Here is a 53,857-nt window from a genome sequence, read left to right on the forward strand (position 1 = left end):
GCACTCGGTGGTGGGTTGGATTCCGGAGTCGCTGCAGAAGCTGTTCGGCATCGTCTTCGCACCCATCGCGTGGCTGCTGGGCGTGAGCTGGAAAGATGCGGCTTCAGTGGGCGACATGCTGGGCACGCGCATGGTGCTGAACGAATTCATCGCGTTCCTGCGGCTGGGTGAGTTGAAGAGCACGTTGGATCCGCGGTCGTTCGTCATCACAACATTCGCGCTGTGCGGCTTCGCGAACTTCAGCTCGATCGCGATTCAGATTGGCGGCATTGGGGCGCTGGCGCCCAGCAGGAAGTCGGACCTGGCGCGCATGGGCCTGAAGGCGATGATGGCGGGTACGCTGGCGAACTTCATGTCGGCCTGCATCGCGGGAGTGCTGCTGTGATCCGCGAGGCGGCAGGGTTCCTGAAGGCGAAGCTGGCGCAGTGGCCGGAGACAGCCGTGGTGCTGGGCAGCGCGCAGGCAGCTTTTGCGGATGCGCTGACCGACCGTGTCGAGATCGAGTATAATGACATTCCCCACTGGCCGGTGCCGACCGTGCAGGGCCATGCGGGCAAGCTGATTGTGGGCCGAATTGGCCTGACGCCGGTGACCGTAATGAGCGGCCGCGTGCATCTCTACGAGGGCTGGACTCCGCAGCAGGTGACGTTCGGCGTACGCGTGCTGGGCGTGCTGGGCCTGAAGAACCTGGTGTTGACGAATGCCGCGGGCGGCATCAATCCGGCCTATCACCGCGGGTTGCTGGTGGCGATCACCGATCACCTGAACCTGCAGGGCTCGAATCCGCTCACGGGTCCGAACGATGCGGAGTTGGGTCCGAGATTCCCGGACATGTCGCATGCCTACAGCCCGGAACTGCTGGCCAAGTTGAAGACCGTGGCCGCGCAGTCGGGCATTCAGCTGGGCGAGGGCGTGTATGCCGCGCTGCTGGGGCCGAATTTCGAGACTCCGGCGGAGATCCGTTACCTGCGGACGATTGGGGCCGATTTGGCCGGCATGTCGACGGTACCCGAGACGATTGTGGCCAATCACATGGGCATCCGGGTCCTGGCCATCTCAACGGTGACGAACATGGCGGCGGGCATGCAGAAGGAACTGAGCCACCAGGAAGTGCTGGAGACCGGTATCGCCTCGGCCGGCCAGTTGATCACGCTGCTCACGAATCTGCTCAAATCGGAGTAGGGTCACACAGCCATGGAACTGGACGCACTGAAAGAAGCCGCCTTGCAGGCGCGTTTGCGCGCGCACGCTCCGTTCTCCAATTTTCTGGTGGGCGCGGCGTTACAGGCGCAGGACGGCCGGATCTTCGGCGGCTGCAATGTGGAGAATTCGTCCTACGGCCTGACGATGTGCGCCGAGCGTACGGCGATTTTCCGGGCCGTGGCCGAGGGCGCCAAGCGCTTCACGCGCATTGCCGTGGTGGCCGATACGGAAAAGCTGACACCGCCCTGCGGCGCCTGCCGGCAGGTGTTGTGGGATCTGTGCGGCGACCTGGAAGTGATTCTGTTCAACCTGCAGGGCGCGGCGGAGACATGCCGCCTGCGCGACCTGCTTCCGCGAGCCTTTGATGCGACTTTCCTCGATTAGCCTCTCTCTTCTCTTCTGTTCCCTGCTCTCCGCCACGCCCGCCGACCTGATTCTGTCGGCCGGCCGTGTGGTGACGATGGACGCGCAACGCACGGTGATCGTCAACGGCGCCGTGGCCATTGCGAAAGGCCGGATTCTGGCGGTTGGGCCCAAAGCCGAGATCGACCAGAAGTATCAGGCGGCCAAACGGATCGACCGGCCGGATGCGATTCTGGCGCCGGGCCTGATCAACACCCACACGCATGCGCCCATGTCGCTGCTACGCGGCATCGCAGACGATCTGACGCTGCAGAAGTGGCTGGAGAAGTTCATCTTCCCGGCCGAGGCCAAGAACGTCAACGAGCAGTTTGTGCGCGTGGGCACGCGGCTGGCGGTGCTGGAGATGATGCTGGGCGGCACGACGACCTACGTCGATATGTACTACTTCGAGGGCGCCATCGCCGAGGAGACGAAGAAGGCCGGCATGCGGGCCGTGCTGGGGCAGACGATCATCGGCTTCCCCGCCCCGGATTACAAGACACCGGAACTGGCGCTGGCCGGCACGGAGAAGTTCATTCAGCGGTTCAAGGACGATGCGCTGATCATGCCGACGGTGGCTCCGCACGCCATTTATACGAATTCGCCGGAGACGCTGAAGGCGGCGCGGGCGCTGGCGGACAAGTACAAGACGCTGTTCGTCATTCATGTGTCGGAGACACAGAAGGAGAACTCCGATTGCGGGCGCGATCACAATAACATGACGCCCACGGCTTACCTGGAGTCGCTGGGGGCGCTGACTGGCCGCACTTTGTTCGCGCACGCGGTGTGGACGCGGGCCAATGACATCATCACCATCAAGCGGCACAACATAGGGATTGCGCATTGCCCGTCGAGCAACATGAAGCTGGGCAGTGGGACGGCCAACGTGATGGGCCTGCTGCGGACGGGTATTGCGGTCGGCCTGGGCACGGACGGTCCGGCGGGTTCGAACAACGACTTCGACATGTTCGAGGAGATGGACCTGGCGTCGAAGCTGGCCAAGGTGTCCGCACAGGATCCGACGGTGCTGCCGGCCACGCAGGCGTTCGCCATGGCGACCATCGGCGGAGCGCAGGCGTTGGGCCTGGAGAAAGAGATCGGTTCGCTGGAGGCAGGTAAGAAGGCCGACCTGATTACGGTGTCGACCAGCGCTCCGAACGGCTGGCCGATGCACGATGTGTACTCGATGCTGGTCTACAGCCTGAAGGCGAGCGATGTGCAGGACGTGGTGATTGAAGGCAAGCCGACGGTGGAGAATCGCAAGGCGCTGACACTGAACCCGGTGGAGATCCGGCGCGATGTGAAGCTGTTGCGCGACAAGGTGGATGCGTCGTTGAAATAGACGCAGCGGGATAGGAAAAGGGCCGCTCCGCGCGATGGCGGGGCGGCCCTTTTCCTTTTTCCTTTGGTGATTGCGGCTTACGGAGCGGGCGTGGCGGGCGGAGGAGCGACCTTCACCGGCGGAATGCAGCGCAGGTACTCATAGATGGCGCGCAGATCGTAGTCGGTCATCTGGGCGTAAGCGGGCCACGGCATCACCTGCAGCAGTGGACCCATCTGCGGGTGCAGATTGTCATGATCGACACCGGTGCGCATGGTCATCAGGAACTCGTCGAAGGTCATGCCGGCCGGGCGGTTGAACTTGTCCACTTCCGGCGTCAGGTTGCGGGAAGTGAACGGCCCGAAGGACTGGCCGCCGCCAAGATAGCCGGCTGCGTTGACGACCATCTTCTCGCCCTTGAAGGGGTCGCCGCCGGTGGCGTAGGTCGGGTTGGTGTGGCAGTCGTTGCAACCGCCTACGGCGTTGACGAGATAGCTGCCATAGCCGATGAGGCTGGGATCCTTGCCTTCCAGCGCCAGCGGCACCGGAGCCATCTTAAGGCCCTGGTTGGCGCGCACCTGCTGATAGATGGCATCGGGTGACTGCGCCGTCAGGCCGGCGGCGGCGATCAGCAGGACCGCTACCGCAACTACGGCCAATAGATTTTTCCTGGACATTGTTTTTGCCCTCCCTCTGAGTTGAACTTTCCGGACGCCGAACGATCGGGTCGGAGGCAGTGCCGCCTCGCGAGGAGATTACGATCCGGCGGGCCGTTTTGGATCTAAGTTGTAGACTTCCCCAGTGAACTCCAACATTGAAAATACTTCACGTGGAGCTTCGGTCATGGTACGGCTGCGCGGAGGATCTGTCAAGGGTCTGAAGGTGGGTAAGGGGATCGCAGTAGAGCAGTGGGAAGGGCTTGACAGACCGCGTTAAAGTGTAAATAATTACACTATGACTCTCACAGACAGACAGCGTGAGATCTACGATTATATTGTCGCGTTCCGCCGGGAGAATGGCTGTTCGCCGTCAATCCCGGAGATCCAGAGGCATTTCGAGATCAGGAGCCCGAACGGGGTGGCCGGGCATCTGGCCGCGCTGGAGGCGAAGGGTGTGATCCGGATGGCGGATCGCATCGGGTCGCGGCGGATCGAGGTGGTGGCGGAGAGGCAGGTGCCTTCCGAACTGCTGCATGCGCTGCCGGTGTTTGGACATATCCCGGCCGGACCACCGCAGGAGTTCCAGTCGTCCTCGCCGGAGTCGACGGCGATCTTCGATGAGACGATGCTCGGCTTCAAACCGCGTGAGGGTTGTTTCCTGTTGAAGGTGCGCGGGGAATCGATGAAGGATGCGGGCATCCTGAACGGCGACATGGTGGTGATTGAGCCTACGCCTTCGCCGGCGGCGGGCCAGATTGTGGCGGCGCTGATCGACGGGGAGAGTACGCTGAAACGCCTGGTGCGGGTGAAGGGCAGGTGGTTCCTGAAGGCGGAGAACGCGGACTATCCGGAGTTGTATCCAAGGGCGGACCTGGTGGTGCAAGGGGTGGTGCGGACGGTGGTGCGGAAGTTGGGGTGAGCAGCGGCGGCAGGGTGATTGCGGATGCAGAGGGAGTTGGGGCAGTAGCTTTCAGCGGTCAGCTCTCAGCTGTCAGCTTTTGAGTTTGTTTACTCATCTCCCCCTTCTGGCGATGCCTCCTGAGCCTGTATCTTGACGTACTGCCGCGACACGCGGTCCGGAGCTGAAAGCTGACAGCTGATCGCTGAAAGCTTTTGACGCTCACGACACTTCCCAGCCCGCATCCACGCCCAGCACTTGGCCGGTGATCATCTGCGAGCCGGGGCCTAGCAGGAACACGGCTGCTCGCGCTATCTCTTCCGCTTCTATGAACGTCTCCGCCAGGGGCTGCTTCGTTTTCAACATCTGCAGAATGCGTTCGTCGCTTTGGGCGCGCAGGCTCATCGGCGTCCTGACCGAACCGGGGGCGATGGCGTTCACCCGGATGCCGTGCGGCGCATAGTAGGCCGCCATCGACTTCGTCATCGAGATCACTGCACCCTTGGCGGCGGCGTAGGCGTGAGCATCGAAATGATGCGGCTCCGGCGCATAGGCGGCTACGGAGGTCATGTTCAGAATGGCGCCCTGGCCTCGCGGCAGCATACGGCGCAACACTGTCCGCGAGACATGGAACATCGTTTTGAGGTTCATGTCGAACGTGCGTTCCCAGCCGCTGTCGGTGACAAGATGCAGCGGGCCGTCGCCGAATTTGCGGCCGCTCATGCCCGCCACATTGAAGAGCGCATCGATGGGTCCGAGTTCGCTGATGCAGCGCGCCACGGCCTTTTCCGCTTCGGCCGTGACGGAGAGGTCGCCACAATGGAAGCCGCCGCAGCACTCGGCGGCGAGTTGGCGGCAATCGGCTTCCTCCAAGCCGCACACAAAGACCTTGGCGCCGTAGATGGCGGCGAGGCGGGCCGTGGCCGCACCCATGCCGCTGGCGCCCGTGATGAGCCAGACCTGGCCGTCGAGTACCAACTTGTGCCTCACTTCCCGCGCGGACTAATACTTTACCTTGACCCAACGCTTGGAGGCCATCGACTGGTAGCCTGCATCCAGCACACAGTTGACAGCGTAGCCGTCGACGTATGTTTCGCGGGGCTCGGCGCCGTCGCGCACGCATTCGACGAAGTGGCGCATCTCGGCCTGGTAGCCGTAGGTGAACGCCTCTTCGGGCAGCGGACGGGTCCAGCCGAAATCGATGTCGGCCTTCTCCACGACATAGCCGGCGGGTTGAGAGACGAAGGACGAGATGGGCGTGCCGCGGGTGACGTCGGTGAAGATGGAGCCCTCGCTGCCGTGGATCTCGTTGCGCAGGTCGAGGCCGCCTTTGCAGGTCCAGCTCAGTTCGCAGTGGGCGATGCCGCCGGAGCTGAACTTCAGCACCAGCAGCGCATTGTCCTCGCCCTTGGTCTTCTTGTTGTGGACCAGGGTGTCGCCCCAGGCCATCACTTCCACGATGGCGTTGTCCTTGCCGTGGAAGTAGCGCGCGGCCTCGATGCAATGGCAGGCGAGGTCGTTCATGGCTCCGCCGCCGGTACGTTCAATATCCCAGAAGTGCGCGCTGTGCGGACCGGAGTGGGATTCGCGCGAACGAACCCACAGCACCTTGCCGATGCCGCCGCTCTCGATGGTCTGGCGGGCCTTCACGACAGCGGGCGCGAAGACCTCAGTCTCGGCATAGCCATGAATCTTATCGGACTCAACGGCGGCCTTGAGCATGCGGCCCGCTTCGTCCGGATTGCGTGCCAGCGGCTTGGTGCAGACCTGGTTGCGGCCGGCCTGGGAGAGCAGGACGGACACCGGCATGTGAGCGTCGTTGGGCAGGGCGATGAGATAGAGATCGATGTCGTCGCGCTCAATCAGCTGGGCCAGATTGGTGGTGTGCTCCGGGATACTCCACGCGGCGGCGAACTTCTTCGCGCGCTTCTTATCGAGCGAGAAGTTGACGACCACCTCCTGGCCATTGACGTTGGCCAGGCCCTGCATGTAGAAGCCGGCCACGAAACCGGAGCCCAACATGGCGATGCGAACGGTCTTTGGCATGGGTCACTCGCTCCTTATTCGAAACAGACCGCCTGGTGGCCGACGACCCTGTCGACGCGGCAAACCGCATAGCCATTCTCGAAACGGAACGGGAGGGGTTTGTTTTGAGGCACGAGGGTCACTCTTTTGGGCGGCGCGGCCAGACGGAGCCGGATCTCCTGGTCGAGCAGCAGTCCGGGTTCCTCAATGATATCGATGTCGGGCGCGCGGCGTGTCATGGGGTAGTGGAGTAGATGCACGATGCGGCGCTTGGATTCGGACTGCTCGAGCAGTGTGATCTGGGCCGTGGACGGCAGCTTGGGCGCTGTCACCACGGGCTGCGGCAACAGGCGCTGCAGCAGGTCTCCGACCACCAGCTTGTAGGCGCCCACGCCATCCAGCGCGTAGCTGCGGAAGATGGGATTCGCGATGTAGCAGACTTTGCCGCGCAGGGTGATGAGCGGCTCCTCGGTGCGCTGGCCCAGCGGTGTCTGCTTGTGGGAGCTGAAACGCTCCGGCGTGCGGTCGAAGTAGGGGTGGCCGTAGGTGGCGAGCACTTCGGTGCCTTCGTCGACGGCCACGGAATGGCCGGGCTGGTAGAGGTAATAGGCGCTTTCGTCGAGCGAAGGGAACGCGCCGGGTTTGGCCAGCATATACTCGCCGCGGAACTTCGCCTTGCCCTGGTAGCGGAGGCCGAGCGGCTTCCAATAGAACCAGTACATGCGCGGGTCCAGCAGGCTTTCGGCGGAGGCGATGACGCTGCCGCCGGCTGTGACGAATTCGTCCAGCTTGGCCAGCAGTTCCTTGGATGGACGGATCTCGTCGGGCAGGATCAGCAACTGGTAGCGCCGGAAATCCTCGGCCAGGTCGATGACGTTGAACTGCTGGTGCAGCTCGACCAGCATGTTGGTGAAGCCCTGGTCAGAGGGCGTGATTTTCTGTGTGGTTTCGGTGTTGAAGAGAGCGGTGGAGATGACGCCGATGTCGGCCACGGCCTGGGCTCCGCGGGTCCAGGGCTCCAGTGCCTCCACCTTCGTATAAGTCTTGCCGATGCGGGCGTAGGTCGTCTTATCCAGGCGGCCGCGCGGGTGCAACTGGTCGCCGACGCAGGCCTTGGCTCCATTGGCGAGGAAGTTGAGGCACTCGAAGTCGAGCGCGGCCTGGTTCTTGAGGCCGCCGAAGTCGCCCCAGCTTTTGTGGAAGCGGCCGGTCATGCCGACCATGTCCTTGCCGAGGGTGCGCATGTAGCGGACGCGCTGCTGGAAGTGGGTGTAGCCCCAGCCGCCGGTGGGCAGCGATTCGATCTCGATGTGCGAGTAGTAATCGAGTTCGTCTCGTACACCGACGACAAGGCGGCTGTTGTAGAACGTGAGGCCGTTGGGAAAGCGCTTGTGGACGACCCTGTTCAGCCCCTCCTCCACGCGCTTAGCGACCAGCTTGTTGTGGGTGCGGATGGACTCGGGGTCGTCCTTCAGGCCCAGCTTTTTGCGATCGGCCGTGCACCAGTGGCAGAAGCAGCCGTCGGGGTGCTGCTTGAGGATGTCGAACCACGCGCCGTCGGTATCGTACTTTGTGACAAGCTCTTCGTTCTCGGCCAGCACCTGGTCGAGGTAGGGCGTATTCATGCAGATCCACGGCCAGGCGTCGGTGGGCGGGCCGCCGATGTTGTGCCCATCGCGGGTGACCACCATCCAGTCGGGATGCTTGCGCGAGGTGGCGACGTCCCACACCAGCGAGTAGTAGTAGAGCACGTGGATGCCTGCAGCCTTGCAGGCGGTGACCATCTGGCCCAGCAGGTCGATCTTCAAGGCGGGATGGCGCTGGGCGATGGCGGTGTCGTAGTAGGCGAGGCCGTGGTGGCATTTCGCGAAGACGTTGATCGAGTTGACGTGCGCTGCTTTCAGCGTGGCGGCGAACTCGCGGGCGTCGAAATCGGCGGCGACGTCGGGGATGAGTTCACTGGTATGGAAGTCGAGGTGGACCTGGCGGAACGGCAGTTCGGAGTGCGCCGTTGCGGGCGCGGCGGCGAGTCCGGCGGCGGCGCTGGTGAGCAGAAACTCACGCCGGTTCAAGAAAGGCATGCGGGCATGGTATCGAAGCCGCGAGGGCAAGCCAAGTGCCGCATGCGAGAGAATGAAATTTGATGGATGCGATCTCGCGGACGGACCACCGCAAGCGCACGGCGGCGGTCGTGTTTGCGGGGTTCTGCGCCTTTCTCGACCTCTACGCGCCCCAGCCCCTGCTGCCGATGCTGGCCCGGCATTTTCAGATCTCCGCCGCCGGTGCAGGCCTGGTGGTCAGCGCCGCTACGATCGCTGTGGCGCTGGCCGCGCCGTTTGTCGGGCTGATCGCCGACCGTCATGGCCGTAAACAGGTGATCGTCCCCGCCACACTGCTGCTGGTGATTCCCACGCTGATGGCGGCCGTGGCCCAGAACCTGGGGCAACTGCTGTTCTGGCGATTCCTGCAAGGGGTGCTGACGCCCGGCATCTTCGCGGTGACCATCGCTTACATCAATGAGGAGTGGAAGTCGAACGTCGGGGCGGCGATGGCGGCCTATGTCACGGGTACGGTGCTGGGCGGCTTCACGGGTCGTACGCTGGCCGCCGTGGTGGCGACCGTCACTTCCTGGCAATGGGCATTTGTCTGGCTGGCGGCGCTGAATCTCGCTGGCGGCCTGGCGATCAGGGCCTGGATGCCCGAGGGCAAGCGGTTCCGGCCGGTGACGCAGGAGGGCGGCCATGCGGCCCAGATCCTGCGGCACCTGAAGAATCCGCAACTGCTGGCCACTTACGGAGCGGGGTTCTGCGTGCTGTTCTCAATGGTGGCGCTATTCACTTATGTGAACTTCCACCTGGAGGCGGCGCCTTACAACCTGTCTACTGCCGCGCTGGGCTTCCTGTTCACGGTTTATCTCGTGGGTGCGGTGATCACACCCATTGCCGGACGCTGGATCGACCGGCTGGGCCACCGGGCGGCGCTCTGCGGAGCGCTCAGCCTCAGCCTGGCGGGCACGGCGCTGACGCTGCTGGCTCCGCTGCCGGCGATTATTGCTGGACTCGCGTTCTGCTGCACCGGCGTGTTCATCGCACAATCGGCCGCCAGCAGCTACATCGGCAAGGTGACAAAGGAAGGACGCGCGGCCGCGGTGGGGCTCTATGTCACCTTTTACTATGCGGGCGGCAGCGCCGGAGCTGTACTGCCCGGGGCGCTGTGGTCCCGCTGGGGCTGGCCAGCCTGCGTCGCGCTGATCGCGTTGGTGCAGGCTCTGACGATCGGCCTGGCGCTGTTGTTCTGGCGGCCGGTGACCAGTGCCCTGCCCTCGGATGTGGCGGTGACCGTGGAGCGCGGTTCCCTGTAAAGAATTGTAAGCGTTTCCTCTCCGGTTACGAGGACCACACACTTCGGTATAGGATAAATGCCGATGAAGCCCCTAGCCGTGCTCATACTCCTCGCTTGCCCATGCCTGGCCGCCGATCTTACCGGCAGTTGGGTGGCCCAACGTCAGGGCCCGGGCGGGCGCGTCATGGAAACCCAACTCAACTTCAAACAGGAGGGCACCGCGTTCACCGGCTCGATGCTCTCGGCGATGGGTGAACAGAAGATCCTGAATGGAAAGATCGAGGGGGATACCTTCTCGTTCGAAGTGGTCCAGAACATGATGGGCCAGGAACGGCGGATGAAGTGGGAAGGCAAAGTGGAAGGCGAGCAGCTCAAGCTGACCATGAACATGCCGGCGATGGGACCCGGCGGCCCAGGTGGTCCCCCGCCCGGCGGCGCGATGGGGCCCGGTGGCGGACCGGGCGGGATGCGCGGCATGCGCGAGATGATCGCCAAGCGCGGCGAGAGCGAAGAGATCAAGAAGGAACTGGCGGCCGACGCGAAGCGGCCCAAGCCGGTGCTGCCCGAACGGAAGACCCTGCCGCCCAACGGGTTGGCCAAGACTCCGCCCATGGGCTGGAATAGCTGGAACAAGTTCCACGCAGCCATCAGCGACAAGCTGATCCGCGAAGTGGCCGACGCCCTGGCGTCCAGCGGGCTGCGCGATGCCGGCTATGTGTACCTGACCATCGACGACGGCTGGATCGCGGGCCGCGACGAGTCGGGCAAACCCAAGCCGAATGAGCGGTTTCCAGACATGAAGGCGTTGGGCGATTACGTCCATTCCAAGGGGCTGAAGTTTGGGATCTACTCCTCGCCAGGCTCGCGCACCTGCCAGCAATTGGAGGGCAGCCTGGGCTATGAGGCGATCGACGCCAAGGTGTACGCCTCCTGGGGCGTCGACTACCTGAAGTACGACTGGTGTGGCGCGGCGCGGACATTCACGGTCGACCAGCAGCCGGTGGTGTACCAGATGATGGCGCAGGAGCTGCGTGCGACCGGCCGCCCGATTCTGTACAGCATCAGCCAGTATGGCCAGGGAGCGGTACTGGAATGGGGCTCGACGATCGGGGCCAACATGTGGCGCACGACTGGTGACATTCGCGACACGTACGAATCGATGGCCCAGATCGGGTTTGGCCAGAATGGCAAGGAGAAATCGGCCGGACCGGGCCACTGGAACGACCCGGACATGCTGGAGATCGGCAACGGCGGGCTGAATGCGGACGAGAGCCGGACCCACATGAGCTTGTGGGCGATCCTGGCCGCTCCGCTGATCGCGGGTAACGACGTTCGTAGTATGGACAAGCAGACGGTGGAAATCCTGACGAATCGCGACGTGTTGGCGGTGAGCCAGGACCCGCTGGGCAAGCAGGGGTACCGACTGCAGCAGAACGGTGACATCGACATTTGGGTTCGTCCGTTAAAAAGCGGGGCGTGGGCAGTGGGCCTGTTCAACCGCGGCAAGGCGGCGGCGCCGGCCTCCATCACATGGCAGGCGCTGGGAGTGAAGGGAATGCCGAAGGTACGCGATCTTTGGACGCATACCGCAGTGGAAGCGACGGCCGAAGGATACTCGGTTACGGTACCGGCACATGGAGTAGCGATGCTGCGTGTCGGGCCGTGATGGCCGGTTCGGGACAGGGTGTCGCCCGCAAGGGGACAAGTTGTCCCCTTTCCGCATGGACACTTTGCAACTGCATTGAAACTAAAGCACTTGCACTTTGGCCCGTCCCTTGCTTATTAAAATGTCGGAATACGTAAGCGAAACGAAGGTCGTAGCAGCTTTCGGTTCGACCGTTCAAATTCTCCAAAAATAAGCGATCCTGATCCTCGCGGGCCGCCATTCACTCCACGGCGGCCCCCTTTTTTTGCCCAAAAGCGTCCAGATTCCCCTTGCACCCAAAACCGGACGTGACGCGTCTATGAGTTAGAGCGATCTGACTGGCTGGGCCTGATATACTTCCTATCAGGGAGATTGCACCCGGCCGGAAGTACCCGGAGGGGCTACAACACATGAGCAACGGATTCAAGTACTCGGTGGTGAGCGTTTCCACCGTGCTGGTGGCACTGCTGTTGATCGGGGCGGTCCTGGGCCAAAGCCCGGAGACCAATCCCGCGGACCCCTACCGCCACCTGAACGTGTTCACCGAGGTCTTTGCCAAGGTGAAGGCAGACTACGTGGAAGAGCCCGACATGAAGAATGTCACGCTGGGCGCCGTGAATGGTCTGCTGGTCTCCCTGGACCCGTTCGCCAGCTACTTGAATGCCGAGCAGTACAAACAATATCTAAAAGTGAAGTCCACCCCGAAGGCCGACATCGGCCTGGTGCTCAGCCGCAAGTACGGCTATGAGATCGGTGTCGTGGATGCGATTCCCGGCTCCCCGGCGGACAAAGCCGGCCTCTCGACGGGCGACATCCTGGAAGCCATCAACGGGATTTCGACGCGCGATATGCCGCTGGCTTACGCCGATGTGTTGCTGCATGGCGACGCCGGCTCCACTCTCGAGTTGACGGTATTGCGGCTGCGCAAGCCTGAGCCGACTAAGATGACATTGACCCGCGCCCAGGTGCAGGCGCCGCAGATGATCTCGAAGATGCTCGACAAGGAAGTCGGCTATGTCAGCGTCGAGGATCTCGGCAAGGGCAAGACCCAGGCGGTGCAGACTGCCATTGCCGGCCTGGAAAAGCAGGGTGCGAAAAAGATCATCCTGGATCTGCGCCACTCGGCCGTGAATGTGCCGGAAGAAGGCGTGGCGCTGGCCAACCTGTTCCTGGATAAAGGCACGATTGGTTCGCTGAGCGGACAGAAGGTCCCCAAGCAGACGTATCAGGCCGATCCGGCCAAGGTGTCTTACAAAGGACCGCTGGTGGTGCTGACCAACCGCGGTACATCCGGTGCTGCCGAAATCCTGGCCGCCGCGCTGTTGGACAACAAGCGCGCCTCCATCGTGGGCGAACGCACTTATGGTGACGCGGCCATGCGCAAAGCAGTCACCACGGAAGACGGCGGAGCGGTGCTGCTCGCTGTCGCCAAGTATTACTCGCCTGCCGGGAAAGCGATCCAGGACAACTCGGTGGTGCCCAACTACCTGGTGACCGACACCGAGCCCGAGGCCGCCACGGACGAAGACGATGCCACGCCGGCCCCTCCGAAGGACCCCAAGGATCCGAAGTCGTCCGAAGATGCGATTTTGAAGAAAGCGTTGGAAGTCGTGAACGGTAAGGTTCAGGCCTCCAACACGGTCGACGTGAAGCCCGGCGATGCCAGCGTGATGCGTCCGCTGAACATCCCGGCGCCCAAGAATTAACTGCTATGCCACTGTACGAATACAAATGTGATCGCTGCCATAAGACGATTGAGGTTCTGCAGAAGTTTTCCGATACCCCGCTCAGCGTCCATGAAGAATGCGGCGGAGCCTTGGAACGCCTGATCTCCACATCGGCCCTTCAGTTCAAGGGCAGCGGCTTTTACATCACTGACTATTCGAAGTCCAAGTCCTCGGGCAGCAACCCTTCCAACGGCAAGAGCGCGAGCGGCAAAGAGAGCTCTTCGAGCAGCTCAGAGTCCTCCTCTTCCACCAAGACGGAATCGACGCCCAAGCCCGCTGCCAGTGAATCCAGCAAGTAAGGCCGGCTCGCGCCGCTTCGTCGCCTTCGATCGCGACGGCACCCTCATTGTGGAGAAGAACTATCTCTCCGACCCCGACCAGGTGGAACTGTTGCCGGGCGCCAGCGAGGCTGTCGCACTGCTGCGGAACGCCGGCTTTGGCCTGATTGTGGTCACGAATCAATCGGGTGTCGGGCGGGGCTATTTCACGCTCGAGCAAGTGCACGCCGTGCATCGCCGACTGCGCGAATTGCTGGGTGACTTCGACGGAATCTATATCTGCCCGCATGCCCCGGCCGAGGAGTGCGATTGCCGCAAGCCGAAACCGGGCCTGCTGCGGCAGGCTGCCCGGGAGCTGCGTTTCACGGCTTCGGACTGCGTTGTGATCGGCGACAAGGACGTGGACGTGGGCCTGGCGCACAATGCGGGAGCAAAGGGCGTCCTGGTGACGACAGGCTATGGAGCCGGGCATTTGGCGGCGGGCCGTGTCCGCCCCGACTTTGTGGCCGCGGACCTGCTCACCGCCGCGCAATGGGCAATCGCCCAGGAATCGCACGCGCCTACCGTGGAATGAGCGATGATCTTGGCATGTCCAAGATCGTTCGTTACGAGTTCATGGGTAGCTGGCTCTTCTTCTGGGCGCTCTGCATCACGGTGATCGGCATCCCGCTGGGGATCCTCTACCTCATCAGCGGCCTGCTGAAGGTAGAACATGAGATGGAAGATCCAGAACGGTTCATCTCGGCTTTTCGCAGCGGACGCCTGGGGCAGAAGCCCTGAAGTGCCCAGCCGCCCATTCACGCGGCCCGGGAAACGCTGACGAAGGTGGATTGGAGCGTCGCCACATCCACCTGCAGTTCCCAGACCTTGCCGGATTCATCCCGGATCTGCGGCAGATGCTCTGCAATGGCCGTAACGCCGGGCCGGAGTTCGCCGTCCAGGGCGGCAACCAGCAATCGAATCAATCGGTCCGTGGAAGGACCGATGGGATCATCACCGGACTCCCACTTCGAGATTTTGGTCTTGTCGGTATGCAGGTAGCGGCCCAATTGCTCCCCACTCATGCTCAGGTGCTTGCGCAGGAAGCGCAACTGCTCACCGGTCAACCGGGCCGGACTGTTCGCGAGAGCCAGGGCGATGGCGCGATGGAGCTTTGCGATGCGCGGAATGATCACATGGGACTCACCGCAGCGGAGACACTCGGCGACTTCTGTCCCCTGCAGGTAGAGATTGGAGATTCCACTCTCGAGATAGCGGTAACGGCGGCGTTCGGATTTGGCGGTTTCACCGCAATTCGTGCAGATGAGGATGTTCTCGCTGCTCATGTGGCCCTCTTGAACACGGTAATGTAAACCGCCAGTTCAGTTCGAAGCGTAAACACCACCGCGATCCCGGATAGTTCCGCGGTGAAGCCCTCGATTCTGTATTTCCACTGACCTGTTCTGATGTCCTGCTCAGGTGCCATCGAGATCATGCCCGATTTGCAGACTCGAATTACATCCTCCATCGTCAAGTTGTCGCTCTGCAACTCATCCCGGAAGTGCCGGGAGTAAATGACGGCGCCGGCTTCGAGGCACCAAATCAGCTTGGCTTTCGCTCCAGCCCCGCTGAGCGGTTCGTCATGCAACTGTTGGCATTATACCAACGCACGATGTCGCCAGATCAAGCCGCATCCAAATCCCCTTTTGCGACACATCGAGTCGCCGCCACAAGTTGAGCTAGCCCAAAGCCGGCAGTTGCCGAGTAGCCCCTGCCACTACGGCTCCAGGAACATCTCGCCCATCACCTTGTCCCAATTCGCGCCGGGCTGCGCCTTGCTGAGATCTTCCATCAGCACGCCGCCATCGGCCAGGGACGGACCCGTTGCTTCCGGCGACAACAGCATCTGCAGCCGGTCCAGTTCGTCGCGCAGCCAGCCGCTGACTTCGTGACCGTGCAGCAGGTGCCGCAGGTCTGTGGGTTTGTTGGCGACAGGACGCAGGCGCAGGTACCAGCCCTGGTCCGGCCCTCCGGTCTCGATCACCTCGCCTTCCACGGGCGATAGCACCCGGAAGGCCACGCCATTGCGGTCTCCACGCCAGGCCACGCCGTTGTTCTCGAGATGCGTTCCAGGCGCGGGCAGGCGCACATGGTCGGGCGGGCCAATCAGGCGTCGTCCCAGGTCGTCGAGCCCCACCACCAGCGTTCCATTCGACTCAGGCCGCACCCAGGCATGACCACGGTGATAGTAGTTCTCCACCGGGAATTCCAACCCATAGGTCTCCACCGGCATTGTTTCGTCGACCATGGGCGCCAGTTCGACGAACTTCGGATGGGTGACACAATCGCGGCACTCGAAGGCATTCGGACAGAGCCGGGACTGCGTTTCGCCGGACAGCATGTGGCGGCAGCGGCGTTCCCGGTCGCTCAGGTCGTGGAAGTCGCTCTGCCAGCGGATCCGCGGCTCGCGATTGAGCCTCGCATCCCGCCAGCTTCTGTAAGCGGCCACGATCGCAGCGGTGAGAATCACCAGGCCAACCGTGCAGAAGATGGAGACGAACAGGATGTGTCCGAACGTCCAGTGAAAGCCATTAACTCCGGGAAACATAATCCAACTCCTCAGTTTCAACAGGCGCTGTCAGTTGTTTTTCATCGGGGAAGAGCGGCAGATAGCGGAACGACAACGCGTAAACCAATACGCCATAGGCGAGCACGGCGGAAAAGACGCCGAACTCCTGCCAGCTCGGGAAATAGGACAGGAACTCATCGAAGGGCAGCGTGGGCAGTGCCAGAGTCTGAATTGTCAGGACGAAGCGATTCAATGAGACTCCACAGCAGGCCAGGATGGCCGCGCAGGTCAACACGACGGGCTTGGCCCGCAGCCTCGATGACAGCAGCAGCAGGGCCGGCACCAGGCCCAGCAGCACGATTTCAGTGAAGAGGATCCACGTGCCGAACGGCTTGTGCGTGTAGAACTCAAACGGAGTGAAGCCGGCCGCCTGGGAGGTCTTATTGAGCCAGATCAGCGTATCCACGCTCTTCAAAGCAATGTATATAGTCAGCAGCACGCCCGAGGTCTTGCCCAGCATCTGATAAACCCCGCCGCGCACCAGCGGTTTGTTGCTGAGCTTTTCGGCCAGCTTGGTGGTGAGCAGTATAAAGCTTGGGCCGACTGCAATCGCTGAGAGGATGAACAGGAAGAACGTCGAGGGCCAGATGGCGAAGCCTTCACGGTAAGCGAAGGGCCGCCCGCGCAGGACGCCGTACAAGCCACCCAGCGAACCCTGGTGGAAGAACGACAGCAGAGTGCCCACGGCCGCCAGCACTGGAATCACCTTGTGAAGTTCGAATTCGAAGACCAGAAACGAGGGGATCTGCTTCAGCTTGCGGTTCTTGAGCAGGATGGGAATGTACTCGACGGCGAGCACGGTGAGGTAGCACGTGATGCAGAACGAGACCTCGGTCAGCATCGAATGGACGTTGGGATGCCAGAAGGTAAACCAGGCACGCGCCGGCTGTCCGACGTCCACGGCCAGCGCCACCATGGCGCCGCTGTAGCAGACAAAGCCAATGATGACCGCGCTGTTGATGACAGATTTCAGGGCCTTCCACTTCATCAGGTAGAGCAGGAAGCCGGTAAAGAACGCGCCGGCGCCGAGGGCGATCACCGTGAGGTCGAGGAAGATCCACAAACCGAACGCGAACCGGTTGTCCATGTTCGTCTGGTTCAGCCCATAGCGCAGGCAAAGGTAGATGGAGTACGCGCCAAAGGCGAACAGCAGAAGCCAGGGCGCCATGCGGAGCGCGAAGCCCCGGGGCGAGCACCGTTCCAGCCCGCGCGGAATCAGGTTGCGGTCGTCGAAGCTAGGCATGTGCTTGCTCCTTTGCGCTGCGCTCAGCCAGGCTGCGCACCCACGGGCGACTGGAGTGGTAGTAGACCTTGGGGCCGGTTCCCAGCTTGGTCAGCATCTGGAATGTGCCGTCGGCCTGGGCCAGCTTGTGAACCTCGGTGGTGGGGTCGTCCAGGTCACCCAGCACCATCGCGCCGGTGGGACAGGCTTCGACACAGGCGGAGATGTAGGTTGAAGGCGGCGGTTGCCCGGCTGCTGTCGCCTGGTCCTCAGCGGCGTGCAGCCGCGAGGCGCAGAGGTTGCACTTCTCGACGACGCCACGCATGCGAGGCGCGACGGTCGGGTTCAGGGTCGCTTCCATCCCGACGGGCCACTGTGGATCCCACCAGTTGAAGTAGCGGGCGTGATAGGGGCACGCGGTCATGCAGTAGCGGCAGCCCAGGCAGCGCTGCGGCATCTGGGTAACAATGCCGGTGGCTTCGTCGAGTTCCACGGCCTGCTGGGGACAGACTGTTTCGCAGGGCGGCTCGCTGCAGTGCATGCACATCAGCGGCAGGAAAGCGGTCTGGCGCCGGTCAGCCGGAGCGCCGTTATGAACCGGATAAACGCGCATTGGAGTGATGCCGGTGCGGTCAGTGGCCCTTTCCGGAGCCGGTGCCACATTGTTCTCAGCCGCGCAGGCCACCATGCAGGCGCCGCAACCCGTGCAGAGGTCAACGTCCACGACCATCCCGTAGCGGCGGTGTTTCTTCGTGACAGCCATGTCAGATCTCCCTCGTCGTGCGGAGCGTGGACTCCTGATAAATCTTCGTCGCCAGCGGAGGCATCACAGCGGCGGTCCAGTTGTTGCCTGGTGCAACCATCGCTTTGCCCAGCGTGGCCGGCACGGTGCAATTCAGCAGCTTGGGGGCGGCCGCGTCATCCTGCCAGCAGCCGCCCTGCTGCAGGGCTTCCTGCAGTTTCGCGGCCTCCTTGAACTCCGCCACCGCAGTGGTGGTTCCGGCAGCGGGATCGAAGATCGACCCGCGTTTCGCCGCGTGGATTGCTTCCACGCGCTTGGCCTGCGCCGTCGTGTATTCGTCTTCCGCCCAACCGGCCAGGCGGCCCAGGAAGGCATGCGCCGCAGCGACGCCTTGCGGTGCCGGCAACAGGGCCTGGGCGACGGAGTAGGACGCGGCCAGGGCGTCGAAAGGCTCCACCGCATCGTCGGCCGATTCCAGATTCGCCGGCACCGGAATCACGCACGGTGCGTGGTTGGCTAATCCTGCGTTGTAAGCCGAGAAGCAGACCAGGTAGCCCGTCGGACTCAGCTTCTTCTTCAGCACTTCCCAGGGCGCCGCATCATCCTCGGCGAACAGCAGTTCCAGGGAACCATCGGCTACGGCTTCCAGCGGCAGGGCCGGTGTGCCGGCGATCCCGCGGCGGCTGAGGTATCCGCCTGCGCGACCCACATTCTGCAAATGAACATTGAGGGCAGCCACAGCCGGATCGTCGCCCAACACCAGCGCCGGACCGGAGGCAGCCAGTTCGCGTGCCGTATCCTCAATCAGGGTGGCGGAGAGTCCTGTCGTCCTGGCGGCCTCGCCTGCCGTGATGGTGCCGGCCAGGGCCTGCGCCAGCGCCGCTTCCGATCCAGGTTCGATCAGCAGCCAGCGATCGGCCAAACCAGCGGTGGTCGTGCTGACCGAGTCCACCTGAATGAGGCGGAAACCCTTCTTCTTCCAGGCAGCCAGTACGCGGCCCGGCGTCGCCCAGCCGTCCAGTACCGGCACGCCGAAGCTCAGAATGGTCTTCGCATTCTCAATATCGATGCCCAGCGGATCGGGCGAGCCGCTCCACTGCCGCAGCAGGTTACCCGCGCCTTCGCCGGACCGCGCCACCGTCAGGTAGCGGTCGCTGCCATTGGCCTGCAGGAACCGGCGATAGAGGGTGGAGGCCGTCCGCCCGGGCCGTGCGTCCAGGAATGCCATATTCGCACCCGCGCGTTTCAACTCCGCGGCAACGGCGGCTTGCGCCTTGTCCATCGTCGTAGCCTGTCCACGCAACAGCGGCTGCTTCAGGCGCGCCGGATGCCAGGGCAGTTGATGCGCTCCAAAGGCCAGCGCACACAATCCGCCGCGGCTCACAGGATGCGCGGCGACCGGCGCGATGCCGACCGGCTTGCCTGCGATACAGCGTACTTTCAAGCCGCACGCCGCCGGGCACAAGGTACAGGCCGTGAACTTCGTACTCGGCTCGCCGCGAGCCGGAGTCGGAATCCACGGCCAGTTTTGTGTCCAGATGGCTGAATCGTCCAGAAGTTTCCAAGGCAGGGGGGTGAAGGGCAGCGCCACAACAGCGCCCGCACCGAGAGTAATCAGATCTCGCCTGGTGGGTTTCATAGCAGGCTCCTATTGATGGCAACCGAGGCAACCGGCGGTGACACCGCGCTGGGCATGGCAGTTTTCGCAGTCGGACATCTTCATGCCTTCGTCGGGACGGATATTCACGCGCAGCATCTTCGCGCCCCAGATGCGGCGGCTGTAGCCGCTGATCCGGTTCTCCTCGTAAGCAGGCAGGCTGGCCGACTTGCCATGGTCTCCGTGGCACGTCTCGCACTTCAACTTGCCGGCTTTCACATGCCGTACATGCGAAAACCGCGCATTCGCCGGCTGCCGGTAGTAACCGTGCCAGGGAATCTCGCGGTTGGGTTTGACATACTTTTCTACCAGCGTCTTCTCGGCGAGGCTGGTGCCCTGCGGTTCAGGATGACACCCGGCGCAGTTGGCGATGCCGGGGATTCCGCTGAAGGAACCATCGGCCCGGATCTCGTGGCAGGAGTTGCACTCGCTGCCGGCCTTCTCAGCATGAACTTTATGATTGAACTGAAGAGGCTGGGGGCTGCTCTTATATAAGGCACGCGGAAAAACTGTCCAACCCGCGGTGAGCACTGATACTAAGCCGGCCAGGAACAGGATGGCGGCACGCATGAACTTGTGTCTCCTTGACTATTGAGCGGGCCAGGCTGCATGCGGGTCGAAAAACTCGTGCAGCAGGCGGAACATCTCGTCGCGGGTCAGATGATCGAGCAGGCCCGGCACGCATGTGCCGCCGTCACACAATGTGGAATCCACGCCGCTCCCGCGCCGGCTGGCACACTGCTGGACGAACTCCGAAAGCCTCGAGACTTCCTGCCGGATCCAGTGAATCGCCTGCCGGCCATGCATCAGGCCCTGACGCGACGGCGTACCGGACGGTGGTTCCCAACCTTCAAACAGATAGCCTGATCCGTAAGGATCGGCTGCCAGCCGCGCGGGATTGCCGCGCAGGTAGAGGTTGGCTGAACTGATCAATACCTGGTTGGGGAATACCAGCGGCCAGTCGGCCCCGTGCAGGTTCAGGACAGCGCTGGGGCGATTCACCCCTCGCTGCGTAGCGAAGTTGACTCCATCCAGCCGGCCGATCAGGCGGGCCAGAAATCCGTCGATGCCAATGTGACAGGCGCCGCTCTCATGCGTGTCGATCCACATATGGTTCGCGGTGTAGTACAGCTTGGACGGCACCGGAATGCCTTCCACCTGCCACTCGTCCGCCGGATGCGAACCATTGGGATGCGCCATCTGCAGGTACGTTTCGCAGTATTCAAAGCTGTCCGATCCGCACTTGCCCAACTGCGACTCACTGTACGGGACCATCTTCGGCACCGACTGCGCCGCGCAGTACTGCATGAGCGATTCGTGCAGAAACGGGCACCGGCCCGGATCTTCCGAAATGGCGCGCTGATCCGTGAAAATGGAACACTGCTGATACCCGGCCGACGAGCACTTCTCTCCGGAAGTGTCGGTGCGGCCTTCCACAATCAGCTTCCGTAACGGCGCAGCCTGGCAGCTGCGGGCTCGTGCTTCCCTGAGAAACGGGCAGCTCACGGGGATCTCCTCCTACTGCTTCTTCTCGCGCGGCGTCGGGGGGCGCGTAAACACGGGCGGGGGCACCGGCTCGCCACCATCGGCCATCGTCCAGCCCAGGCCCGGGACCTCCATCGCATGGCCCTGCGCCGAAAGCATGTTTTTCAATTCGCGATCCATCGCATGGCTCTTCTGGCGCTGCTCCACCAGCTCCTTCACGATGTTGTAGCCCACGGCCACAAAGCAGATGAGCGTGACGACGCCCAAAGCCAGATTCGTGTAGTTGAGCCACATCGTCTGCGGATTGTTCCAATCGATACCGAACATCGGAATCTCCTTTTCACTTGGCGGCGTTTCCTCAATGCGTCGGATTCGCCTACATCCTCCTTTGCAGTTACTGGTCCAACCGGCCGCACGCTACAAACAAAGCACTTCTTTGTTTAATTACGGACCATCGCCTCCTATTATGCCGGAATCCCCTACACGGCGAATCCGAAAATCCAACACGGCGCCCAGGAACCGCCAACTCCGACCCGGAGTCTATCCCTCCACTGGGCATTGATATGTGGAAACCCGCTCTCCGCTCCTTCTTCCGGACCCCTGCCTTCACGGCGTCCGCCATCCTCGCTCTCGCTCTTGGCGTTGGTTCGGCCACCGCCGTCTTCAGCGTCGTCGACCGCATCCTCATCCGGTCTCTCCCCTACTCCGGGGAACACCAGTTGGTCTGGCTGGGCATGGGCACACCCCTGGCCGAAGAGGAATTCCTGCTGGGGCCAGACTACCTGGATTGGCGCGCTAAACAGACAGTCTTCAGCGCCATCACCTCAACCAGCATGGTGGGCGATTGCGATCTCTTCGAAAACAACCCGGCGCGCCTGCGCTGCGGCCGGGTGGAGGCGAACTTCCTGGCGACCCTCGGCGTCGCGCCCGCTCTCGGCCGGGATCTCACCAGGGACGACGACCGTCCCGGCGTCGCCCAGAACGTATTGATCTCCTATGACATGTGGCGCGGCCGCTTTGGCGGCGACGCCGGCGTCCTGGGCCGCACCCTCAACCTGGACGGCCGCCCCACCCGCGTCATCGGGGTCCTGCCCGCCAACTTCGAATACCCCAATCTCGCCCGCGTCGATATCCTGCTGCCGCAGCAATTGGACGAAGCCGCGCAGCGCGCTCGTGACCGCATGGCCTTGCTCGTCGTCTTCGGCCGCATGAAACCCGGGCTCACCCTCCCGCAGGCCCGCGCCGCCTTGATGCCCCTCTACGAGGAGTCGCTCAAGCTCGTCCCAGCCCAATTCCGCAAGGAGATTTCGTTGAAGGTTTCAGGCCTGCGGGACCGCCAGTCCCGCGACGCCCGCCTGGCTGCCCAACTCATCACCGCCGCCGTCTTCTGCGTCCTGCTCATCGCCTGCGCCAACGTGGCGAACCTGCTGCTGGCCCGCGCCTCCGGCCAGACGCAGGAGCGTGCGGTCCGCACTGCCCTCGGGGCCACTCGCTGGCAGTTGGTCTGCGAATCGCTCACCGGAACCCTCATCCTGGCTTCGGCCGGTGGCGTGGCCGGCATCGGTCTCGCCTGGTGGCTGCTGCGCCTGCTGCGCAGCCTGGCCCCGGAGGGCATCGCCCGGCTTCGCGAGGCGCAAATCGACTGGCGCGTCGCCGCCTTTGCCGTTCTGCTGACCCTGGCGGCCGGCCTGCTCTCCGGCTTGGCGCCTGCCCTGCTGCGGGTTTCCCTGGAAGACCTCTCGGGGACGCGCGCGACCGAACGGCGCGGCCTCTGGCTGAAACCCCTTCTGGTCACTTCGCAGTTCGCCATCACCGTCGTCCTGCTCACCGGAGCGGGACTCCTGCTCCACAGCCTTTGGAAACTGCAGAACGTGCCGCTCGGCTTCCAGGAGGGCCGCGTCCTCACCGCTACCATGCGGCTCGACTCGCAGCACGCCCTGGAGGCCCAGGATCGTCTCCGCCGCCTGCCCGGCGTTGCCCAGGTAGCCCTGGCCGACTCCGTGCCGCCCTCCGGCCGAACCCAGGCCATGATCTTCTCCCGCATCCAGGTGGAAGGGCGTCCGCCGGAAACCCGCCAAGGCACCGGGGGGATGGTGGTCTATCGCTGGGTCACCCCGGAGTACTTCCCCGCCCTCGGCATTCCGCTGCTGCGCGGCCGCGGTTTCCAGGACAACGACCGCGACGCCATCGTCATCAGCGGATCCCTGGCCACCCGGTTGTTCGGCCAGGAAGACCCCATGGGTCGCCGCCTGCGGGCCGGTCCTGAAAACCCCTGGTTGACGGTAATCGGCATCGCGGGTGAGGTTCGCAACGCACCGCCGGGCGTGAAACAGGATTCGGAATACTACCTGCAGCGGCCCAGGGTGATTCCGGGCGCACCGCGCCGCTGGGTCGCCATCCTCCGCGGAGCCCTGCCCGCCTCATCGATGACACCCCTGATCCGCCGCGAGATGGCCGCCATGGATCCACACTTGCCCGTCGAGATCAACGCCCTGGAAGACAAAGTGGCCGATCTGTACCAACGGCCGCGCTTCCAGACCGTCGTCCTCACAGCCTTTGCCCTGGTTGGAATCCTGCTCGCCAGCATCGGCCTCTACGCCGTGGTCAGCTTCTTCGTCACACAACGCACCCGGGAAATCGGGGTAAGGCTCTGCCTGGGGTCCACCCCGGCCGGAATTGTGTCTCTCGTCTTGAGCCGCGCCTTGCGCTGGACGGCTGGCGGCGCGCTGCTGGGCCTCGCCGCTTCCCTCGCCTCGGCCCGCTACCTGAAGGGACTGCTGTTCCAGACGGAGTTCCAGTCGCCCTGGATCTACGCCTCCGTCATCGGCCTGCTGCTGGTTGTGGCGCTGGCGGCGGCGCTCCAGCCCGGCTTGCGGGCCGCCCGGCTCGACCCCATGTCCGCACTGCGCCGCGATTGATCCCTAATAGAAGAAACCGCCCGCATTGCTGCGGGCGGCCTTTGACTGCAACTTGAAGATCAGAAATGAGTTAAGCCTTGCGCTTGCGGATCAGGGCGAGTGCGCCCAGGCCCAGGCCCATCAGAGCGTAGGTGCCGGGTTCAGGAACCTGCGCCGCTTCGATCTGAACCAGGAAGGTCTGCTTCTTGGTTCTGGTCAGGTCGCCGTTGAGCGACACACCGCTGACCACCGCGAAGGTGCCGAAACCGTAGGTCGGGTTGCTCTGCACGTAGGAGATGGCTGCGTTGAGCGGGGACATGTTCGCAACAGCGGGGCTCGCGGCGGAAGGGGTACCGATATTCAGCACCTTCCAGATGGAGGCCTGGAGGTTCTGATCAGCAGTTAGCGCGGCGCCAGTCTGCTTGGCCAGGTTCTGGAAGGTCGCCATCTGCGTCAGCAGGTAGGCGGCCACCTGGTAACGCTGCAGGGAGGACAGGACCGGCGGATTCAGCGCCCAGTTCGTGTTGTTGCCCTTCTGGACCTGATTCTTTTCGGTAGCGGTCCAGTCAGAGAGCGCCACCACGTTGGCGGAATAGCTGTCCGGCGGACCGGCGACGAAGTTTTCCCAGTCGACGCACCAGAAGTAGGTGCTGTAGCCCTCGAGCGTGCCTCCGAAGCCCCCGCCGCTCAGAACCGCGAGGCTCTCGTTTTGAATATTGACCGACTTGTCAGTCCCCAGTACGGAAGGCGGCAGTGGCGCCGCAGAGACTGAAGATATCGCCGCCATGAAAACGGCGGCTCCGAACAGCATTGAGTTGAGTTTCATTTATTGTTCTCCAGTTGTTCTGCCGGCCATCCGGAGCGGTTAAGCGCCAGGCTCAGCAAGCAGTCACACCAGTAACCTACCGGGCCTGCTTGCGTGCCCCTAGAACCTGGAATCCTAGAACCGAAAACTATGCGGCATCGGAGAACGGGCCGAAAATGCCCCCAAACGCCGGAAATTGGAACTATGGGCAGGCGAAACAGTACTCGGGTGACGAAACTTTGGCGGGGTGTACCGGCGGTCGCCCATAACCTGGACCCAAACCCCGGTTAGTACTATCCGCGTACAAAGGACCAAAAAATAGTCAGAATGACTAGGCCGGCGGTCCAGATGGAGGTTCAACCGCCCCCAGGCGAGGTTCGGCGCCGGTCCGCCACGGCACGGGCGTCATTCTTTTGTCGGACCGCACGGCTTGCAGGCAGCCCCAACGTCGGGAGTGGAGACAGTTGTCACATTCCAACCAGCGGCGAAGCCAATCGAAACCCGCTCGTAGCTGCGGATTGAGAACTTCCGGCCTCTCCCTGGATGAACATTCAGATTGTCATCCTGTATTAACTCCTGTAGACTGCGAGCAAATCCCACTGGGAGGGGTTCCTTGTTCATTAGAAAAATCACATACCAAGTTGTGTGCCTGCTCGCCTTGCCGTTGGCCTTCGTCTACGGCCAGACCGGCTCAGGCGCTATTTCGGGTCAGGTGACCGATCCAGCCGGTTCGGCTGTGCCCGGCGCCGCGATCCGGCTGATTCAGGAGGCGACCAACCGCGAGTTGGCGACAGTGAGTTCCGAGTCTGGAATTTACTCATTTCCCGCTTTGGAAGTCGGTTCTTACACGCTCAATGTGGAAGTAGCCGGCTTTAAGAAGATGTCCCGCACGGGCATCGTGGTGGCCACCGCCACGCGCGTCAATATCGACGCCCGCATGGAAGTCGGCGATGTCACGCAAACCGTCGATGTCAAAGACGATGCCCCGCTGCTTTCGGCGGCGAGCAGCGATCTAGGCACCAGTTTTCAGCCGAAGTTCATGAAGGATGCGCCGCTCTTCGTGGCCGGCGGTTTTCGGAATCCGGAAAACTTCATCTCGTTTCTGCCCGGCGTCAACAATGGCGTGCAGGACTCCAGCATCAACGGCGGACCGCGCCGCGGCAAGGAAATCCTCATCGATGGCGCTTCCCACACCAATCCCGAAAGCGGCGGCGTGGCCTTCGCCTCCAATGGCGGCATTGGTTCCGTCGAGCAGTACGGTGAGTTCAAACTGTTGAATTCGAACTTCTCGGCCGAATACGGCCGCACGGCGGGCGGCATCGAGGTGTTCGTCACCAAGTCCGGCACCAACCAGTTCCATGGCGGCGTCTTCGAGTTCAACCGCAACGACGCCTACGACGCGGCCGGCTGGTCCATCAACCGCCAGCGCCGCTTCCCCGACGGCGACACCCGCAATCCGAACAAAGCCAAGGTGCGCCAAAACGAGTACGGCCTCAACCTGGGCGGACCGGTCTGGATCCCCGGAGTCTACAACGGCAAGAACAAATCGTTCTTCTATTTCACCCGCAACTGGTATCGCCAAGCCAACGCCTCCAGCACGGCCATCGCCAGCATCGCCACCCAGGCCATGCGCGCCGGCGATTTCTCGGAACTGGGCGCCAAGCTGATCTACGACCCCGACAGTACGCAGACCGTCAACGGCGTCGTCACGCGCACACCCTTCGCCAACAACCAGATCCCCACCAACCGCTTCAGCAGCGTGTCGAAGAATATGCTGGGCCTCATCCCGAATCCGACGGGCCCCGGCATCTCGTCCAACTTCTCCGTCAGCAACCTGGGCATTCGCGATCTGGACATCTGGAGCATCAAGGCCGACCACGTCTTCAACGACACCAACCGCGTCAGTTTCTTCCTCAGCAGGCAGAACATCACGCAGCTGGCCGAAGGCGGCCTGCCCGGTCCCCTGGCCAACGGCCTCTACACCCTGGACAAACCCGACACCTGGCGCGCCACCTACGACGCCAGCATCTCCCCCACCTTCTTTAACCACTTCGTCTTCGGCCTGTCGCGGTACAACAACTACTTCGATCAGTTGCCGCAGCACAAACAGGGGTGGCCGGAGAAGCTCGGCCTGAAGGGCGTCGCCACCGACGGCTCCAGTTCATTCCCCATCGTCACCTTCACCGACGGTCTCACTGGTTTCGGCAACGACCCCAAGAACCGCGGCAACCAGTCCAACTGGACCTACACCCTCTCCGACACGGCCAGCAAGGTCCTGGGCCGTCACGACCTGAAGTTCGGCTTCGAATACCATCGCGGCCGCACGTTCCAGGAACCGCTGGACGACGCCTACGCCCACGGCCGCTTCAACTACTCCAACTTCCAGACAGCCGCCCCCGGAGCGTCACGCGCCACCACCGGCTACTCCTTCGCCAGCTTCCTGCTGGGCGGACCCGATAGCGCCCGCCGCGACTTCAACACCAAGGGCGTCAACATTCTCTATGTCACCGACTCCGCGTTCCTCACCGACAACATCAAGGTGACCTCGCGCCTGACGCTGAACATCGGCATCCGCTACGAGCTCTACTTCCCCCGGTTCGACCAGAACTACACGATCTCGAGCTTCGATCCCTCCGTCCCGAACCCCGGGGCCGGCGGTCTCGCTGGCGCCCTGACGTTCCTGGGCGAAGGGCCCGGCCGCAACGGCAAAAAGCGCTTCGGCAGTATCTATCCCACCAACTTCGGCCCGCGCCTGGGCGCCGCCTACCAGTTGAACCAGAAGACCGTCCTGCGCGGTGGCTACGGCCTCTACTACTCGGCGGCCAACGGCAACACGGGCGGCGGCTGCTTCCCCTGCGGCTGGGGCACCAGCTACAGCAGCGCTCCGCAGTCGCTCGACGGCCTGGCTCCGGTCTTCAACTGGGACAACGGCTTCACCCCCGGGCCGCCCCGTCCGCTGCCCGTCGTGGATCCCTCCTTCGCCAACGGCCAGAGCGTGCTCATCCTCACCGGCGAAGACGGCCTGCCCGGTAAAATCCAGAACTGGAGCCTCAACGTCCAGCGCGAGCTGCCCGGCAGCTGGTTCCTGGATGTCGCCTACGTCGGCATGAAGAGCACCCACCTGAACTCGGCCACGCCGTATAACCAGGTGAACCCGGGCCAGCTCAAGTACGGCGACCTGCTGCCCTTGAGCATCAACGATGCGCGCGTCGTCAACGCCGGCTTCAGCAAGCCGTTCCCGACGTTCACGGGCACTCTCGCCCAGGCCCTTCGCCCCTATCCGCAGTACCTCAACATCACCCACACCTACCTCGGCAACGCGGGCAGCACCTACAATGCCCTGCAGGCCAAGGTGGAGCGCCGCTACAAGTCGCTCAGCGTCCTGTTGGGCTACACCTGGTCCAAGGGCCTGTCCAACGTCGGCGCCGAAACCCAGACAGGCTCCGGAATCGCGGTCCAGGATCAGTACAACCTCGGCAACGAGAAGAGCTTCCAGCGCTTCGACACGCCGCAGGTGCTGAACCTCATCTACACCTGGGATCTGCCCTTCGGCAAGAAAGGCAGCAACCTGGTGAAGAAGCTGACGGGCGGCTGGACGGTTGCCGGCATCCACCAGTACCGCTCCGGCACCCTGCTGCAGCCCACCGTGCCCAACACGTTGGCGGCGTCCCTCTTCAACCCCGTGCTGCGCGCCAACCTCTCCGGTTCGTCGATCCGCACGGGCACCAACCGCACGGATCTCGATCCCGACAACCCGAATGTGCGCTGGTTCGACCGGAACGCCTTCACGCTGCCCGGCCCGCTCCAGTTCGGCACGGCCGCCGCTTTCCTCAACAACCTGCGCACCCCGCCGGTCCTGTCGGAGAGCTTCTCCATCGTCAAGCGCACGATCCTGTTCGCTTATAAGGATCAGCCGGTAGATCTCGAACTGCGAGCCGATGCCTCGAACGTCCTGAACCGGACGCTCTTCGGAGGCATCAACGTGAACCTGACAGATCCCAACTTCGGCCGCGCCACCGCGGTCCAGGTAGGCCCCAGGTTCATGCAGTTAGGCATCAAGGTGAACTTCTAGAGTTCACCCCGAACGCAATCCCAAGAGATTGAGTCGGAGGAAAAAGGGCCCGTGGCGTCAAGCTGCGGGCCCTTCGGCGTTGTGCCGGACATCTCCCTGCTGTTCGTTGCACCATCCGGGGGAAAGCTGGCTCCAGGCAATGCGTGAGCTACTTGTCGCGCCCCGCCGGATCCTTCGTAGTTCCGCCCCTCGGCATCCGCTGATCATAGTAGTCATCCAGTCGTTGCCGGGATTCCGCAACCTCTTCGGAAGAAGCAGAACTGTGGAAAACCCTCTGTTGGATCAGGCTGCTGATTTCTGAGGGCTTGCGTTCGACGTACCCCGCGAACGGATCATCAAACAGCCGGGGATCCGGCGCTCCCAGATCCACGGAATATGCCTCTGACTTGTACGTCCTAGCGATTTTCCCTTTGTCGTCGAAGGTGTTGACGACCATACGCAGCGGATAACACCCCAGCTCCGGTGCCAGGGACAACTCAGTGCTTCTCCGGGCATCTGCGAACTCGTAGATCGCAACTCGCTGGCCTGCCACACTGGAGAACCCGGCGAATGCCGCACGCTCAACACCTTTGTTGGTGGAGCACTTCTCATCGAATCGCGGGAGGATCGAAGACTGCTGAACCTCCTCGTCGCTCATCACAAAGGTAGAAACCGACAGAACCTCGGGATGCCCATGCACCATCTTCCTCTCCGCCGGCAGCACGAGTTTGATGTTTCGGATCATGCCTCGGCCACGAGTGCTGAGGTGATCAGTAACGTCCTCACGAGTACTTCCGTCGCTTCGCTGGGCGAAAGTCCTGTTCTGCTTGATGCTCTTGCCGGTCTTCGCGCCAGTAGAGACGACGGTCACGTTGACGGTGAATTCCGCACGCCCTTGCGGAACCTGGCCCATAAGAACGGATGCAGACGAGCCGGAAAGCGCGATGGCTGCGCAGAAAAGAATCGAGCTGGATAGCTTGTCGATCATGCCTGTCCCCCACACAAAGAGCTGAGGCAGTCTCAAGGGTAAAAATGGCTTGAGGACGAGTCCACCAATGGAGACCGCGGAGCAGCCAACTTACGATTGACCTCTTCCCGGCCGCCCGAAATCTCCAGCGGCCGGTGAGCTCATTATCCGCTCGCCACTTTTTGGGGTCAATCCAAATCGCTATCGCTATTCATATAAATGAAGATCGGTAACATGCGAACACCGTCAGGAAACAGGCGCTGTCCCCAAAGCGGTTTCACGGGATCCATCAGGAGGAGGAAAGGGCCCGCGGGGCAATGCCGAGGGCCCTTCAACCAGCTACGGGTGCCATCCGTTAGGAACATCATCGGTCCGCGCAATACATTGAGGGACGCCGGCCTTCAATCGCCGATCGTGAATCTCTTGATGTATTCGTGGAAGTAACTGTGTCCGCTATTCACAGCCAGCGCCACCCCCAGTTGCTCGCGCGTAATGGTCATGTCCGCCGCACTTTTCGGAAATGGCAAGCTCGCTCGAAAGCCATCCACGTGTACAAATGCATATTCCTTCACGAACGACGCGCCGTACCAGAGTTCGTACTCCGTGGCCCGTGCATCCTTGTCCGGAAACTGCTTGGCCCATTCTTCCGCGAACGGCCTCAGCTCTCCTTCTCCAGGGCGCTGCGTTTCACGCAGCGTAATGTTCAGATCCGGTTTGAACGTCCAGATCGAACGATGATCGTTCCAAAGCCAATCCGCTTCGGAAGAGTGTGTCACCAATTGAATGAGTTGGTCGTATTCCATGGGGAATCCTTCCAAATCATACCTCTTAAAACACTCTGCCCAACCGGAAAAACATTCGGCGATCGCCGCGATCTCCAATTCCGGCTCCAAAATACACAACACCAAATGTCGTCTCGCCCAGCAATCCAAATGATCCGCTGTAGCGCGGCATCGCCCCCACGGCCGGAGTCCAGGCCTTGCCGCTCTCCAACCCCGCCGTCAAATAGAACCGCCCAAACAGTGACAAGGAGTCGCTCGCCAGCGTCCGCAGTACCCGGGCGCCGCCATAGTAGTAATGGTTGCCGAGCATCCGCCCCCGGCCCAAGGCATCGATCCGCCCCACCCCACCCAACGCAAATACAGTCGATAACGACTCTTCGTTTACCGTCGAGCCACCCGCGAAATTCGTCAGCAGCGAGTAGTTCTTATTAAAAGGCCGGGCGTAGCCGAAAGTGATGTCGGCCATCGGATACGTCCGATCGACCCCGGGATGATCCATCACCCAGGCGCCCTGCACCGAGGCCCGCACCCCGCGCCGCGGCACCATCGGACTGTCCTGTCCCTCATACACCCACTTCACGTGGAAATCGGTGGAACGGCCCTTCAGCGGATCGAACGAGTTGACACCCTTGCTGACGGCCAGCCGGTCGTGGCTCAGCAGATAGCCCGCCCGCAGCTCCTGGAACCGGCCGAAAGCATAACCGACATCCACCGCTCCACCCGTCTGGCGCGTGGTGAAGTCAGACACCTGCTGGTCGCCCTGGTACAGCGGCAAGCTGTCCTCCAGATAGAACAGGCGCGGCGCGACAAACCACTTGCCACCGGCAATGCGGTAGTAATACTCCGTCGTCGCCCGGTTGAACTGGCCGATGCTCAAATCCGACCGCCACTCCGACGCCGGCCCGCCCAGATCCAGCACCGTGAACCTTCCGCCAATGCCGAAACGGAACCCCTCCTGCCGCGACGCATCCAACAGAAACGCCACTTTCAGGAACGGTGGCCCGTAATCCTTCTCATGGACACTCACCCGGATCCCCGGCAGGTCGCCGCGATGGACAAACGAGTAGTTCGCCGTATCGAACCGTCCCATGCCCGTGATCTTCGTCAGTTCGTTCTCCAGCTTGCCGCGGTCCAGAGTCTCGTTCGGATTCGCGGCAATGGCATCGATCAGCGCTTCGGTTCGTTTCGGAGCGATGTCTCCATCGACTTCCACAAAAGCCGGCTTCAACTCATCGCTGCGGCGCTTCGCCTGGCGCTGCCGCTTGTAGGCGTCATACTCTTCGGGACTCAGGCTCAACTTCTCCAGCATCGCCTTCTTCGCCGCCGCCGCCGCATAACCGCGCGCTTCGAGTTCTTTCCACTTCAGGTAGTCATTGGTCCCCATGCCGCTCAGGTCGGGCATCAGGACCGTATCAGCCATGCCCAGGCTGCGCCGTTCGTTCGCCGTGATCATGACGCTGATACTGCGCGCCGCCACACCCAACAGTGACCGGAATTGCGCCTCTTCGGGCGGCTTGTCCAGAGCCACCGCGATGACGATATCGGCGCCCATCTTCTTCACGACGTCGACCGGAATGTTGTTCAGCAGGCCGCCGTCCACCAGCGTCAGGTCGCCCATCCGCACAGGGGCAAACAAACCCGGCAGCGACATCGAGGCACGCAAAGCGTCAAACAGCGGTCCTTTTTCAAAGACCACTTCCCGTCCCTTTTTCAAATCGGTGGCAACGCACCGGAAGGGGGTCGGAAGGTCGTCGAACTTGGCCAGGTCGCCATAGGGCGCCGCAAACCGGCTGATCACCAGGCCGACGCCCTGGCCGCCCGAGAGACCGGAGGGCAGCCGCAGTCCGCCTTTCAAGCCAAATTCGATAGCCGAAGGGTACTCCCGCTGATCTTCTTTACGCCGGTAGGCCATCTGGCGAAAAGCGATGGTCGGCGCGAGCACACCGGCCCAGTCGATACCGTCTACATACTTCTCAATCTCGGCCGGAGAATAGGCGGTGGCATACAGTGCGCCCACCAGGCTGCCCATGCTCGTTCCAGCCACGTAGTCGACGGGAATCCGATTCTCCTCCAGCCACTTCAGGACTCCGATGTGGGTCAGGCCGAAGGCGCTGCCACCCGACAGGGCCAGTCCGATTTTGGGCCGCTTTGGCTTCTGTGCATCCGCTGCCTCCTGCGCTGGAATCAGCCGGCATGCCAGCAGGCAGAGGATGACGAGGCGCGAGGCAATTCTCATGAGGTTCGTAACCCCATGCTACCCTGTAACTCCATGCATGTTGAAATGGAGAGAGCCATGGTTGCCTCTCGCCGACAGTGGGCTCCGGATTCCTGGAGTGGTCTATCCGCCCTCCAGCAGCCCGACTACCCCGATCGCCCCGTGCTCCAGCACGCCCTTTCCGAACTCTCCAAGCTTCCGCCGCTGGTCACCAGCTGGGAAGTCGTAGCGTTGAAGGAGCAGCTCGCACGCGCGGCCGCCGGCCAGTGTTTTGTCCTCCAGGGCGGCGATTGCGCCGAGCGTTTCGCCGATTGTTCTTCCCAGCGCATCGCCAATCAGTTGAAAATCCTGATCCAGATGAGCCTGGTCCTGGTGCAGGGCGCGCGCAAACCGGTGGTCCGCATCGGACGGTTCGCCGGTCAGTACGCCAAGCCCCGCTCCGCCGACTACGAGGATGTCCAGGGCGTCCGCCTACCCTCTTACCGCGGCGACCTCATCAATCGGCCCGAGCCCACGCTGGAAGCCCGCACCCCGGACCCCAACCTCCTTCTGCGCGGCTACGAGCGCGCCGCCCTGACCCTCAACTTCATCCGGGCACTGGTCAAAGGCGGTTTTGCCGACCTGCACCACCCCGAATACTGGGATCTCGACTGGACCCAGCATTCCCCGCAAGCCGAGGTGTATCACAACCTTCTGCGGTCCATCACCGACAGCCTGCGCTTCATGGAGAACATCCTCGGCTCACCGGCCGGCGGGAGCGATCGCATCGACTTCTACACTTCGCACGAAGCCCTCCATCTCGGTTACGAGCAGGCCCAGACCCGCCAGGTGCCCCACCGCACCGGCTGGTACAACCTGTCGACCCACTTCCCCTGGATCGGGATCCGGACCATCGCGCCCGACGGCGCCCATGTCGAGTACATGCGCGGCATCGACAACCCCATCGGCATGAAGGTCGGACAGGCTACACCGCCCGACATGTTGTTGAAGCTGATGGACATCCTCGATCCGGACAACGAGCCTGGACGGTTAACGCTCATTCACCGCTTCGGCGCCGAGAAGATCGCCGCCGGGCTGCCGCCCCTGTTGGAGGCCGTGCGGGCCGCGGGCCGGCGTGTGCTGTGGATCTGCGATCCGATGCATGGCAATACGAAATCGACCAGCAACGGCTACAAAACGCGAGACTTCGGTGAGATCGAGAGCGAACTCAGCCAGGCCTTCGAGATCCACGAGCGCAACGGTTCCCACCTCGGCGGCGTGCATATTGAACTGACCGGCGAAAACGTGACCGAATGCACCGGCGGAGCCCGCGGCCTGAACGAGGACGACCTGCACCGGGCGTACGAAACCGAGGTGGATCCGCGGTTGAACTACGAGCAGTCCCTGGAGCTCGCGCTGCTGGTGGCCGGCAAACTCAGGGCAGAATCGCGATAATCCGCACCGGTCCGCCGCTGCCGCCTTTCACCTTCACCGGCAACGCGATGACCATCGAGCCCTGGGCGGGCAGCCGCTCGAGCTGGGCGACGTTCTCCAGTCCGTAGATGTTGGCCGTATTCAGTACGCGATGGGTCGGAAAATCCTGCGTCTTGCCGTAGTCCAGGCTGGCCGTATCGATGCCGACCCCGCTAACCTGCCGCTCCACAAATACCTTGGCGGCGTCGGGGCCAATGCCCGGGAAGCTCAGGTGCGACGCGTCGCCGGGCTTGTCGTCGCCCAGGTACGCTTTGCGGTTCGGCCAGAACCGGCCCCAACCCGTACGAATCAGCACGATATCGCCGGCCTTCAGCGGGCCGCTCTTCTTCTCATATGCCGCGATATCTGCTGGAGATAGAAGGTAGTTGCGGTTCTTCGCGCACTGGGCCGAGATGTCGATCACCTTGGCCGGACCCACCAGGCGAGACACCGGGATCTCGTCCGCCGCCATCTTGTTCTCCCCAAAATGGATGGGACTGTCCAGATGCGTGCCGCCATGTTCACTGGTGGTGAACGTGGCCGAGGAGTACCACTTCCCGTCGGCTCGTTTGCCCCACACGTCCTTGTGCCACTCGAAGGGTTTGGCCGTCGGCCAGTAGATCGTCTTGTCGTCGAACGAATAACTCATATCGACAAATCGCGATGCGTCGATATGCCCTCCCTGCCCCCAGGCAGTCGCGCACAGCCAGATCAGTGCCAGTAGTTTCATCCCGCTATGATACGGGCAACTCAAAAGGAATACGACTGGAAGAAGTAGATATACACAGGGGCTACTCCGGGGGTGGCTTTGCGGATGAACTCGCCTTTGAGGAACACCCCGCAGCCGGCGCCGAACAGCAGGGGCTTGACAGGCCGCCAAGTGGCAAAAAAATCCACATCCTCGCCGATGTGGCGTCCGGCCGTGCCGTCGGGCGAGCGGGCGATCTGCCGGCCGGGACCGTTGTACAGTCCGTCGCGGACCTGGGCGAGCCAGTAGTCGTCGAACATCGCGTTCAACGTCACCTTCGGGCTGACCCGCCACACCGCCAAAGCCCTCAGATCATGGATGTTCCGCCACCCAAACAAATCCTGGTGGCCGAACTTATCATGGTTCGCGGCGTACATCTGGTCGAAGGTGGAATGGCGGGTGGGGTCCTCAGGGTGGGCTGTGCCCGAGGCGTACTTATACTCGACCGAAGCGTCCACCTTGCCGAAAGTCCTGGAGAACACCGAGGACCACGCCGCGGCTCGATGAGTGGCCTGCCCCATGTGGCCGCCTTGCACCACACCTTCGATCGCGTACTTCCAGCCGGCCGCAACCGGGCCGGTCCAGCGCGAGCCGAACGAATTCACGCCGAGCGTGCCCTGCCCCGTGAATCCTCCTGCCGCATCCTGGTCGTGGCGCAGAATGTACACCTCGGCACGGTGGCCGCGGCCCAGTTCCGGCAGCACATTGTAAGTACCCCATACTCTATCGGACAGGTTCATCCGATTGAATTCGCCCGGCCGGACGCGGGGTGCGGACACCATCAGGAACTCGATGCGAGCCTGGCCGCCCTGCCACCAGACACGGGTGTGGTCGAAGGTGCGGGCGACATTGCTCCAGTCGGGCACCCCAATCAGGCGGCTATCGCCCAGATTGAACATCCGGCGGCCGGCGCTGAGGCCGAAACCGCGCTTGGCATCGCCGCGCAGTTCGAGGTAAGCCTCCTGGAGATCGGCCGGATCGCGTACGCTATTGGGTGCATTGGTTCCGTACAGCGGCGCGCGCGCATCCTGCATTTTGGCCGCAAATTTGAGCCAACGGGCGGGCTTCCAGGCCAGGCCGACGCGGGTGCGGAGGAAGTCGGCGCTGCGGTCGGGATCGACGCCGAAGCTCTGGCCTTCGCGGTGTTCCAGGCGGCTGCGCACCTCAAAGGACAGGGAAAGACTTCCACCGGTGGCTTGGCCGAGTTCTTGATTCAGGAGGTCGCCGGCAGCCCACCATTGCGCGCCGAGGAATCCCTGGCTGAAACAGGCGGCCGCCGCGAACGGCCCTAGCCAGCGGCGGATCTGCATCTGCGGAACATATCACAGGCGGGCGGGTTAGTGCCGGCGCCAGGCGATGACCCGGAATTGCGGCACAGTATTAATGACCATTTTGCCTTCCAGAAGAAACTCGAAATACGGTACGGGTTCGTCCTGTTTTAGGCCCAATGTGCTGCGGAGGGTACGGATCCACATCTCGTTCGTCACAAATTCGCCGCCGGCTTCCGTCGCCTGGACATCGGTGCCGGAGATCAGAAGGACGCTGCCATTGCCCTTGGGATTCGGGAGGTAGGCCACGCGGCAGTAACTGAGCGTACTCCACCGGCCGCGATAGTCCACTTGTTCGCCGGCCTTAGGCGCAACGTTCAGAAAATAGGCGAGTTTGGGTGACTCCTCGAAAATCGTGCGGAAGTTCAGCTTTTCCTCGAACAGACCCACCCAGGGATTGGCGCGGCGGCTGCCCATCAGGATGGTGTTGTGGGTGGAAACCTGTGGCATGGACACGTCGCGGGCCAGCACGACATCCAGCCCGAGCCCGATCGAGGCGCCGACCAGGCCCATGCGCACCGCAAGGGCGGCATCGGCGATGCCGGTGAAGCGGCGGTAGGCCACATTTAAGGTGAGGGCGCGCAGGGCCGGGTCCTCAATGGCTTTCGTCGCCATCCGTTCGAAGGCCTTGCTTTCATACTCCTGCACGGAGATCTGGTGTTTGATCTGATCCTGGAGCACGAGGATATTGCCGTCGGCGAGGACGAGATAAGTGTGCAGGCCATTCGAGAACATCTGCTGCCAGAACCTGTCGACCAGCGGTTTGTTGCCCAGCCCAAGCTGTGCACGGTGGCGTAGTTCGTAGTTCTGGAAGGCAAGCAGCCCGCAGGCCGCGGCGAGGACCAAGGCCAAGCCGGCCAGGAGGTAAGTGCGGCGCGAGTGGCGGCCGAGCAACTCCGCGGGGTCCTGCTCGGCGTCAGCCAATCGCGGGTGAAAGACGATGGAGTAAGAACCCTTTGGCAGTTCAAGCCCGAGGACCTCGTCCTTGCCCTCTTCCGCGAAATACTGGTGAATCTTCTTGCGGAGTTGAGAGATCTGAACCCTTACGAGGGTGTCCTGGCTGGTGTCGTAGGCCGGCGGCCGGCCGAATACGGACACTCCGATCTCTTGCTCGCGAATGACGTGATTCGGATCACGCAGAGAGCGTTCTCCCACAAACAGTAGGAGTTCCCGGCAACGATTCGATTTCTGGAAGGCCAAGCTGGCTGCGATGCGATGCAGTAACGCCCACCGCTCGTCGTGTAACGGGAGCGAGACAACCGGGCGAGGGTGCGGATCGGAAGCCATGCTGGGCAGAGGGGTGCGCCGAGGCGTTAACCCCGTCGCAACTCTGGTGGAAGTATATCATTTCAGATGCTTATAGCAAGCGAACTCAGGCGTCCCGTGAGGGCTGCAGACGGCTGGGCCACATCGACTGGAAGCCGCGGGAGAAGCGCCATTTCACAGAGAATTCGCCGAGAATACACTTGTTCCCCTGAGAGCATTCTGACAAGTCTGTACTAGTTAGTCTTATGCTGCAGGGTGAAGTGGGTCAAAACGCCAATCTGAGGGGTCCGCGCGGCGTGGCGCTCCTGAGTCTCAACACTCCCTGTTTCTGGATTGACTGTTTCTCCGAGTTTCGCCTCGAAGTAGTAAGGAAACGTTCTCCAGCGCCTGGTTCCCACCCTTCCGCCGAACCAAGGCCTCGTTCTTAGGAGTTCAATTTATGCACCAATTCCGCACCGGTCTAGCGCGCGCCCTTCCGCTAGTCCTACTTCTGATATCCGCTCTCCTGCCGCTGAGCGCACAGGACCCCCGCGGTACTATCCTGGGCCGTGTCGTTGACGGCACGGGCGCTGTCGTTCCCAACGCCGAAGTCAGGGCTACGAATGACAACACCGGTGTTGCCGTTTCGGGCAAGACGAACAATTCCGGCAACTATGTGCTGCCCTACCTGATCACGGGCAACTACACCATCACCTGCGAGCTCACCGGTTTCAAGAAATTCCTGCGGCAGGGTGTGCAGGTTCGCATCAACGACAGCGTCGAGGTCGACATCGATCTCCAGGTCGGCGCGACGTCCGAGACCATTGAGGTCAAGGACACCACTCCGCTGTTGTCGACGGCCGAAGCATCGCTCGGCCAGGTAATTGACGAACGCCGGGTACTGGAACTGCCTCAGTTCGCGGGCAATGCGATGGACCTGGTCCACCTCGCCCCGGGTACCGTGAACGGCACCAACATGCGCCTGCGCAAAGCGGGCTTCAACAGCGCCCCCTCCACGTTCTCTACGGACGGCGGCGGCAACAACCAGAACGAATTCTCGATCGACGGCGTCTCCAATACTTATAGCGACGGCACGGCGCCCCGTGTGGCGTTCTCACCGCCGCAGACCGCCATCGCGGAATTCAAGGTGCAGACGGCGGCCTTTGACGCCTCGCTGGGCCACACGATGGGCAGCACGGTAAACGTGTCCACGAAGTCGGGCACGAACACGCTGCACGGCGAAGCTCACGAATGGTTCCGTCACTCGGCCCTGGACGCTCCAACGATCTTCCAGAACCGTTCCCGCCAGAAGATTTCCATCTATCAGGACAATCGCTATGGCGCTTCAGCCGGCGCTCCCGTGTATATCCCGAAGTTGTACGACGGCAAGAACCGCACCTTCTGGTTCTTTGCGTACGAAGCCAACAAGTTCGGCAATCCGGATTCCGGCGGCAACATCACCTCGACTGTGCCGACCGCCAAGATGCACGAAGGCGACCTGTCCGAGTATCTGAAGCTCGGCGCCGCCTACCAGGTGTACGATCCGCGTTCGACTTCGCTGCAGAATGGCCGCTATGTCCGCACCGCGGTCCCCGACAACATCATTCCGAAGAGCCAACTCGACGCGGTTGGATTGAACTTCATCAATCTGTACCCGCTGCCCAATCAGGCAGGCACCTCCGACTACCGCAACAACTTCTACCGGTCGGGCAAGGCCTTGGAAGATTACTGGGTTTGGATCGGTCGTCTCGACCACGCTTTCAGCGAGAATCACCGTGTATTCCTGCGCCTGCACCGCGACTATTGGGAAGAGGACAAGAACCGCAACTTCAGCAACGATGTGAACGGCGTCATCCTGAACCGGAACAATAAGGGCATCGCGTTTGACGACGTGTATGTCTTCAGCCCCAGCTTCCTGTTGAATTTCCGTTACGGCCTGACATACCAGGACTTCCCGGAACGCCGCAGTTCGCAGGGTTACGATCTCGGCTCGCTGGGCCTGTCCTCCAATTTGATCAGCCAGTTGCCGGACAAGAAGATCGCGCCGATTCCGAACATTCAGGTCGGTTCGTTCAGCCAGCTTTCGCAGTGGGAGTCGCAGGATGGACTCACCGCTTCCACCACCAACTCCTTCGTGGGCAACTTCACGAAGATGAAGGGCAACCACACCATCCGCTTCGGCCCGGAATTCCGCGTCTATCGCGAGAGCCGCAACCGCTACGGCGCCGGGTTGTCTCCTCAGTACGTCTACAACGCCACTTACACCAAGGCGACGGACACCTCTGGCGATCCGACCCTGGGCGGCCAGGTTGCCTCGATGCTGTACGGCATTCCGGCCGGCAGCATGGTGACGACTGCTTCCTATGTGGAACAGGACAAGTACTTCGCGCTGTATCTCCAGGACGATTGGAAGTTGTCGCGCAAGCTGACCATCAATCTGGGCCTGCGCTATGAGTATGAGTCGCCGATGACGGAGCGTTTCGACCGTTCCGCCATCCATTACGACGGCAAGACGCCCAACCCGCTGAACGATGCGGCGAAGGCAAACTACGCCAAGAATCCCATCGCCGAATTGCCCGCCTCGCAGTTCGCGGCGATTGGCGGCCTGACCTTTGCGGGCGTAGGCAACAATCCGCGCACGTTCTGGGAGCCCGAGAAGCTGAACTTCCAGCCGCGCATCGGCTTCGCCTATCAGTACAGACCGAAGACCATCATCCGCGGCGGCTACGGTGTCTACACGGCGTCCATCGGCGTGAACTACAGCAACACCAACCAGACCGGGTTCTCGATCTCGACGCCCATCCAGGCCTCGCTCGACAATGGTCTGACCTATCTGGCCACGAACGCGAATCCGTTCCCGAATGGCCTGATCAAGCCGGCTGGCGCCGCCAATGGTTTGCTGACGAACATCGGCCAACAGGTTCAGTTCTTCAGCGACCGCCGCAGCCACCCGTATTCGCAGCGCTGGAGCTTAGGCATTCAGCAGGAATTGCCCCAGAGGTTCATGATTGAAGCGGCTTACGTCGGCAACCGCAATACGCGGCTCGGCGTCACCCGCGAACTCAGCTACACCCCGGCACAGTACCTCAGCACGTCGCCTGTTCGCGATCAGGCGACGATCAACTATCTGGGCGCGAACTTCCCCAACCCTTACAACGGGCTGAATTCGATATACGGCGCCAACATGACCCGCGCGAACCTGCTGCGCAACTACAACCAGTTCAGCAGCGTTCAGATCCTGGGCGATCCGTCCGGCTATTCCTGGTATCACTCGCTGCAGTCGCGCATCGAGCGCCGCTTCGCCAATGCCTGGACCGTACAGGCGTCCTACACCTGGTCGAAGGCCATGGAAGCCACTGAGTTCATGAATTCGCAGGACCCGATGCCCTACGAGAGCCTGGCCAGTCTGGATCGTACCCATCGCCTCACCGGCTCCGGCATCTGGGAGATCCCCTTTGGCCGCGGCCGTCACTTCGCCTCCGGCATGCACAAAGCTGTCGACTTCGTGGCCGGCGGCTGGCAACTGGGCGGCATCTACCAGCACCAGAGCGGCGCGCCTCTGGGCTTCGGCAATCGCATCTTCAACGGCGACGTGAAGAATCTGGTTCTCCCCGAGGATCAACGCAGCGTCGACCATTGGTTCACTCCGGCCAAGACCGCGGGTTTCGAGACCGTCGGCACCGCTCAGCTCGCCTCCAACCTGCGCCGTCTCTCGCTTCGGTTCAGCTCGGCCCGCGGCCCCAACCAGGACCGCTGGGACTTCTCGCTGATCAAGAACTTCCGCATCAGTGAGCGCTGGAACACCCAGTTCCGCGCCGAAACGTTCAACGCCCTGAACCATCCGAACCTCTACGATCCCAACACGGATCCGACCAGCGGTTCGTATGGCAGCATCACCGGCCAGGACACACCCCGGTCCTGGCAGATGTCGCTGAAGCTGACTTTCTAATCGACAGTCCGGCTGTTCAAGGTGCCCCTGGTCCGGCAAATCCCGCCGGACCGGGGGTTTTCCATTTTGGTCCCCGATTGCCCTTGTCACCACCGCCCGAAAGTTGCATCGTCATAGCGGAGGGTCCTCTGTTATGTCGACACCGGCTTTCGAATCGATTCTCTGCCCCGTCGATTTCAGCGATTGTTCGGCGAATGCACTGCGTTGGGCGGCCTGGCTGGCCGGCTCACTGGGGAAACCGCTGCGCCTGCTGCATGCTGTCCATATCGATATGCCGGCCTACATCTCCACGATGCAGAAACAGGAGATTCTCGATCAATGGGGGCAGGTGCGCGCCCAGGCCGAGACGCATCTGAAGGATTGGTCGGCCGGAAACCTGCCCGCGGGGGTGGAAGTCCATTATGAAGTCAGCGACGCCCCGCCGGTGGAAGCCATCATCGCCTCGGCGCACCGCGACAATTCGTGTATCGTGATGGGCACGCATGGCCGGACGGGTTGGCGGCAGGTGTGGATGGGTTCGGTCACCACGCGCACGATCGAGCAGGCGAAAGTACCCATACTGGCGATTCCGCCCGATAAGTCTGTATGCTGAAGAGGATATATGCCTGAATGGCTGGTGCCGGTTCTGTTCGTGGCGGGCTACTTCGCTGTGATGAAGTTTGTCCTGCCGAAGCTGGGTGTACCCACTTGAATGTCGGCATCCTGCGACGTCGGGTCCCGGCGTCCCTCACACAAGACAGGTCAGGATTCGGGCACGCCGCCCGCGACGGCCGAGGCGAAGGGAAAGAGCTAGCGATTGTCTGGCTACCCTAGGGCAGGGCGACCAGTACACTGAAGGCGCCTCGTAACTCTCCCGTCTTATAGCCCGTGGCCTTGTCCCTGGGGTAGTGCGCGTCCAGTGCGGCCTTCACTTCAGGCGTGATTTGACTCGCCGGTCCGTGGCAACCCAGGCAGACCGCCTGCATGGCGATGGGTTTCATGACTCGCAGGAACCGGCGGCCATTTTCCGTCACGGTCTCTTCCACCGGGGCCGCCACCTGACCGGCCTCCATCTGCTTCGCCCATGCCTTGAGGTTCAGGGTTTCCCACTCATCCGGCTGGTCTTTCAAGTTACGGTATTTGAGGCTCACCCGGCGCAACTCCAGCCCGCGTTCGCGGGAGAACTCCTCCGTCACGAGCTGTGCGTTCTCGGCGCAGGACTTCACTGCCCCGGCGTAGCCACCTTGTTTCATCTCTTCACCCAACAATTGCTGCAGCACACGGCCAAGATCATTGATGGCCGACGTGGCGCGCTGCCGCGGCGTGGGTTCCTGCGCCCACACCGCGACAGCCAGGAGGAGAAATGCCGCCAGCGCCTTCATGGGGGTTAGTCCGTGGTATCGGGCTTGGGCGTTTGCGGCGTGGAAGCCGGCAGTTTCGGTTTGGCGATGAGCGAAGCCGGTACTTCGCCAGTCAGCGATTTCAGCCAGGTGACAATCGCGCTGACATCCGCCGGGGCCAGTTTGCTGCCCAATTGGAACTCGGCCATGCGGTTGACGGCCTCGTCGAGGGACTTCACTGAGCCATCGTGATAGTAAGGAGCCGTACGGTCGATGTTGCGCAGGGACGGCACCTTGAAGTAGAACTTCTCGCCGGCGTTCTTCGAAACCTTCGAGCGACCTTCATCCTTCAACCCGGGGTAGGGATGAGCGGCGCCGAGCTTCTGGTAGGAGGAACCGCCCAGCAGGGTGCCCGAGTGGCAGCCCGCACAGCCGGCATCGAGGAATTTGGCCAGGCCAGCCTGCTCCTGCTCGGAGAGGGCCGTCTTATCCCCAGCCAGGAACTTGTCCCAACGGGAGGGAGTGACCAGTTTGCGTTCGAAGGCGCCGATGGCCTTGGCCATGTTGTCGTAGGTCACCGGGTCCTTCTGGCCGGGAAAGGCCTTGGCGAACAGGGCCGTATATTCGGGCATCGACTTCAGCGTCTTCACCACGGTCTGCTCGTCGGGCATGGCCATTTCGACGGGATTCAGCACCGGGCCTTTGGCCTGGGCCTCCACGTCGGCTGCGCGGCCGTCCCAAAACTGCGCCATATGGAGCGCCGCATTGAAGACGGTGGGCGAGTTGCGGTCGCCGCGCTGGCCCTTATGCCCTTCCGAAGTCGGCTGGTTGTCGACGCCGAACTTGTCCAGCATGTGGCAGGAGTTGCACGAGAACTTCTGGCTTTTCGAGAGGCGGTTCTCGAAATAGAGCATCCGGCCCAGCTCGAGCTTTGCCTGGCTGGGTGGATTGGTTGCTGAATCCATAGCCGCCGGTAGAGGTTTGAACACCTTCAGCTTATAGGCGGGCACCTCTGCCGCGAGGGCGCAGACACCTGCTAACCCAATCGAAATCAATACTTTAGTATACATTATGACAGCTCCCTGCACAGAATCTATCACGACTGCCGGCCAGTGGGAACCTTGGGGCCGGGACAGAAATGACCCACCCTTCGATCTTGTCGTTTTCCTCCACATTCCGTCAACTTTCGAACGCATCTTGTCAAACTGAACGCCGTTCAGTATGCTGGAACCGGAACGGTTTACAGGTATATGGGCACTGCAGAACGACGGGCCAGGGAGAAAGACGAGCTTCGCCGCAGGATACTGGAAGCGGCGACGGCGCTTTTTCTGGAGCAAGGCTATGAAAGCGTATCGATGCGCAAGATCGCCGATCGCATAGAGTACGCACCTTCGACTATCTATCTGTATTTCAAGGACAAAGTCGAACTGGTCTCGAGCATCTGCTTTGAGACGTTCTCTGAGCTGGACCGGCGCCTGGAGTCGATTATCAGCCTGGGCCTGCCGCCCCTGGAAACCCTCCGCCGCAGCCTGATCGACTATATCTACTTCGGCCTGGAGCACCCCAGCCACTACACCTTCGTCTTTTGTACACCCCCGTCAGTATTCAAAGACATGGGTCCTGAGCAGCATGGCGATGTGAATGGCATGGCCATGGCTACTTTTGACCGGATGAGGGTGGGCATCAAGGCCTGCATGGAAGACGGCTCCATCCGGGAAGATGACGTGGAGACGACCGCGCAGTCGGCCTGGCTCTTCGTGCATGGCGTCACCACCGGACTGGTCATCGATTGCGGCTTCCCGTTCGTTGACCGGACGATGCTGATTGAGTCCTCGGTCGACCGCCTGATCCGCGGACTTAATTAACAAGTATTCTATTGACTCGTGAGAACTATGGCCGTATAGTGAACAGTGTTCAGTAACAGAAACGACGTTACTTGGCGGACACTGTTATGGTCACTCTAGCCTGGAAGAATCTCATTCACGACAAGGTCCGGCTTGTTGTCACGCTGGTCGGCATTGTCTTTGCGCTGGTCCTGATCCTGGTCCAGTTCGGGCTATTCCTCAGCTTCATGGACACCAGCGCCAACATTGTTGAGCGCAGCGGGGCCAGCCTGTGGATCTCGGCTCCCGAGCTGCCCTATGTCAACGGGGCCTCACCCATCCAGGAATCGAAGCGCTGGAAGGCGATGGAAGTACCTGGGGTGGAGCGTGTCGATCGCTACATCCTGGCCTGGGTGCCCTGGAAACTGCCTTCGGGCGCGATTGAGAACGTCCAGATCACGGGTTTCTCGCTGGAGAGCAAGCTGGGTGGTCCGTGGAACCTGACGGCCGGATCGGTGGAGGACCTGCGCGGCGAGGACACGGTGATCGTGGACGAGCTGTACAAGGAGAAGCTCGGCGTCACGCACCTGGGGCAGACGGTGGAGATCAGCAACCACCGGGCGCGCATTGTCGGGTTCACTCGGGGGATTCGCAGCTTCACGACGGCTCCGTTTGTATTCTGCTCCTTCAAGAATGCCCAGAACTATGCGGGCGGTGTTGTGAAGGAGAACGAGACGATGTTCCTGCTGGTGCGGGCCGCGGCTGGAGTGGATCTCGAGCAGCTCAAGACGGCGATGAAGGCCAAGCTCGGCAATTTCGATGTCTTGACCAACGCCGAGATGCACAAGCGGACGCAGATCTACTGGGTGTTCCAGACCGGCGCCGGCATTACCACGCTGCTGGGGGCGGTGCTGGGGCTGATCGTCGGCATCGTCGTGGTGGCGCAGACGATCTATGCGGCGACCGTCGACCACATCCGCGAGTTTGGCACCTTGAAGGCCATGGGGGCGACCAACTCGCGCATTTACCAGGTGATCCTGGCGCAGGCGGCCATGAGCGGCCTGTTCGGCTATGTTTTGGCGATGGCGATTGCCGCGCCCATCTCTCACTCCAGTCAGAATGGCAACGCGCCGATTGCGCTGCCGCCTGAGGTTGCCGCGGGCACATTGGCGCTGGCCATTGCCATGTGCGCGGGTGCGTCCATCATCTCGATCCGCAAGGCAACGCGGATTGATCCAGCCATGGTCTTCAGGGGCTGAAAGGGTCCAACAATGATCGAAATCAGGAACGTAGTCAAAACCTACGGTAGCGGGAGTGCGGCCGTACACGCCCTGAACGGGGTCGACCTGGACGTCAGCGCGGGTGAAGTGTTGATGTTGATGGGGCCTTCGGGCAGCGGCAAGACGACGCTGTTGTCCATCATGGGCTGCATTCTGCAGGCGACATCGGGCAGCGTCAAGATCGCCGGTCAGGAGATTGTCGGCCTGGCCGAAAAGAAGCTGCCCAAGGTGCGGCTGGACCACTTCGGATTCATCTTCCAGGGGTTCAATCTGTTCCCTGCCCTGACGGCGCGGGAGAACGTCGAACTCACCTTGAAGCTCAAGGGCCTCTCCGGTTCCGCTGGACGCAAGCGGGCCGAGCACCTGTTGGAGCAAGTAGGCCTGGCCGACAAATTCAAGTCGTACCCGGCGGACCTGAGCGGCGGCCAGAAGCAGCGCATTGCGATCGCACGGGCGCTGGCCGGGGATCCGCCGATCATCCTGGCCGATGAACCGACGGCGGCGCTGGATTCGCATTCCGGGCTGACCGTGATGGAGATTCTCACCAGCCTGGCGCGTGAACGGGATCGCGCCGTAGTGGTGGTGACACACGACAGCCGCGTGCTGCATTACGCAGACCGCATTGTTCACATCGCCGACGGCAGGATTGCTGGTTCGGAAGAAGAAGACAAGGAGGAGGCCGCATGAGGAAGACATTGAGTATCGTGACAATCCTGTTGGCGGGCGCCGCGCTGGCATTGACGCTCAGCAGCCGGCGGCAGGTGCAGGCAGCTCCGGCGAATGTGCCGGCCGCGGGTGCGAAACAAGGGAGCTTCATCTCCGCGGCGGGACGGGTGGAGCCGGCCGGCGAAGAGATCAAAGTCGGCAGCGAGCTGGACGGCAAGCTGGCGCGGGTTCTGGTGGAAGAGGGCGACAGCGTGAAGCGCGGCCAGGTGCTGGCGGTGCTGACGAACGGCGATTACCAGGCTCGGGTGGAGTTGGCGAAGGCCACGGTGGGAGAGCGGCGCGCGACGCTGGACCGGCTGAGGAATGGGGCTCGCGACGAAGAGAAGCGCGAGAGCGAAGCGCAGTTGCGGGAAGCGATGGCGCAGATGCAGACGGCGTTGTCGGAGCGGGACCGCCGCCAGACGCTGCTGGATCGCGGCGCGATCTCGCGCAGTGAGTACGATCTGACGGCACGCGACTACGAGACCGCGCGGGCGCGGGTGGATGCGGCGCGTGAGCGGCTGGCGGTGGTCCGGCAACAGACCCGTGTCGAGGATATCCGGCGGGCGGAGGCGGAACTGGCGCAGTCCGAGGCGAACGTGGCGGAGTCGCAGGCGCTGCTGGAGAAGACGTATGTGCGTTCGCCGATCGATGGCCGCGTACTGCGGCGGTACCGCAAAAGCGGTGAAAGCGTCTCGGGCAAGGGCGATACGCCCATTGTGTCGCTGGGCGACCTGGACCGGTTGCGGGTGCGGGTGGATGTCGATGAGGTGGATGTCGCGAAGCTGCGGATTGGGCAGGGCGCGTGGGTGACGGCCGATGCGTATGAGGGCCGGAAATTCACGGGCAAGGTGGTGCGGATCGGGCAGGCGCTGGGCCGTAAGAACGTGCGCACCGACGAACCGAGCGAGCGTGTGGATACGAAGATCCTGGAGACGCTGGTGGAACTGGATGCGGGCCAGCAGTTGCCGGTAGGGCTGCGTGTCGATGCTTTTCTGGAGGTCCAGAAGTGAAACGGTTTCTATGGGCGCTGCTGCTGACGGCGCCGGTTTGGGCTGAACGAATGACGCTGGAACAGGCGCTGGCCACGGCCGAGAAAACGAGTCCGGAAGTACAGGAAGCGCGGCTGCGCGCACTGGAAGGCGAGGCACAGGCACTGGCGCAGAAAGCGGCTCTGCTGCCGCAACTGGGCGTGAATGTGGGCATGAGCTACCAGACGACGAACCTGCAGGGCATCGGCGTCATTGCGCCGGGATTCCCGTCCAGGGTCGGTCCTTACCGTGTGTTTGACGCGCGGCCGAGACTGACGCAGCAGGTGCTGGACCTATCGCTGCTGGCACAGTATCGTGCGGCGAAGGCGCGCGCCGGACAGGCAAAGTTTGATGCCGAGACGACGGCGGAGCGGACGCGGCTGGCGGTGATCCAGATCTACCTGCAGACGTTGGCGGCGGATTCGCGGGCACGGGCGGCGGAGTCGCGAGTGGAGACAGCCAAAGCTGTGTTGGGGCAGGTGGGTGATGCGGAGAAAGCCGGGACTTCGAGCAAGCTGGACGTAGCGCGGGCGACGCAGCGGATCGAGTCCGAACAGGCGACGCTGATTCTGGCGCGGCGTGATCGGGACTCGCTCCTGACCACGCTGAAGAAGACGATCGGCGTGCCGCAGAGCACGGAGGCGGAAGTGGTGGAGTTCACGCCGAATGCGGCCGAGCCCGGCGCCGGAACGCGTCCGGAATCACTGTCGCTGGATGCGAAGCGCAAGGTGCTGGAGGAAGAGAAGCGCCAGGCCGAGAAGCAGCGCTACCCGAAGATCGGCGCATTTGGCGACTACGGCGTGCTGGGCCAGGATCCATCGAACGCGGTCAGCACGTATGCGGTGGGTGTGACGGTGGCGGTGCCGGTCTGGACGAGCGGCCGGATCGAGAACGAGATCAAGGCGGCGCGGCTGCGGCTGCAGCAACTGGAGCAGCAGAGACGGGCGCTGGACCTGGCGATTGATCAGGAATCGGCGCAGGCGCGGGTGGAACGGGATGCGGCGCGGCTGGCACTGGACTCGGCGTCGAAGGCGACGGCGGCGGCACGGGAGTCGCTGGAACTGGCGCGGCTGCGCTATGGCGCGGGCCTGACGACGAATCTCGACGTGATTACGGCGCAGGGCAACCTGGCGCAGACGGAAGAGGAAGAGATCCGCACACGGTATGAAGGGCTGCTGGCCGCGGCGAACCTGGCCCGCGCCCGTGGAGATGTGATGTCCTTTGTACGGACGCGCTGAAAAGCCTGCATTAAACTAAGTAGATGGAACTCCCCATCTACCAGGTTGACGCTTTCTCGAGCGGCGTATTTTCGGGCAATCCGGCAGCAGTCTGCCCGCTCGCAGCCTGGCTACCGGCTGAGACGATGCAGTCCATCGCGGCGGAGAACAACCTGGCCGAGACTGCGTTCTTTGTGAAGACGGGCGACCGCTACCACCTGCGCTGGTTCACCCCGGCCGTGGAAGTGGATCTGTGCGGACACGCCACACTGGCTTCAGCGTATGTGATCTTCCGGTTCCTGGATCCATCGATCGACGTGGTGCGGTTCGACACGTTGAGCGGAGAACTGGTGGTGACGAAAGAAGGCGAGCGGTTGTCGATGGACTTCCCTGCCCGGCCTCCCGAGGCGGTCCGGCCCTGCCCTGGATTGGTGCAGGCGCTGGGCGGGTCGCCCAAGCAAGTGCTGGCCTCGCGTGACTACATGGTGGTCTACGAGACCGAGGAAGAGGTCCACGCCCTCACGCCCGACATGGCCGGGCTGTGTTCAATCGACCGCTTTGCCGTCATTGCGACGGCTCCGTCGTCGACCGCGGGCGTGGACTTCGTGTCACGCTTCTTTGCTCCTTCTCAGGGTGTACCGGAGGATCCGGTCACTGGCTCGGCGCACTGCACGCTGATTCCGTACTGGGCGCAACGGCTAGGCAGGACGGAACTGGTGGCTCGGCAAGTGTCAAAGAGAGGCGGGACGCTGTTTTGCGCGCTGCGCGGCGAACGGGTGGGCATCGCCGGAGAGGCGGCGCTGTATCTTCGCGGCAGCATAGAGTTTTGAGCAGCACGGCCACGTTGGCCGGGGTGGGTTCGCCTTCCAGGTTGATCACGCGCCGGCCCAGGTTGCCGGACAAGGCAGCCTGATCAGCGATGGGCAGGATCACGGATTGCCCCTCGTCAAGTCCGTGTGCCCCGGTGCGGCCCATGCCGAACTCGCTGGCTTTGCGCTGAAAGGTCACCGCGGTGGGGCCCATCACCAGTTGACGGTCGAGGAGCCGGTGCAGGGCTCCATGGCTGGCAAAGGCGAAGGGCGAGATGTTGGGTCGGAGCAGCGTCAGGGTGGAGAGGATCGGCTCGATACAAGATACGGTTGCGGCCGCCGCCACGTGCGCGCCTGCTCCGTATCCGGCCAGATGGATCCGGACGCGAGGCAACGCGAGGCGGATATACTGCAGCAGCAGTGCCAGGCTGCGGGCGGCCGGGGCGATGCCCTGCTCCCAGCGGGCGACGCCCACCGGCATCCAGAGCAGCTCCTCAGCAAGCCTGGGGATCATGTCCTCCGGAGTGTTTAAATCCGCGGCAACCAGCATCAGGTCCGGGATCTTATAACGCTGGATCTCCGCCAGCAGCGGATCTCGTTCGGCGGCGTCGGGCATCCGCCCGCTCGCATTCAAGGTCATGGGGTAAAAGTTCACGTAAAAGCTCCTTCGCGCAGAAGTGTCCGCGACCGGAAAAAGCCTTTTCGAAGGGAATCCCGCCAAGTCATTGATTCCAGGCGTACGATTTATTTTGAAATCGTGAACCGCATAAGTTCTCATCGGCGGGACGGGGCGAAAACGCGGCGGCTTGGGAGATTGTGCCCCGTCCCGGTGATGAGAACGTTCGATGAACTCAAACCGCGGGCTCAGGGCTTGGCGATATGGGTTTTGCTTGGTTCGCCAGTTGGTTTGGCTGTCCGGGCTTGGTGTTCCGGCTCCACGAAGATGGCTCCGCGAACTCTTCGCGTAACGCCGGCCGATGGCAATGCCGGCTGACGCCTTCCGTTCGGTCGCAATGGGAGTTGACGGCTTCCTTCTGGCGGGAGTTGAGTGGTTCCGAACACACTCCAAGTTGCAGCCCAATGCCGGGTCGCTTCCAGACCTGTGGGCGAAGCCGATGGCCTCATGAGGAGTTCATCTCCCGGCAGCGGTACAGGCGCGGCAGCAACACCTCTACCCTCTGCATTTGACCGGTCTCGCAGACTGGGCAGCGCAGGTAGGGAGCCATGAGATCCGGTCCACTCGGCACATGGATTGCTGGGGCAAGTGGCGCCTCTGGCGGCCGTGCCCCGGGCAGTAGTCGGCGGCAATGGGCCAGGTTGGCCTGTTTCTGCCGGCTCGCCAGCAGACCATAGTGACGGATCCGCTGAAAGCCCGGCGGAATGGTATGCAGCAGGAAACGCCGGATGAATTCACCCGCCTCCAGCGTCATGGTGCGGTGCCGGTCTTTGTTCTTGGCGCGGTAGTTCTTATAGCGGAACTTCACCTGCTCGCCGTCCATGCCGAGGAGTCGGTTATTGGAAATGGCCACGCGATGGGTGTAGCGGCCGAGATAGTCGAGCACCTGGGCGGGACCGCCAAAAGGCGGCTTGGCGTAAACGACCCATTCGCGTTTTGACAGCCGTGCCAGCAATGGACACAGATCGCCGGCTTGCTGCAGTTGGCCTTTGTCGAAAGCGCGGCGAAGGGCATCAAGAACCAGGCGCCGGAAGAGGCGCGACAACACACGGACGCTAAGAAAGAAACCCGGACGGCAGCTGATCCAGCGCTCACCGTCCGGGCTGAGGCCGCCGCCGGTGACAACGCAGTGGACGTGCGGGTGCAGCAGCAGGTTCTGTCCCCAGGTGTGGAGGATCGAGAAGAAGCCGATGCGGGCGCCGAGATGGCGGGGATCGGCCGCGATGGTCAGCAAGGCCTGCGCACTGGCCTGAAACAGGATGCCGTAGACGACGGCCTTATTGCGCAAGGCCAGCGCGTTGAATTGGTCCGGGATGGTGAAGACGACGTGGAAGTAGGGGACTGGCAACAGTTCGGCCCGCCTGTGCTCCAGCCACCGGTTGCGCTCCAGATTCTGGCACTTCGGGCAGTGGCGGTTGCGGCAGGAATTGTAGCTGATGCGTTGATGCTGGCAGTGGCTGCAGCGCTCCACATGGCCGCCGAGAGCGGCAGTGCGGCAGGTTTCGACCGCCTGCATCAGCCGGAGTTGCTGAACGGGCAGACGCTGCCGGGCGCGAAACCGTTCGCCATGGCGGCGGAAGATGCTGGCCACCTCAAGGGTTGGCCTCGGCAAGACTTTAGCCGGGCAACTGCACTGTCTGATTCTTCGGCGGACGGCCGCGCTTTCTCTTGGGCGGCGCCTCGGCGGGCAGGCTGTCCAGAGGGCTCACGATGCGAGCCACGGTCTGCGGGGAGATCGTGATGTAGCGTGCGGTGGTGTCGATTCGGGTGTGGCCGAGCAACACTTGAATGGCGCGCGTATCGGAGCCGTTTTCCAGCAGATGAGTGGCAAAGCTGTGCCGCAGCAGGTGGGGTGTCACGTGTTTGGTGAGCCCCGCCATTTGAGCCGCCTGGCGGCACACCTGCTGCACGCTGGCCGGCTGGAGATGCGTGCCCGCCTTGGTGCCGGGGAACAGCCAGTCGACCGGGTGCTGGAGTTTCCAGTAGGCGCGCAGCAAGCTGAGGAGGCGGGCGCTGAGGACGGTGAAGCGGTCCTTGCCGCCCTTACCCTGCTCGACGTGGATGAGCATGCGGCCCGAGTCGATATGGGCGGCCTTGAGCGAGACGGCTTCGGAGATGCGGAGCCCGGCGCCGTAGCAGAGCATCAGCACGACACGGTGCTTGAGGATGTGGATGTGGCTGAAGAGCCGGACCACCTCGTCGGCACTGAGTACGGACGGCAGCTTCTGGCCGACTTTCATGCGTCCGAACTGGGCGTTGCTCCAAGGCATTTCCAGGGTAACGGTATAGAGGAACTGGACGGCGGAGAGAAAGCAGTTGATGGATTCGGGTGACAGTTGGCGCTGCTCGATGAGGAACAACTGGTAGTTGCGGATGTCGTCGAGGCCCAGCCTGGCGGGGCTGAGGCCAAAATGATTTGCAAAGTCAGCGACGTAGTGGATATAACTACGCTGGGTTCCGGCGGAAAGGTTCCTCATCTGCATGTCTTCGAGCATGCGTTGGCGCAAGAGGCTCATGGTCGCTCCTTCAATCGACAAAGTGGGTTGCGGATAACAACCAACTTGAGTGTGAGCCTGGAGCCGGTTTCGCCGGGGCCCGATGATCGCAGGGAGTTCGGAAAAGGCCGAGGGGGGATACCGCGTTAGCGGTTTAGTTCACCGCCTGGAGGAGGTGCGTCGAAATGCCCTTGACCTATTTCTCAAGATTGGATTGGGGGCCTGTACACATTGGTGACCGTGCGGTCTGAAGTCAAGCCGGCGGTTCGGCGGAATCCCGGTCTGATCCAGCCATGGGGACGGCATGGCGGCTGGAGCATGGCGATGAGAACGGGAAGAAATGGGTTTGATCCCTCAAAAGTCGTGGAGTGCTTGAGCGAAGGGCTCGCTGGCTTCGAGTGCGTGCTGGATGTTCCTGCCTCTTTCGATGACGAAGACAAAGGGAAGGAATGGGTTTGATCCCTCAATCTCGGTGGATTGCGCATGCCGTTGGCTGATTGGCCCCGGGTGGCAGGCTGGGTGATCTCGATCCGCTGGCCACCAAGAAGAAACCGGGAAGAGATGGGTTTGATCCCTCAACAGTAGTGGATTGCGACAGTCGTGAGCGGCGTTAGACTGCTCCGGCGGGGTGCGGAGATTCAAGAATCAAAGATCAGCTGGAGGCGGGCAAACCGCGGTCTCCAGTGTGAGGAGTGTACCCGCGTGTCCATCATCTGCCGGGCATCCGGTCTGCAAGTGGCACGAAATAAGCGAAATAGAAATTTCCATCGGCGGTGCTTAAGAATTATTAATGCGGAAATTGGGGGAGAAGTGGGGGCGGGACGGCTGGATCTGCGTGGCAGAGAGCTG

The 53,857-nt window shown here is 62.3% G+C and carries 46 protein-coding genes (1 of these 46 cut by a window edge); 22 read left to right on the forward strand and 24 right to left on the reverse strand.

Annotation, left to right across the window (positions count from 1 at the left end; all coding sequences use genetic code 11):
* The 4 genes in view from ACR9Y2_RS26525 to ACR9Y2_RS26540 are tightly spaced (at most 12 nt apart) and all read left to right on the forward strand, a layout consistent with a single transcriptional unit that may run on beyond the window.
* A protein-coding gene (locus ACR9Y2_RS26525) for a NupC/NupG family nucleoside CNT transporter (RefSeq protein ID WP_435044753.1) crosses the window boundary here: on the forward strand, window positions 1-385 show its 3' portion. It extends 833 nt beyond the left edge of the window; the window shows 385 of its 1,218 coding nt (coding positions 834-1,218); its start codon lies beyond the left edge, outside the window; its stop codon occupies window positions 383-385.
* A complete protein-coding gene (locus ACR9Y2_RS26530) occupies window positions 382-1,182 on the forward strand; it encodes a purine-nucleoside phosphorylase (protein ID WP_435044754.1) in 801 nt (266 codons plus the stop codon). Before ACR9Y2_RS26525 ends, ACR9Y2_RS26530 begins: the two co-directional genes overlap by 4 nt.
* Window positions 1,183-1,194: 12 nt before the next feature.
* On the forward strand, window positions 1,195-1,587 hold the full coding sequence (locus tag ACR9Y2_RS26535; RefSeq protein WP_435044756.1) for a cytidine deaminase: 393 nt from the start codon (window positions 1,195-1,197) through the stop codon (window positions 1,585-1,587).
* Window positions 1,568-2,947: an amidohydrolase family protein gene (locus ACR9Y2_RS26540; protein ID WP_435044757.1), complete on the forward strand. Its 1,380-nt coding sequence runs from the start codon at window positions 1,568-1,570 to the stop codon at window positions 2,945-2,947. The genes ACR9Y2_RS26535 and ACR9Y2_RS26540 overlap by 20 nt, the downstream gene beginning before the upstream one ends.
* 77 nt (window positions 2,948-3,024) lie before the next feature.
* On the opposite strand, the gene ACR9Y2_RS26545 is transcribed toward ACR9Y2_RS26540, so the two are convergent.
* Window positions 3,025-3,603 (reverse strand): cytochrome C, encoded by a 579-nt coding sequence (locus ACR9Y2_RS26545; RefSeq protein ID WP_435044758.1) that lies wholly within the window; start codon window positions 3,601-3,603, stop codon window positions 3,025-3,027.
* A 277-nt stretch (window positions 3,604-3,880) separates the two neighbouring features.
* Between ACR9Y2_RS26545 and lexA the strand changes: the two genes are divergently transcribed.
* Window positions 3,881-4,504, forward strand: a complete 624-nt coding sequence (gene lexA / locus ACR9Y2_RS26550; RefSeq protein WP_435044759.1) for a transcriptional repressor LexA — start codon at window positions 3,881-3,883, stop codon at window positions 4,502-4,504.
* 201 nt (window positions 4,505-4,705) lie between these two features.
* Here lexA and ACR9Y2_RS26555 read toward each other — a convergent pair whose 3' ends face one another.
* Genes ACR9Y2_RS26555 through ACR9Y2_RS26565 form a run of 3 tightly spaced genes read right to left on the reverse strand, consistent with a single transcriptional unit; the run spans window position 4,706 to window position 8,589 of the window.
* Window positions 4,706-5,473, reverse strand: a complete 768-nt coding sequence (locus ACR9Y2_RS26555) for an SDR family NAD(P)-dependent oxidoreductase (RefSeq protein ID WP_435044760.1) — start codon at window positions 5,471-5,473, stop codon at window positions 4,706-4,708.
* A 12-nt stretch (window positions 5,474-5,485) separates the two neighbouring features.
* Window positions 5,486-6,529: a Gfo/Idh/MocA family protein gene (locus ACR9Y2_RS26560; protein ID WP_435044761.1), complete on the reverse strand. Its 1,044-nt coding sequence runs from the start codon at window positions 6,527-6,529 to the stop codon at window positions 5,486-5,488.
* Between the two features lie 14 nt (window positions 6,530-6,543).
* On the reverse strand, window positions 6,544-8,589 hold the full coding sequence (locus ACR9Y2_RS26565) for an alpha-amylase family protein (RefSeq protein WP_435044762.1): 2,046 nt from the start codon (window positions 8,587-8,589) through the stop codon (window positions 6,544-6,546).
* 62 nt (window positions 8,590-8,651) lie between these two features.
* Here ACR9Y2_RS26565 and ACR9Y2_RS26570 point away from each other — a divergent pair, with 62 nt between their 5' ends.
* The 6 genes from ACR9Y2_RS26570 (at window position 8,652) to ACR9Y2_RS26595 (ending at window position 14,280) form a co-directional block, all read left to right on the forward strand.
* On the forward strand, window positions 8,652-9,869 hold the full coding sequence (locus ACR9Y2_RS26570) for an MFS transporter (protein ID WP_435044763.1): 1,218 nt from the start codon (window positions 8,652-8,654) through the stop codon (window positions 9,867-9,869).
* Between the two features lie 63 nt (window positions 9,870-9,932).
* Entirely contained in the window at window positions 9,933-11,516 is a 1,584-nt protein-coding gene (locus tag ACR9Y2_RS26575; RefSeq protein ID WP_435044764.1) for a glycoside hydrolase family 27 protein, read from the forward strand.
* Between the two features lie 389 nt (window positions 11,517-11,905).
* On the forward strand, window positions 11,906-13,201 hold the full coding sequence (locus ACR9Y2_RS26580; protein WP_435044765.1) for a S41 family peptidase: 1,296 nt from the start codon (window positions 11,906-11,908) through the stop codon (window positions 13,199-13,201).
* 5 nt (window positions 13,202-13,206) lie between these two features.
* A complete protein-coding gene (locus ACR9Y2_RS26585; protein ID WP_435044766.1) occupies window positions 13,207-13,521 on the forward strand; it encodes an FmdB family zinc ribbon protein in 315 nt (104 codons plus the stop codon).
* Complete coding sequence (locus ACR9Y2_RS26590; RefSeq protein WP_435044767.1) at window positions 13,505-14,074, forward strand: D-glycero-alpha-D-manno-heptose-1,7-bisphosphate 7-phosphatase; 570 nt, start codon at window positions 13,505-13,507, stop codon at window positions 14,072-14,074. The genes ACR9Y2_RS26585 and ACR9Y2_RS26590 overlap by 17 nt, the downstream gene beginning before the upstream one ends.
* A gap of 14 nt (window positions 14,075-14,088) precedes the next feature.
* The gene (locus ACR9Y2_RS26595) at window positions 14,089-14,280 is read left to right on the forward strand and encodes a hypothetical protein (RefSeq protein WP_435044768.1); all 192 of its coding nucleotides are present in this window, start codon (window positions 14,089-14,091) and stop codon (window positions 14,278-14,280) included.
* 17 nt (window positions 14,281-14,297) lie between these two features.
* Here ACR9Y2_RS26595 and ACR9Y2_RS26600 read toward each other — a convergent pair whose 3' ends face one another.
* From ACR9Y2_RS26600 to ACR9Y2_RS26640, 9 genes are all read right to left on the reverse strand, one after another.
* Window positions 14,298-14,825 (reverse strand): type II TA system antitoxin MqsA family protein, encoded by a 528-nt coding sequence (locus tag ACR9Y2_RS26600; protein WP_435044769.1) that lies wholly within the window; start codon window positions 14,823-14,825, stop codon window positions 14,298-14,300.
* Window positions 14,822-15,127 carry a DUF4258 domain-containing protein gene (locus ACR9Y2_RS26605; RefSeq protein ID WP_435044770.1) on the reverse strand — a complete coding sequence of 102 codons (306 nt, stop codon included), beginning with the start codon at window positions 15,125-15,127 and terminating at the stop codon, window positions 14,822-14,824. Before ACR9Y2_RS26605 ends, ACR9Y2_RS26600 begins: the two co-directional genes overlap by 4 nt.
* Before the next feature lie 129 nt (window positions 15,128-15,256).
* Window positions 15,257-16,087: a glycine cleavage system protein H gene (locus tag ACR9Y2_RS26610; protein ID WP_435044771.1), complete on the reverse strand. Its 831-nt coding sequence runs from the start codon at window positions 16,085-16,087 to the stop codon at window positions 15,257-15,259.
* A complete protein-coding gene (gene qrcD, locus ACR9Y2_RS26615) occupies window positions 16,071-17,351 on the reverse strand; it encodes a menaquinone reductase integral membrane subunit QrcD (protein ID WP_435044773.1) in 1,281 nt (426 codons plus the stop codon). The genes ACR9Y2_RS26610 and qrcD overlap by 17 nt, the downstream gene beginning before the upstream one ends.
* Window positions 17,344-18,093: a 4Fe-4S dicluster domain-containing protein gene (locus ACR9Y2_RS26620; RefSeq protein ID WP_435044774.1), complete on the reverse strand. Its 750-nt coding sequence runs from the start codon at window positions 18,091-18,093 to the stop codon at window positions 17,344-17,346. The genes qrcD and ACR9Y2_RS26620 overlap by 8 nt, the downstream gene beginning before the upstream one ends.
* A gap of 1 nt (window position 18,094) precedes the next feature.
* Complete coding sequence (locus ACR9Y2_RS26625; protein ID WP_435044775.1) at window positions 18,095-19,711, reverse strand: molybdopterin-dependent oxidoreductase; 1,617 nt, start codon at window positions 19,709-19,711, stop codon at window positions 18,095-18,097.
* Between the two features lie 9 nt (window positions 19,712-19,720).
* On the reverse strand, window positions 19,721-20,299 hold the full coding sequence (qrcA, locus tag ACR9Y2_RS26630; protein WP_435044776.1) for a menaquinone reductase multiheme cytochrome c subunit QrcA: 579 nt from the start codon (window positions 20,297-20,299) through the stop codon (window positions 19,721-19,723).
* Between the two features lie 18 nt (window positions 20,300-20,317).
* Window positions 20,318-21,235, reverse strand: coding sequence for a hypothetical protein (locus tag ACR9Y2_RS26635; RefSeq protein WP_435044777.1), 918 nt, complete (start codon window positions 21,233-21,235; stop codon window positions 20,318-20,320).
* 12 nt (window positions 21,236-21,247) lie between these two features.
* Window positions 21,248-21,541, reverse strand: a complete 294-nt coding sequence (locus ACR9Y2_RS26640; RefSeq protein ID WP_435044778.1) for a hypothetical protein — start codon at window positions 21,539-21,541, stop codon at window positions 21,248-21,250.
* Window positions 21,542-21,777: 236 nt separating this feature from the next.
* Here ACR9Y2_RS26640 and ACR9Y2_RS26645 point away from each other — a divergent pair, with 236 nt between their 5' ends.
* Window positions 21,778-24,132, forward strand: coding sequence for an ABC transporter permease (locus ACR9Y2_RS26645; RefSeq protein WP_435044780.1), 2,355 nt, complete (start codon window positions 21,778-21,780; stop codon window positions 24,130-24,132).
* A gap of 70 nt (window positions 24,133-24,202) precedes the next feature.
* Here the strand turns inward: ACR9Y2_RS26645 and ACR9Y2_RS26650 are convergent, their stop codons facing one another.
* Window positions 24,203-24,937 (reverse strand): PEP-CTERM sorting domain-containing protein, encoded by a 735-nt coding sequence (locus ACR9Y2_RS26650; RefSeq protein WP_435044781.1) that lies wholly within the window; start codon window positions 24,935-24,937, stop codon window positions 24,203-24,205.
* A 592-nt stretch (window positions 24,938-25,529) separates the two neighbouring features.
* On the opposite strand from ACR9Y2_RS26650, the gene ACR9Y2_RS26655 reads away from it, so the two are divergent.
* Complete coding sequence (locus ACR9Y2_RS26655) at window positions 25,530-28,988, forward strand: carboxypeptidase regulatory-like domain-containing protein (RefSeq protein ID WP_435044782.1); 3,459 nt, start codon at window positions 25,530-25,532, stop codon at window positions 28,986-28,988.
* Window positions 28,989-29,136: 148 nt separating this feature from the next.
* Here ACR9Y2_RS26655 and ACR9Y2_RS26660 read toward each other — a convergent pair whose 3' ends face one another.
* The 3 genes from ACR9Y2_RS26660 to ACR9Y2_RS26670 all read right to left on the reverse strand — a co-directional run bounded on the left by ACR9Y2_RS26660 (window position 29,137) and on the right by ACR9Y2_RS26670 (window position 32,952).
* On the reverse strand, window positions 29,137-29,955 hold the full coding sequence (locus ACR9Y2_RS26660) for a hypothetical protein (protein ID WP_435044784.1): 819 nt from the start codon (window positions 29,953-29,955) through the stop codon (window positions 29,137-29,139).
* Between the two features lie 380 nt (window positions 29,956-30,335).
* Window positions 30,336-30,737, reverse strand: a complete 402-nt coding sequence (locus ACR9Y2_RS26665) for a hypothetical protein (protein WP_435044785.1) — start codon at window positions 30,735-30,737, stop codon at window positions 30,336-30,338.
* A 25-nt stretch (window positions 30,738-30,762) separates the two neighbouring features.
* Window positions 30,763-32,952, reverse strand: coding sequence for a patatin-like phospholipase family protein (locus tag ACR9Y2_RS26670; protein ID WP_435044786.1), 2,190 nt, complete (start codon window positions 32,950-32,952; stop codon window positions 30,763-30,765).
* 57 nt (window positions 32,953-33,009) lie between these two features.
* Here ACR9Y2_RS26670 and ACR9Y2_RS26675 point away from each other — a divergent pair, with 57 nt between their 5' ends.
* Entirely contained in the window at window positions 33,010-34,365 is a 1,356-nt protein-coding gene (locus ACR9Y2_RS26675; RefSeq protein ID WP_435044787.1) for a class II 3-deoxy-7-phosphoheptulonate synthase, read from the forward strand.
* Here ACR9Y2_RS26675 and ACR9Y2_RS26680 read toward each other — a convergent pair.
* Genes ACR9Y2_RS26680 through ACR9Y2_RS26690 form a run of 3 tightly spaced genes read right to left on the reverse strand, consistent with a single transcriptional unit; the run spans window position 34,346 to window position 37,557 of the window.
* The gene (locus ACR9Y2_RS26680) at window positions 34,346-35,113 is read right to left on the reverse strand and encodes a cyclase family protein (RefSeq protein ID WP_435044788.1); all 768 of its coding nucleotides are present in this window, start codon (window positions 35,111-35,113) and stop codon (window positions 34,346-34,348) included. The two genes, ACR9Y2_RS26675 and ACR9Y2_RS26680, sit on opposite strands and share 20 nt — an antisense overlap.
* A gap of 20 nt (window positions 35,114-35,133) precedes the next feature.
* Window positions 35,134-36,441 (reverse strand): alginate export family protein, encoded by a 1,308-nt coding sequence (locus ACR9Y2_RS26685; protein WP_435044789.1) that lies wholly within the window; start codon window positions 36,439-36,441, stop codon window positions 35,134-35,136.
* A 27-nt stretch (window positions 36,442-36,468) separates the two neighbouring features.
* Window positions 36,469-37,557: a hypothetical protein gene (locus tag ACR9Y2_RS26690; protein WP_435044790.1), complete on the reverse strand. Its 1,089-nt coding sequence runs from the start codon at window positions 37,555-37,557 to the stop codon at window positions 36,469-36,471.
* A 607-nt stretch (window positions 37,558-38,164) separates the two neighbouring features.
* Between ACR9Y2_RS26690 and ACR9Y2_RS26695 the strand changes: the two genes are divergently transcribed.
* Together ACR9Y2_RS26695 and ACR9Y2_RS26700 are read left to right on the forward strand one after the other, a co-directional pair.
* Window positions 38,165-41,653, forward strand: a complete 3,489-nt coding sequence (locus tag ACR9Y2_RS26695) for a carboxypeptidase regulatory-like domain-containing protein (RefSeq protein WP_435044791.1) — start codon at window positions 38,165-38,167, stop codon at window positions 41,651-41,653.
* 133 nt (window positions 41,654-41,786) lie between these two features.
* A complete protein-coding gene (locus ACR9Y2_RS26700) occupies window positions 41,787-42,245 on the forward strand; it encodes a universal stress protein (protein WP_435044792.1) in 459 nt (152 codons plus the stop codon).
* Window positions 42,246-42,462: 217 nt separating this feature from the next.
* On the opposite strand, the gene ACR9Y2_RS26705 is transcribed toward ACR9Y2_RS26700, so the two are convergent.
* Both ACR9Y2_RS26705 and ACR9Y2_RS26710 read right to left on the reverse strand, forming a co-directional pair.
* Entirely contained in the window at window positions 42,463-43,014 is a 552-nt protein-coding gene (locus ACR9Y2_RS26705) for a Tll0287-like domain-containing protein (RefSeq protein WP_435044794.1), read from the reverse strand.
* 5 nt (window positions 43,015-43,019) lie between these two features.
* Window positions 43,020-44,042 (reverse strand): cytochrome-c peroxidase, encoded by a 1,023-nt coding sequence (locus ACR9Y2_RS26710; RefSeq protein ID WP_435044795.1) that lies wholly within the window; start codon window positions 44,040-44,042, stop codon window positions 43,020-43,022.
* A gap of 180 nt (window positions 44,043-44,222) precedes the next feature.
* On the opposite strand from ACR9Y2_RS26710, the gene ACR9Y2_RS26715 reads away from it, so the two are divergent.
* The 6 genes from ACR9Y2_RS26715 (at window position 44,223) to ACR9Y2_RS26740 (ending at window position 49,858) form a co-directional block, all read left to right on the forward strand.
* Window positions 44,223-44,837, forward strand: a complete 615-nt coding sequence (locus tag ACR9Y2_RS26715; protein WP_435044796.1) for a TetR/AcrR family transcriptional regulator — start codon at window positions 44,223-44,225, stop codon at window positions 44,835-44,837.
* A gap of 86 nt (window positions 44,838-44,923) precedes the next feature.
* On the forward strand, window positions 44,924-46,054 hold the full coding sequence (locus tag ACR9Y2_RS26720; RefSeq protein WP_435044798.1) for an ABC transporter permease: 1,131 nt from the start codon (window positions 44,924-44,926) through the stop codon (window positions 46,052-46,054).
* Between the two features lie 12 nt (window positions 46,055-46,066).
* Window positions 46,067-46,762, forward strand: a complete 696-nt coding sequence (locus ACR9Y2_RS26725; protein ID WP_435044799.1) for an ABC transporter ATP-binding protein — start codon at window positions 46,067-46,069, stop codon at window positions 46,760-46,762.
* Complete coding sequence (locus tag ACR9Y2_RS26730; protein WP_435044800.1) at window positions 46,759-47,793, forward strand: HlyD family secretion protein; 1,035 nt, start codon at window positions 46,759-46,761, stop codon at window positions 47,791-47,793. Before ACR9Y2_RS26725 ends, ACR9Y2_RS26730 begins: the two co-directional genes overlap by 4 nt.
* Window positions 47,790-49,049: a TolC family protein gene (locus ACR9Y2_RS26735; protein ID WP_435044802.1), complete on the forward strand. Its 1,260-nt coding sequence runs from the start codon at window positions 47,790-47,792 to the stop codon at window positions 49,047-49,049. The genes ACR9Y2_RS26730 and ACR9Y2_RS26735 overlap by 4 nt, the downstream gene beginning before the upstream one ends.
* A 23-nt stretch (window positions 49,050-49,072) precedes the next feature.
* Window positions 49,073-49,858 (forward strand): PhzF family phenazine biosynthesis protein, encoded by a 786-nt coding sequence (locus ACR9Y2_RS26740; protein ID WP_435044804.1) that lies wholly within the window; start codon window positions 49,073-49,075, stop codon window positions 49,856-49,858.
* A 1,100-nt stretch (window positions 49,859-50,958) separates the two neighbouring features.
* On the opposite strand, the gene ACR9Y2_RS26745 is transcribed toward ACR9Y2_RS26740, so the two are convergent.
* Together ACR9Y2_RS26745 and ACR9Y2_RS26750 are read right to left on the reverse strand one after the other, a co-directional pair.
* Window positions 50,959-52,125 carry an IS91 family transposase gene (locus tag ACR9Y2_RS26745; protein ID WP_435039121.1) on the reverse strand — a complete coding sequence of 389 codons (1,167 nt, stop codon included), beginning with the start codon at window positions 52,123-52,125 and terminating at the stop codon, window positions 50,959-50,961.
* Window positions 52,126-52,129: 4 nt separating this feature from the next.
* Window positions 52,130-53,029, reverse strand: coding sequence for a tyrosine-type recombinase/integrase (locus ACR9Y2_RS26750; RefSeq protein WP_435039120.1), 900 nt, complete (start codon window positions 53,027-53,029; stop codon window positions 52,130-52,132).
* Window positions 53,030-53,857: the final 828 nt, after the last annotated feature.

The sequence above is a fragment of the Paludibaculum fermentans genome (assembly GCF_051172195.1).
Classification (GTDB): Bacteria; Acidobacteriota; Terriglobia; order Bryobacterales; family Bryobacteraceae; genus Paludibaculum; species Paludibaculum fermentans_A.

Bases quoted from the DNA above. Each gene is read 5' to 3' on its own strand.
- ACR9Y2_RS26585 (WP_435044766.1), top strand. From the start codon at position 13,207: ATGCCACTGTACGAATACAAATGTGATCGCTGCCATAAGACGATTGAG.
- ACR9Y2_RS26730 (WP_435044800.1), top strand. From the start codon at position 46,759: ATGAGGAAGACATTGAGTATCGTGACAATCCTGTTGGCGGGCGCCGCG.
- ACR9Y2_RS26545 (WP_435044758.1), bottom strand. From the start codon at position 3,603: ATGTCCAGGAAAAATCTATTGGCCGTAGTTGCGGTAGCGGTCCTGCTG.
- ACR9Y2_RS26600 (WP_435044769.1), bottom strand. From the start codon at position 14,825: ATGAGCAGCGAGAACATCCTCATCTGCACGAATTGCGGTGAAACCGCC.
- ACR9Y2_RS26580 (WP_435044765.1), top strand. From the start codon at position 11,906: ATGAGCAACGGATTCAAGTACTCGGTGGTGAGCGTTTCCACCGTGCTG.
- ACR9Y2_RS26620 (WP_435044774.1), bottom strand. From the start codon at position 18,093: ATGGCTGTCACGAAGAAACACCGCCGCTACGGGATGGTCGTGGACGTT.
- ACR9Y2_RS26625 (WP_435044775.1), bottom strand. From the start codon at position 19,711: ATGAAACCCACCAGGCGAGATCTGATTACTCTCGGTGCGGGCGCTGTT.
- ACR9Y2_RS26660 (WP_435044784.1), bottom strand. From the start codon at position 29,955: ATGATCGACAAGCTATCCAGCTCGATTCTTTTCTGCGCAGCCATCGCG.
- ACR9Y2_RS26560 (WP_435044761.1), bottom strand. From the start codon at position 6,529: ATGCCAAAGACCGTTCGCATCGCCATGTTGGGCTCCGGTTTCGTGGCC.
- ACR9Y2_RS26680 (WP_435044788.1), bottom strand. From the start codon at position 35,113: ATGAAACTACTGGCACTGATCTGGCTGTGCGCGACTGCCTGGGGGCAG.
- ACR9Y2_RS26565 (WP_435044762.1), bottom strand. From the start codon at position 8,589: ATGCCTTTCTTGAACCGGCGTGAGTTTCTGCTCACCAGCGCCGCCGCC.
- ACR9Y2_RS26720 (WP_435044798.1), top strand. From the start codon at position 44,924: ATGGTCACTCTAGCCTGGAAGAATCTCATTCACGACAAGGTCCGGCTT.
- ACR9Y2_RS26725 (WP_435044799.1), top strand. From the start codon at position 46,067: ATGATCGAAATCAGGAACGTAGTCAAAACCTACGGTAGCGGGAGTGCG.
- ACR9Y2_RS26705 (WP_435044794.1), bottom strand. From the start codon at position 43,014: ATGAAGGCGCTGGCGGCATTTCTCCTCCTGGCTGTCGCGGTGTGGGCG.
- ACR9Y2_RS26750 (WP_435039120.1), bottom strand. From the start codon at position 53,029: ATGAGCCTCTTGCGCCAACGCATGCTCGAAGACATGCAGATGAGGAAC.
- ACR9Y2_RS26700 (WP_435044792.1), top strand. From the start codon at position 41,787: ATGTCGACACCGGCTTTCGAATCGATTCTCTGCCCCGTCGATTTCAGC.
- ACR9Y2_RS26650 (WP_435044781.1), bottom strand. From the start codon at position 24,937: ATGAAACTCAACTCAATGCTGTTCGGAGCCGCCGTTTTCATGGCGGCG.
- ACR9Y2_RS26710 (WP_435044795.1), bottom strand. From the start codon at position 44,042: ATGTATACTAAAGTATTGATTTCGATTGGGTTAGCAGGTGTCTGCGCC.
- ACR9Y2_RS26595 (WP_435044768.1), top strand. From the start codon at position 14,089: ATGTCCAAGATCGTTCGTTACGAGTTCATGGGTAGCTGGCTCTTCTTC.
- ACR9Y2_RS26645 (WP_435044780.1), top strand. From the start codon at position 21,778: ATGTGGAAACCCGCTCTCCGCTCCTTCTTCCGGACCCCTGCCTTCACG.
- ACR9Y2_RS26640 (WP_435044778.1), bottom strand. From the start codon at position 21,541: ATGTTCGGTATCGATTGGAACAATCCGCAGACGATGTGGCTCAACTAC.
- qrcD (WP_435044773.1), bottom strand. From the start codon at position 17,351: ATGCCTAGCTTCGACGACCGCAACCTGATTCCGCGCGGGCTGGAACGG.
- lexA (WP_435044759.1), top strand. From the start codon at position 3,881: ATGACTCTCACAGACAGACAGCGTGAGATCTACGATTATATTGTCGCG.
- ACR9Y2_RS26670 (WP_435044786.1), bottom strand. From the start codon at position 32,952: ATGAGAATTGCCTCGCGCCTCGTCATCCTCTGCCTGCTGGCATGCCGG.
- ACR9Y2_RS26665 (WP_435044785.1), bottom strand. From the start codon at position 30,737: ATGGAATACGACCAACTCATTCAATTGGTGACACACTCTTCCGAAGCG.
- ACR9Y2_RS26535 (WP_435044756.1), top strand. From the start codon at position 1,195: ATGGAACTGGACGCACTGAAAGAAGCCGCCTTGCAGGCGCGTTTGCGC.
- ACR9Y2_RS26540 (WP_435044757.1), top strand. From the start codon at position 1,568: ATGCGACTTTCCTCGATTAGCCTCTCTCTTCTCTTCTGTTCCCTGCTC.
- ACR9Y2_RS26610 (WP_435044771.1), bottom strand. From the start codon at position 16,087: ATGTTTCCCGGAGTTAATGGCTTTCACTGGACGTTCGGACACATCCTG.
- ACR9Y2_RS26675 (WP_435044787.1), top strand. From the start codon at position 33,010: ATGGTTGCCTCTCGCCGACAGTGGGCTCCGGATTCCTGGAGTGGTCTA.
- ACR9Y2_RS26570 (WP_435044763.1), top strand. From the start codon at position 8,652: ATGGATGCGATCTCGCGGACGGACCACCGCAAGCGCACGGCGGCGGTC.
- qrcA (WP_435044776.1), bottom strand. From the start codon at position 20,299: ATGCGTGCCGCCATCCTGTTCCTGGCCGGCTTAGTATCAGTGCTCACC.
- ACR9Y2_RS26715 (WP_435044796.1), top strand. From the start codon at position 44,223: ATGGGCACTGCAGAACGACGGGCCAGGGAGAAAGACGAGCTTCGCCGC.
- ACR9Y2_RS26740 (WP_435044804.1), top strand. From the start codon at position 49,073: ATGGAACTCCCCATCTACCAGGTTGACGCTTTCTCGAGCGGCGTATTT.
- ACR9Y2_RS26685 (WP_435044789.1), bottom strand. From the start codon at position 36,441: ATGCAGATCCGCCGCTGGCTAGGGCCGTTCGCGGCGGCCGCCTGTTTC.
- ACR9Y2_RS26575 (WP_435044764.1), top strand. From the start codon at position 9,933: ATGAAGCCCCTAGCCGTGCTCATACTCCTCGCTTGCCCATGCCTGGCC.
- ACR9Y2_RS26695 (WP_435044791.1), top strand. From the start codon at position 38,165: ATGCACCAATTCCGCACCGGTCTAGCGCGCGCCCTTCCGCTAGTCCTA.